General features: G+C 71.5%; 63 protein-coding genes (1 of these 63 running past the window's edge). 37 read left to right on the top strand and 26 right to left on the bottom strand.

All coding sequences use genetic code 11. From position 1 onward, the window contains the following. Positions 1 to 231, top strand: the 3' end of a protein-coding gene (locus D6B71_RS12915; protein ID WP_121255673.1) for a sensor histidine kinase. 1857 nt of this gene lie to the left of the window's left edge; 231 of the gene's 2088 nt are visible here — the last part of the coding sequence; its start codon lies off the left edge, out of view; its stop codon occupies positions 229 to 231. Positions 232 to 240: 9 nt separating this feature from the next. On the opposite strand, the gene D6B71_RS12910 is transcribed toward D6B71_RS12915, so the two are convergent. Continuing rightward, positions 241 to 1212: an ArsR/SmtB family transcription factor gene (locus D6B71_RS12910; RefSeq protein WP_121255671.1), complete on the bottom strand. Its 972-nt coding sequence runs from the start codon at positions 1210 to 1212 to the stop codon at positions 241 to 243. Between the two features lie 57 nt (positions 1213 to 1269). Between D6B71_RS12910 and D6B71_RS12905 the strand changes: the two genes are divergently transcribed. Next, positions 1270 to 2523: an MFS transporter gene (locus tag D6B71_RS12905; RefSeq protein WP_121255669.1), complete on the top strand. Its 1254-nt coding sequence runs from the start codon at positions 1270 to 1272 to the stop codon at positions 2521 to 2523. A gap of 18 nt (positions 2524 to 2541) precedes the next feature. Here D6B71_RS12905 and trhA read toward each other — a convergent pair whose 3' ends face one another. Next, a complete protein-coding gene (gene trhA / locus D6B71_RS12900; protein WP_121255667.1) occupies positions 2542 to 3297 on the bottom strand; it encodes a PAQR family membrane homeostasis protein TrhA in 756 nt (251 codons plus the stop codon). Between the two features lie 81 nt (positions 3298 to 3378). On the opposite strand from trhA, the gene D6B71_RS12895 reads away from it, so the two are divergent. From D6B71_RS12895 to D6B71_RS12885, 3 genes are all read left to right on the top strand, one after another. Then, positions 3379 to 4155, top strand: a complete 777-nt coding sequence (locus D6B71_RS12895) for an isoprenyl transferase (protein WP_121255665.1) — start codon at positions 3379 to 3381, stop codon at positions 4153 to 4155. Between the two features lie 310 nt (positions 4156 to 4465). Beyond that, the gene (locus tag D6B71_RS12890) at positions 4466 to 5794 is read left to right on the top strand and encodes a PhoH family protein (RefSeq protein WP_121255663.1); all 1329 of its coding nucleotides are present in this window, start codon (positions 4466 to 4468) and stop codon (positions 5792 to 5794) included. A 230-nt stretch (positions 5795 to 6024) separates the two neighbouring features. Next, positions 6025 to 6699: an aggregation-promoting factor C-terminal-like domain-containing protein gene (locus tag D6B71_RS12885; protein WP_121255661.1), complete on the top strand. Its 675-nt coding sequence runs from the start codon at positions 6025 to 6027 to the stop codon at positions 6697 to 6699. Between the two features lie 22 nt (positions 6700 to 6721). Here the strand turns inward: D6B71_RS12885 and D6B71_RS12880 are convergent, their stop codons facing one another. Then, complete coding sequence (locus tag D6B71_RS12880) at positions 6722 to 8128, bottom strand: class II fumarate hydratase (RefSeq protein WP_206051734.1); 1407 nt, start codon at positions 8126 to 8128, stop codon at positions 6722 to 6724. Then, on the bottom strand, positions 8125 to 8820 hold the full coding sequence (locus tag D6B71_RS12875) for a spermidine synthase (protein WP_240641395.1): 696 nt from the start codon (positions 8818 to 8820) through the stop codon (positions 8125 to 8127). The genes D6B71_RS12880 and D6B71_RS12875 overlap by 4 nt, the downstream gene beginning before the upstream one ends. A gap of 103 nt (positions 8821 to 8923) precedes the next feature. Here D6B71_RS12875 and D6B71_RS22485 point away from each other — a divergent pair, with 103 nt between their 5' ends. From D6B71_RS22485 to D6B71_RS12855, 4 genes are all read left to right on the top strand, one after another. Continuing rightward, positions 8924 to 9607 (top strand): hypothetical protein, encoded by a 684-nt coding sequence (locus D6B71_RS22485; RefSeq protein WP_126688264.1) that lies wholly within the window; start codon positions 8924 to 8926, stop codon positions 9605 to 9607. Further along, positions 9604 to 10041, top strand: a complete 438-nt coding sequence (locus D6B71_RS12865) for a phage holin family protein (protein ID WP_121255655.1) — start codon at positions 9604 to 9606, stop codon at positions 10039 to 10041. Before D6B71_RS22485 ends, D6B71_RS12865 begins: the two co-directional genes overlap by 4 nt. After that, the gene (locus D6B71_RS12860; RefSeq protein ID WP_121255653.1) at positions 10017 to 10583 is read left to right on the top strand and encodes a DUF3618 domain-containing protein; all 567 of its coding nucleotides are present in this window, start codon (positions 10017 to 10019) and stop codon (positions 10581 to 10583) included. Before D6B71_RS12865 ends, D6B71_RS12860 begins: the two co-directional genes overlap by 25 nt. Positions 10584 to 10691: 108 nt before the next feature. Further along, entirely contained in the window at positions 10692 to 10916 is a 225-nt protein-coding gene (locus D6B71_RS12855) for a hypothetical protein (protein WP_121255651.1), read from the top strand. A gap of 3 nt (positions 10917 to 10919) precedes the next feature. On the opposite strand, the gene D6B71_RS12850 is transcribed toward D6B71_RS12855, so the two are convergent. Both D6B71_RS12850 and D6B71_RS12845 read right to left on the bottom strand, forming a co-directional pair. Continuing rightward, positions 10920 to 11192: a TFIIB-type zinc ribbon-containing protein gene (locus D6B71_RS12850; RefSeq protein ID WP_121255649.1), complete on the bottom strand. Its 273-nt coding sequence runs from the start codon at positions 11190 to 11192 to the stop codon at positions 10920 to 10922. Between the two features lie 72 nt (positions 11193 to 11264). Continuing rightward, positions 11265 to 13001, bottom strand: coding sequence for a fumarate hydratase (locus D6B71_RS12845; RefSeq protein WP_121255648.1), 1737 nt, complete (start codon positions 12999 to 13001; stop codon positions 11265 to 11267). Between the two features lie 212 nt (positions 13002 to 13213). On the opposite strand from D6B71_RS12845, the gene D6B71_RS12840 reads away from it, so the two are divergent. The 5 genes from D6B71_RS12840 to D6B71_RS12820 are packed head-to-tail and all read left to right on the top strand — an operon-like array spanning position 13214 to position 17821. Beyond that, on the top strand, positions 13214 to 14350 hold the full coding sequence (locus D6B71_RS12840) for an ABC transporter substrate-binding protein (RefSeq protein WP_240641394.1): 1137 nt from the start codon (positions 13214 to 13216) through the stop codon (positions 14348 to 14350). Between the two features lies 1 nt (position 14351). After that, entirely contained in the window at positions 14352 to 15296 is a 945-nt protein-coding gene (locus D6B71_RS12835) for an ABC transporter permease (RefSeq protein ID WP_240641393.1), read from the top strand. Next, a complete protein-coding gene (locus D6B71_RS23810) occupies positions 15293 to 16090 on the top strand; it encodes an ABC transporter permease (RefSeq protein WP_121255644.1) in 798 nt (265 codons plus the stop codon). The genes D6B71_RS12835 and D6B71_RS23810 overlap by 4 nt, the downstream gene beginning before the upstream one ends. Positions 16091 to 16094: 4 nt before the next feature. Then, positions 16095 to 17174, top strand: a complete 1080-nt coding sequence (locus D6B71_RS12825; RefSeq protein ID WP_206051733.1) for an ABC transporter ATP-binding protein — start codon at positions 16095 to 16097, stop codon at positions 17172 to 17174. A 20-nt stretch (positions 17175 to 17194) separates the two neighbouring features. Next, complete coding sequence (locus tag D6B71_RS12820; RefSeq protein WP_121255643.1) at positions 17195 to 17821, top strand: DUF1707 SHOCT-like domain-containing protein; 627 nt, start codon at positions 17195 to 17197, stop codon at positions 17819 to 17821. Positions 17822 to 17830: 9 nt separating this feature from the next. On the opposite strand, the gene D6B71_RS12815 is transcribed toward D6B71_RS12820, so the two are convergent. From D6B71_RS12815 to D6B71_RS12800, 4 genes are read right to left on the bottom strand one after another with little or no spacing between them, the layout of a single operon-like run. After that, complete coding sequence (locus D6B71_RS12815; RefSeq protein WP_121255871.1) at positions 17831 to 19060, bottom strand: ABC transporter ATP-binding protein; 1230 nt, start codon at positions 19058 to 19060, stop codon at positions 17831 to 17833. Between the two features lie 5 nt (positions 19061 to 19065). Next, complete coding sequence (locus D6B71_RS12810; protein WP_121255641.1) at positions 19066 to 19896, bottom strand: carbohydrate ABC transporter permease; 831 nt, start codon at positions 19894 to 19896, stop codon at positions 19066 to 19068. A 1-nt stretch (position 19897) separates the two neighbouring features. Beyond that, positions 19898 to 20863: a carbohydrate ABC transporter permease gene (locus D6B71_RS12805; protein ID WP_240641392.1), complete on the bottom strand. Its 966-nt coding sequence runs from the start codon at positions 20861 to 20863 to the stop codon at positions 19898 to 19900. Beyond that, on the bottom strand, positions 20860 to 22185 hold the full coding sequence (locus D6B71_RS12800; protein ID WP_164519650.1) for an extracellular solute-binding protein: 1326 nt from the start codon (positions 22183 to 22185) through the stop codon (positions 20860 to 20862). The genes D6B71_RS12805 and D6B71_RS12800 overlap by 4 nt, the downstream gene beginning before the upstream one ends. Before the next feature lie 165 nt (positions 22186 to 22350). Between D6B71_RS12800 and D6B71_RS12795 the strand changes: the two genes are divergently transcribed. Further along, entirely contained in the window at positions 22351 to 23433 is a 1083-nt protein-coding gene (locus tag D6B71_RS12795) for an ABC transporter ATP-binding protein (RefSeq protein WP_121255637.1), read from the top strand. Positions 23434 to 23488: 55 nt separating this feature from the next. Here D6B71_RS12795 and D6B71_RS12790 read toward each other — a convergent pair whose 3' ends face one another. After that, positions 23489 to 24412 carry an alpha/beta fold hydrolase gene (locus D6B71_RS12790; protein ID WP_121255636.1) on the bottom strand — a complete coding sequence of 308 codons (924 nt, stop codon included), beginning with the start codon at positions 24410 to 24412 and terminating at the stop codon, positions 23489 to 23491. Positions 24413 to 24535: 123 nt separating this feature from the next. Between D6B71_RS12790 and D6B71_RS12785 the strand changes: the two genes are divergently transcribed. Beyond that, a complete protein-coding gene (locus D6B71_RS12785) occupies positions 24536 to 25381 on the top strand; it encodes an alpha/beta fold hydrolase (protein ID WP_121255634.1) in 846 nt (281 codons plus the stop codon). Here the strand turns inward: D6B71_RS12785 and glpX are convergent. The 5 genes from glpX to D6B71_RS12760 are packed head-to-tail and all read right to left on the bottom strand — an operon-like array spanning position 25346 to position 29356. Further along, a complete protein-coding gene (glpX, locus tag D6B71_RS12780; protein WP_121255632.1) occupies positions 25346 to 26392 on the bottom strand; it encodes a class II fructose-bisphosphatase in 1047 nt (348 codons plus the stop codon). The genes D6B71_RS12785 and glpX overlap by 36 nt on opposite strands. Positions 26393 to 26431: 39 nt before the next feature. After that, positions 26432 to 27406 carry an ABC transporter ATP-binding protein gene (locus D6B71_RS12775; protein WP_121255630.1) on the bottom strand — a complete coding sequence of 325 codons (975 nt, stop codon included), beginning with the start codon at positions 27404 to 27406 and terminating at the stop codon, positions 26432 to 26434. After that, entirely contained in the window at positions 27403 to 28215 is an 813-nt protein-coding gene (locus D6B71_RS12770; protein WP_121255628.1) for an ABC transporter permease, read from the bottom strand. The genes D6B71_RS12775 and D6B71_RS12770 overlap by 4 nt, the downstream gene beginning before the upstream one ends. After that, complete coding sequence (gene modA / locus D6B71_RS12765; RefSeq protein ID WP_206051732.1) at positions 28215 to 28964, bottom strand: molybdate ABC transporter substrate-binding protein; 750 nt, start codon at positions 28962 to 28964, stop codon at positions 28215 to 28217. The genes D6B71_RS12770 and modA overlap by 1 nt, the downstream gene beginning before the upstream one ends. Next, positions 28961 to 29356: a TOBE domain-containing protein gene (locus tag D6B71_RS12760; RefSeq protein WP_121255626.1), complete on the bottom strand. Its 396-nt coding sequence runs from the start codon at positions 29354 to 29356 to the stop codon at positions 28961 to 28963. Before D6B71_RS12760 ends, modA begins: the two co-directional genes overlap by 4 nt. A 133-nt stretch (positions 29357 to 29489) precedes the next feature. Between D6B71_RS12760 and D6B71_RS12755 the strand changes: the two genes are divergently transcribed. Next, on the top strand, positions 29490 to 30047 hold the full coding sequence (locus D6B71_RS12755) for a DUF4245 family protein (RefSeq protein ID WP_164519649.1): 558 nt from the start codon (positions 29490 to 29492) through the stop codon (positions 30045 to 30047). Between the two features lie 4 nt (positions 30048 to 30051). Here the strand turns inward: D6B71_RS12755 and D6B71_RS12750 are convergent, their stop codons facing one another. Together D6B71_RS12750 and xseA are read right to left on the bottom strand one after the other, a co-directional pair. Further along, positions 30052 to 30291: an exodeoxyribonuclease VII small subunit gene (locus tag D6B71_RS12750; RefSeq protein WP_121255622.1), complete on the bottom strand. Its 240-nt coding sequence runs from the start codon at positions 30289 to 30291 to the stop codon at positions 30052 to 30054. Next, positions 30284 to 31546: an exodeoxyribonuclease VII large subunit gene (gene xseA / locus D6B71_RS12745; protein ID WP_121255620.1), complete on the bottom strand. Its 1263-nt coding sequence runs from the start codon at positions 31544 to 31546 to the stop codon at positions 30284 to 30286. Before xseA ends, D6B71_RS12750 begins: the two co-directional genes overlap by 8 nt. Before the next feature lie 69 nt (positions 31547 to 31615). On the opposite strand from xseA, the gene D6B71_RS12740 reads away from it, so the two are divergent. Together D6B71_RS12740 and D6B71_RS12735 are read left to right on the top strand one after the other, a co-directional pair. Further along, positions 31616 to 32617, top strand: a complete 1002-nt coding sequence (locus D6B71_RS12740) for a 4-hydroxy-3-methylbut-2-enyl diphosphate reductase (RefSeq protein WP_121255619.1) — start codon at positions 31616 to 31618, stop codon at positions 32615 to 32617. 15 nt (positions 32618 to 32632) lie between these two features. Further along, positions 32633 to 33259, top strand: coding sequence for an L-threonylcarbamoyladenylate synthase (locus tag D6B71_RS12735; RefSeq protein ID WP_121255617.1), 627 nt, complete (start codon positions 32633 to 32635; stop codon positions 33257 to 33259). A 12-nt stretch (positions 33260 to 33271) separates the two neighbouring features. On the opposite strand, the gene D6B71_RS12730 is transcribed toward D6B71_RS12735, so the two are convergent. Genes D6B71_RS12730 through D6B71_RS12720 form a run of 3 tightly spaced genes read right to left on the bottom strand, consistent with a single transcriptional unit; the run spans position 33272 to position 35603 of the window. Continuing rightward, a complete protein-coding gene (locus D6B71_RS12730) occupies positions 33272 to 33685 on the bottom strand; it encodes a DUF6542 domain-containing protein (RefSeq protein ID WP_240641391.1) in 414 nt (137 codons plus the stop codon). Continuing rightward, positions 33682 to 34779, bottom strand: a complete 1098-nt coding sequence (locus D6B71_RS12725; RefSeq protein WP_121255615.1) for a DNA recombination protein RmuC — start codon at positions 34777 to 34779, stop codon at positions 33682 to 33684. The genes D6B71_RS12730 and D6B71_RS12725 overlap by 4 nt, the downstream gene beginning before the upstream one ends. Positions 34780 to 34826: 47 nt before the next feature. Then, the gene (locus D6B71_RS12720; RefSeq protein ID WP_121255613.1) at positions 34827 to 35603 is read right to left on the bottom strand and encodes an exodeoxyribonuclease III; all 777 of its coding nucleotides are present in this window, start codon (positions 35601 to 35603) and stop codon (positions 34827 to 34829) included. Positions 35604 to 35691: 88 nt separating this feature from the next. On the opposite strand from D6B71_RS12720, the gene D6B71_RS12715 reads away from it, so the two are divergent. The 3 genes from D6B71_RS12715 to D6B71_RS12705 are packed head-to-tail and all read left to right on the top strand — an operon-like array spanning position 35692 to position 39886. Further along, positions 35692 to 38346 (top strand): putative bifunctional diguanylate cyclase/phosphodiesterase, encoded by a 2655-nt coding sequence (locus D6B71_RS12715; protein ID WP_121255611.1) that lies wholly within the window; start codon positions 35692 to 35694, stop codon positions 38344 to 38346. Between the two features lie 48 nt (positions 38347 to 38394). After that, entirely contained in the window at positions 38395 to 39183 is a 789-nt protein-coding gene (locus tag D6B71_RS12710; protein WP_121255609.1) for an EAL domain-containing protein, read from the top strand. A 13-nt stretch (positions 39184 to 39196) separates the two neighbouring features. Next, on the top strand, positions 39197 to 39886 hold the full coding sequence (locus D6B71_RS12705; protein ID WP_121255607.1) for a 2'-5' RNA ligase family protein: 690 nt from the start codon (positions 39197 to 39199) through the stop codon (positions 39884 to 39886). Positions 39887 to 39899: 13 nt separating this feature from the next. Here the strand turns inward: D6B71_RS12705 and D6B71_RS12700 are convergent, their stop codons facing one another. Next, the gene (locus D6B71_RS12700) at positions 39900 to 41105 is read right to left on the bottom strand and encodes a cysteine desulfurase-like protein (RefSeq protein ID WP_240641390.1); all 1206 of its coding nucleotides are present in this window, start codon (positions 41103 to 41105) and stop codon (positions 39900 to 39902) included. Positions 41106 to 41178: 73 nt separating this feature from the next. Here D6B71_RS12700 and ychF point away from each other — a divergent pair, with 73 nt between their 5' ends. After that, a complete protein-coding gene (ychF, locus tag D6B71_RS12695; protein WP_121255605.1) occupies positions 41179 to 42255 on the top strand; it encodes a redox-regulated ATPase YchF in 1077 nt (358 codons plus the stop codon). A gap of 20 nt (positions 42256 to 42275) precedes the next feature. Here the strand turns inward: ychF and D6B71_RS12690 are convergent, their stop codons facing one another. Then, complete coding sequence (locus D6B71_RS12690) at positions 42276 to 43394, bottom strand: tyrosine-type recombinase/integrase (RefSeq protein ID WP_121255603.1); 1119 nt, start codon at positions 43392 to 43394, stop codon at positions 42276 to 42278. A gap of 276 nt (positions 43395 to 43670) precedes the next feature. Here D6B71_RS12690 and D6B71_RS22480 point away from each other — a divergent pair, with 276 nt between their 5' ends. The 9 genes from D6B71_RS22480 (at position 43671) to D6B71_RS12645 (ending at position 49960) form a co-directional block, all read left to right on the top strand. Further along, on the top strand, positions 43671 to 44432 hold the full coding sequence (locus D6B71_RS22480; RefSeq protein ID WP_126688263.1) for a hypothetical protein: 762 nt from the start codon (positions 43671 to 43673) through the stop codon (positions 44430 to 44432). A gap of 188 nt (positions 44433 to 44620) precedes the next feature. After that, a complete protein-coding gene (locus tag D6B71_RS12685) occupies positions 44621 to 45028 on the top strand; it encodes a hypothetical protein (protein ID WP_126688262.1) in 408 nt (135 codons plus the stop codon). A gap of 850 nt (positions 45029 to 45878) precedes the next feature. Next, on the top strand, positions 45879 to 46091 hold the full coding sequence (locus D6B71_RS12675; protein ID WP_121255599.1) for a helix-turn-helix transcriptional regulator: 213 nt from the start codon (positions 45879 to 45881) through the stop codon (positions 46089 to 46091). Between the two features lie 325 nt (positions 46092 to 46416). Next, entirely contained in the window at positions 46417 to 46962 is a 546-nt protein-coding gene (locus D6B71_RS23135; RefSeq protein WP_206051731.1) for a hypothetical protein, read from the top strand. Beyond that, positions 46959 to 47384, top strand: a complete 426-nt coding sequence (locus tag D6B71_RS12665; protein WP_121255597.1) for a type II toxin-antitoxin system VapC family toxin — start codon at positions 46959 to 46961, stop codon at positions 47382 to 47384. The genes D6B71_RS23135 and D6B71_RS12665 overlap by 4 nt, the downstream gene beginning before the upstream one ends. A gap of 434 nt (positions 47385 to 47818) precedes the next feature. Then, positions 47819 to 48280 (top strand): helix-turn-helix domain-containing protein, encoded by a 462-nt coding sequence (locus D6B71_RS12660; RefSeq protein ID WP_206051730.1) that lies wholly within the window; start codon positions 47819 to 47821, stop codon positions 48278 to 48280. Positions 48281 to 48299: 19 nt separating this feature from the next. Continuing rightward, entirely contained in the window at positions 48300 to 48995 is a 696-nt protein-coding gene (locus D6B71_RS12655) for a nucleotidyl transferase AbiEii/AbiGii toxin family protein (RefSeq protein ID WP_206051729.1), read from the top strand. A 270-nt stretch (positions 48996 to 49265) separates the two neighbouring features. Then, on the top strand, positions 49266 to 49571 hold the full coding sequence (locus D6B71_RS12650; RefSeq protein ID WP_121255593.1) for an ArsR/SmtB family transcription factor: 306 nt from the start codon (positions 49266 to 49268) through the stop codon (positions 49569 to 49571). Further along, entirely contained in the window at positions 49571 to 49960 is a 390-nt protein-coding gene (locus tag D6B71_RS12645) for a VOC family protein (protein WP_121255591.1), read from the top strand. The genes D6B71_RS12650 and D6B71_RS12645 overlap by 1 nt, the downstream gene beginning before the upstream one ends. A 4-nt stretch (positions 49961 to 49964) precedes the next feature. On the opposite strand, the gene D6B71_RS12640 is transcribed toward D6B71_RS12645, so the two are convergent. Continuing rightward, positions 49965 to 50501 carry a GNAT family N-acetyltransferase gene (locus D6B71_RS12640; RefSeq protein WP_121255589.1) on the bottom strand — a complete coding sequence of 179 codons (537 nt, stop codon included), beginning with the start codon at positions 50499 to 50501 and terminating at the stop codon, positions 49965 to 49967. 82 nt (positions 50502 to 50583) lie between these two features. Between D6B71_RS12640 and D6B71_RS12635 the strand changes: the two genes are divergently transcribed. Then, complete coding sequence (locus D6B71_RS12635) at positions 50584 to 50952, top strand: hypothetical protein (RefSeq protein WP_121255587.1); 369 nt, start codon at positions 50584 to 50586, stop codon at positions 50950 to 50952. 39 nt (positions 50953 to 50991) lie between these two features. Continuing rightward, on the top strand, positions 50992 to 51579 hold the full coding sequence (locus D6B71_RS12630) for a GNAT family N-acetyltransferase (protein WP_240641389.1): 588 nt from the start codon (positions 50992 to 50994) through the stop codon (positions 51577 to 51579). A gap of 20 nt (positions 51580 to 51599) precedes the next feature. On the opposite strand, the gene D6B71_RS12625 is transcribed toward D6B71_RS12630, so the two are convergent. After that, entirely contained in the window at positions 51600 to 52007 is a 408-nt protein-coding gene (locus tag D6B71_RS12625; protein ID WP_240641388.1) for a hypothetical protein, read from the bottom strand. 52 nt (positions 52008 to 52059) lie between these two features. Between D6B71_RS12625 and D6B71_RS12620 the strand changes: the two genes are divergently transcribed. The 3 genes from D6B71_RS12620 (at position 52060) to D6B71_RS12610 (ending at position 54866) form a co-directional block, all read left to right on the top strand. Further along, the gene (locus D6B71_RS12620) at positions 52060 to 52542 is read left to right on the top strand and encodes a MarR family winged helix-turn-helix transcriptional regulator (RefSeq protein WP_121255585.1); all 483 of its coding nucleotides are present in this window, start codon (positions 52060 to 52062) and stop codon (positions 52540 to 52542) included. A gap of 45 nt (positions 52543 to 52587) precedes the next feature. Beyond that, the gene (locus tag D6B71_RS12615; protein ID WP_121255583.1) at positions 52588 to 53592 is read left to right on the top strand and encodes an SGNH/GDSL hydrolase family protein; all 1005 of its coding nucleotides are present in this window, start codon (positions 52588 to 52590) and stop codon (positions 53590 to 53592) included. Between the two features lie 107 nt (positions 53593 to 53699). Then, complete coding sequence (locus D6B71_RS12610) at positions 53700 to 54866, top strand: endonuclease/exonuclease/phosphatase family protein (RefSeq protein ID WP_121255580.1); 1167 nt, start codon at positions 53700 to 53702, stop codon at positions 54864 to 54866. 125 nt (positions 54867 to 54991) lie between these two features. On the opposite strand, the gene D6B71_RS12605 is transcribed toward D6B71_RS12610, so the two are convergent. Further along, positions 54992 to 55247: response regulator (locus tag D6B71_RS12605; RefSeq protein WP_164519648.1), on the bottom strand; the 256-nt coding region annotated here is incomplete at its 5' end.

Here is a 55247-nt window from a genome sequence, read left to right as displayed (position 1 = left end):
CTGGTCGAGCTGCAGATCGCCGACAACGGCATCGGCATCCCCGCCGACCAGCGCATCGCGGTCTTCGACACCTTCCACCGGGTGCACCGTGACGGCTACAAGGGCACCGGGCTGGGGCTCTCGATCGTCAAGCGGGTCGCCGAACGGCACGGCGGCACCGTCGAGGCCGACGAGAACCCCGCCGGTGCCGGCACCCTGATCCGGCTGGCCCTGCCGGCCGCCCCGAGCTGAACCTCAGCCTCATCCCGCCCGGGCGTGCAGCTCGTCGCCGAGCTCGGAGCGCAGGTAGAGCACCGACCGGCCGTGCCGCGCCGAGGTGAGCAGCCCGGCGTCGCGCATCGCGCGCAGGTGCTGGTTGACCGCGGTGGGCGTCACCCCGAGCCGCACCGCGAGCTCGGTGGAGGACGCCGGGGACTCCAACAGGCCGAGCAGCCGGGCTCGCGCCGCGCCGATCAGCGCCGCCAGCGCCCCGGGCACCGGGCCGGCGGTCTCGGCCGCCCACAGCGTCCCGACCCCGCGAGCGGCGTACATGATCACCGGGGCCTCCTCCGGCGAGATCGGTGCCGAGGCGTTGCGGGTGAAGGTCGTGGGCACCAGGGTCAGGCCCTCGCCCGCGGTGCTCCGGCGGAAGTGGTGACCGGAGGACAACGAGACCTGAACCACCTCGTCGACGAGCCGGACGCGCGGGCTCAGGTCGGCGAACATCGCCGCCAGTCCCGATCGCGCGATCACGCGGCCGCGGTGGACGATGTCGGCCTCGAGCACCGCGCGCATCCGCGGCCACCAGGGCTCGAAGCAGGCGGACCAGTAGTCGGCCAGGGCGGTCACGATCCGGCCCAGCAGCCGGCTCGTGCTCGCGTCCAGCGCCTCGGGCCGGGTGTCGGCGTCGGGGTGCACCTCGGTGAGGTCGTCGCGCACCACCGAGAGCGGGGTCCGTGCCACGCCGTCCAGCTCGTCCTCGAAGCGGGTCAGCGGGGAGTGGGGTCGCGGGGTGAGGAAGTCGGGGGTCCACAGCGCGGCGTTGGTGAGCGCGACCAGCAGCTCGAGGTCGAGGTCGCGGCGAGCGGGCTCGGTGGCCGCCAACCAAGGCAGGTGCAGCGGGTAGCGACCGGGCTCCCGCAGCGCCCGCAGTGACAGGACCGCCTCGTGCAGGGGTGAGATCGCGAACCGCACCTCACCGAGATCGGCGCCGGCCAGCTCGTATTCGATCATGAAGCAGAACGCTACATCGTTGGTGGTCGGCGGTCCCGGCGTGGGACAACTGCGTCCGTGATCCGCACCCTGCTCCCCGCCGACCCCGTGGCCCGGGCGCTGTCGTTCGCGACGATGTCGGCCGCGTTCTCCTCGGGGCTCTTCTACAGCGTCAGCGCGCTGTTCTTCACCCGGGTGATCGGGCTGTCGGCCACCACGGTCGGCCTGGGCCTCTCGGTCGCCGGAGCGGTCGGTGTGCTCGCCTCCTTCCTCGGAGGACGGCTCAGCGACCGGTTCGGCGCCGACCGGGTGCAGGTGGTCGCCAACGGGCTCCAGGGCCTCGCCCTGCTCGCCTACGTGCTCGCCGACGACACCACCTCGTTCGTCGCGATCGCCTGCTGCGCCGTCGGCTTCCGCGCCCTGCAGGGATCGGCCAAGGCGACCATGCTGGCGCGCTGGTTCACCGGCCCCGACCGGGTCCAGGTGCGCGCCCGGCTCCGGGTGGTCACCAACGTGTTCATCGGCCTCGGCACCGTGCTCGCGGGGCTCGCGCTGCTCGTCGGCTCCGCCGCGGCGTACCGGACCACGATGGTGATCGCGGGCGTCCTGGCGCTGGCGGCGACGCTCCCGCTCACCGGGCTGCGGCAGCGGATCCCCGACCTGGCCGTGCGGATGCGGCGGCCGGTCGACGCCACGGGCGCGGTGACGGTGGGGCGCTCGCCGCTGCGCGACCGCACCTACGTCGCCTCGGTGGCGCTGAACTCCGTGATGGCGCTGCAGTTCGGCCTGCAGAACGTCGGCATCCCGCTGTGGATCGCCGGCCACACCGAGGCCCCGACCGTGATGATCTCGGCGCTGATGGTGGTGAACACGGTGTTCGTGGCCCTCGCCCAGGTGCGGGCCTCGCGGGGCACCCACGACGTGCTCGTCGCCGGCCGCACCGTGCGCCGCGCCGGCCTGCTCCTCGGCGTCGCCTGTCTGCTCTACGCCGCGGCAGGCTCCGTGGGCGTGGTGCTGGCCGTGGTGGTGCTGCTGGCCGCAGAGCTGGTCGCCTCGGCCGCCGAGGTCTGGTCCGAGGCCGGCGGGTGGGGGCTGGCCTTCGAGCTGGCCGACCCGGTCAACGCGGGGGCCTACCAGGGGCTGTCCCAGATGGGCTACTCGCTCGCGGGGATGCTGGCGCCCGCGGTGGTCACCGTCACGGCCATCGAGCACGGAGCGGCCGGGTGGGCGGTGCTGGGCGCCGGGTTCGCCGTGACCGGCGTACTGGTCGCCCGGCTGGCCGCCCACGCCGCCGCGACCCGACCCGCGGTCCCGGTCGAGCTCGTGGCCTGACGCCGACCCAGACCCGAGTCAGCGCAGTGAGTACGTCGCCAGGGAGACGCCGACGTAGTGGCTGATGAAGGCGAGGATCGTGAAGGTGTGGAACACCTCGTGGAACCCGAACCAGCGCGGCCACGGGTCGGGCCGCCGGAAGCCGTAGACCACGCCGCCCAACGTGTAGAGCGCGCCGCCCACCACGACCAGCACGAACACCGCGGTGCCGGTGCCGGCGCCGAGCGCCCGCGCTCCGTCGAGGAAGCCGGGCAGGAAGAACAGCGCGGCCCAGCCGAGGGCGATGTAGATCGGCACGTAGAGCCAGCGCGGCGCGCTGGTCCAGAACAGCTTGAACAGCACCCCCAGTGCGGCGCCGCTCCAGGCCACGGTGAGCAGCACGGTGCGTTCGGTGCCCTCGAGCAGGATGACGCTGAACGGCGTGTAGGAGCCGGCGATGAGCAAGAAGATGTTCGAGTGGTCGAAGTTGCGCAGGAACGCCCACACCCGCGGCGACCAGCGCCCGGTGTGATAGATCGCCGACACCGTGAACAGCACCAGCGCGGTGCCGACGAACAGGGCCGAGGCCACCCGCGTCTCCGTCGTGGGGGACAGCGCGATCAGCACCACGCCGGCGGCCAGCGTCAGCGGCGCGGTGGCGAGGTGCAGCCAGCCCCGCAGCTTGGGCTTGACCTCGGCGAAGGTCTCGGAGATGTGGTCCGACAGCGAGTCGAAGCCGTGGCGGACCGCGTCGTTCACCGTGCTGGTGACCTGGTGCTTTCTGCCCTGCGTCATGTCGCCAACGGTACCCAGTTCCGAGCGGTCGACTGCCGCGGAGCGGCGAACCTCACCCCGCGCAGCCGCTAGCATCGGGGGGTGGCGGACTGGAAGAGCGGACTGCGTCGAGTGCTCTACCCGGCGTACGAGGCGCGGATGCTGCGCCGGCTCTCCAGCGACCAGATCCCCCAGCACGTCGGGGTGATGCTCGACGGCAACCGCCGCTGGGCCCGCGCCGTCGGCCGGGACACCGCCCACGGGCATCGGGCCGGGGCGGCGAACATCGAGCCGCTGCTCGGCTGGTGCGACGAGGTCGGCATCAAGGTGGTCACGCTGTGGCTGCTGTCCACCGACAACCTCAACCGCCCCGAGCGGGAGCTGGCCCCGCTGCTGGAGATCATCGAGGAGGCGGTCGCCTCGCTCGCCGACCAGGCCCGCTGGCGGCTGCACCCCGTCGGCGCCCTCGACCTGCTGCCGGCCTCGACCGCGGAGAAGCTCAAGGCTGCCGAGGAGGCGACGCTCGAGGTCGACGGCATGCTGGTCAACATCGCCGTCGGCTACGGCGGCCGGCGCGAGATCGCCGACGCGGTCCGCTCGATCCTGCTCGAGGCGGCCGAGCGCGGCACCGGCCTCGAGGAGCTGGCCCAGCACATCGACGTCGACCTGATCTCCGACCACCTCTACACCAAGGGACAGCCCGATCCCGACCTGGTCATCCGCACCTCCGGTGAGCAGCGCCTCGGCGGCTTCCTGCTCTGGCAGAGCGCGAAGTCGGAGTTCTACTTCTGCGAGGCCTACTGGCCCGACTTCCGGCGCGTCGACTTCCTGCGCGCGATCCGCGCCTACGCGCACCGCGAGCGCCGGTTCGGGGCCTGAGCCCACAGCCCGGGCCACGGCGGCGCGCCTGTGCCGTCATCGAGCCGAAACGAGACGTTCACCCCGGCGTCGGGCGTGTCGGAGGTGACCTGGCTCTCAGCCGGCGTACTTTTCCAGCATCGGCGGGTGGGGAAGCCCGCCGTATCGGGAGGCCCCAGACCGTGAGTGATCACGCGAGCGACGCGCGGCAGGCCCCGGCCTGCGCTGCGCCGGGGGGCCGGCACTCCGGCTCCTGGGAGCGGTCCCGGTCCGACTGCGTGAGCTAGGGCCGGGGCGAGGAGTGCGCGCGCCGGCCCGTGAGGGGTGCACCGTGCCGCAGGCCCAGAGTAAGGCGACCGAGACCGATGTCCGCACCTACGTGCTCGACACCAGCGTGCTGCTGGCCGACCCGGGGGCGCTGCACCGCTTCGCCGAGCACGAGGTGGTGCTCCCGGTCGTGGTGATCACCGAGCTCGAGGGCAAGCGGCACCACCCCGAGCTCGGCTACTTCGCCCGCAGCGCGCTGCGGATCCTCGACGACCTGCGGGTCACCCACGGCCGCCTCGACCAGCCGGTGCCGATCAGCGGCCAGGGCGGCACCCTGCGCGTGGAGCTGAACCACACCGACGCCGGCTCGCTGCCGTCGGGCTTCCGGCTCGGCGACAACGACACGCGCATCCTGGCGGTGGCGCGGAACCTCGCCGACGAGGGCCGGCGCGTCACCCTGGTCTCCAAGGACCTGCCGCTGCGCATCAAGGCGTCCGCGGTCGGTCTCGACGCGGAGGAGTACCGCGCCGAGGCGGTCAGCGACTCCGACACCGGCTACACCGGCATGGCCGAGCTCGACGTCACCGCGGCTGACCTCGACGAGCTGTACGACGACGGCGTGCTCGACCTCGACACCGCACGGGAGCTGCCCTGCCACACCGGCCTGGTGCTGCTCTCGGAGCGCGGCACCGCGCTGGGCCGGGTCGGGCCCGACAAGCGGGTGCACCTGGTGCGGGGCGACCGCGAGGCGTTCGGCGTGCACGGCCGCTCCGCGGAGCAGCGGATCGCGCTGGAGATGCTGCTCGACCCCGAGGTCGGCATCGTCTCCCTGGGTGGCCGAGCCGGCACCGGCAAGTCCGCGATGGCGCTGTGCGCCGGCCTCGAGGCGGTGCTCGAGCGCGGTCAGCACCAGAAGGTGGTCGTGTTCCGGCCGCTGTTCGCCGTCGGCGGCCAGGAGCTGGGCTATCTGCCCGGATCGGAGTCGGAGAAGATGTCGCCGTGGGGTCAGGCGGTCTTCGACACACTGGGCGCGATCACCTCGCGCGAGGTGATCGAGGAGATCCTCGCCCGCGGCATGCTCGAGGTGCTGCCGCTGACCCACATCCGGGGCCGCTCGCTGCACGACGCGTTCGTGATCGTCGACGAGGCCCAGAGCCTGGAGCGCAACGTGCTGCTCACGGTGCTCTCGCGCATCGGAGCGAACTCCAAGGTGGTGCTCACCCACGACGTGGCCCAGCGCGACAACCTGCGCGTCGGCCGCCACGACGGGGTGGTGGCGGTGGTCGAGAAGCTGAAGGGCCACCCGCTGTTCGCCCATGTCACGTTGACCCGGTCCGAGCGCTCGCCGATCGCGGCGCTGGTCACCGAGATGCTGGAGAACGTGACGATCTGAGCCGGACGCACCCGACCGGAGGGGCTACTGGGTCTTCTGGGACTCATGGGGCCGGCGTGACTGGGGAGGTCCCGATGTGACGGGACTCAAGGCCCGACTTGGGCGGTTCGGTTTGCAACCACCTGGGGGCTCGGGCATGGTGGCCCGTGACCTTTTCGTGACCTGCGTGCGCGTCACCTCGCAGGGACGGGAGGTCGTCCTGCTGTCTATACCCCCGGTGGACCTCACCTGTGTCGAAGCACGCCAAGTACACCCCCAAGCACCGGCAGCAGCCGGCGCGCCCGGCCCTCGGCGAGGCTCCCAAGAAGGCGCTGCGCACCACGCTGGTGCTGAGCTCGGTCGCTGCCGGTGCCACCGGGATCGCCGTCGGCGGCGGCGTGGTCAGCAGTCCCGTCGAGGTGAGCGCCGCCGCCGGTGCGCTCGACAGCCTCGAGCGCCCCGACCCGGGCGCCCCCGAGGTCGGCAGCGCGGCCACCCTCGAGCTCCCCGAGCGTGAGGAGTCGGTCTCGCGCTCCGACCGCCGCGACGAGGCCGACCCGCTGAAGGAGGCCGCGCTCGCGCAGCCCGAGGGCCAGGCGATCACCCGCACCGAGACGCTCTCCGACGACGACCCGCGCGACATCGGCCGCGCCCTGCTGGCCGAGTTCGGCTTCTCCAGCGACCAGTGGAGCTGCCTGGACTCGCTGTGGACCCGGGAGTCGAACTGGACCGTGACCGCCGACAACCCGACGTCCTCGGCCTACGGCATCCCGCAGGCGCTGCCCGGCTCGAAGATGGCCTCCGCCGGGGCCGACTGGGCCACGAACCCGGTCACCCAGATCCGCTGGGGCCTCGGCTACATCGCCGACCGCTACGGGTCGCCGTGCTCGGCCTGGGGCCACAGCCAGTCCGTCGGTTGGTACTGACCCGGCGGATCGAGACCGAGCCTCACGGTCGCGTCATCGACTCCACGTCGAGCGCGGTGTCGAGCTGCTCCTCGGTGAGCTCGCCCCGCTCCACGAACCCCATCGCGAGCACGGTCTCCCGGATCGTCGCGCCGTCGGCGAGTGCCTGCTTGGCCACCTTCGCCGCGTTCTCGTAGCCGATGTGCTTGTTCAGCGGGGTCACCACCGACGGCGACGACTCGGCGTACTGGCGCATGCGGTCGGCGTCGGCGGTGATGCCGTCGACGCAGCGGACGGCCAGCACCCGCGAGGACGCCGCGAGCAGCCGCACGGACTCCAGCACGTTGCGGGCGATCACCGGCATCGCGACGTTGAGCTCGAAGCTGCCGCTCGCGCCCGCCGCGGTCACCGCCGCGTCGTTGCCCACCACCTGGAAGCAGACCATCAGCGTCGCCTCCGGCAGCACCGGGTTGACCTTGCCGGGCATGATGCTCGACCCCGGCTGCAGGTCGGGCAGGTGGATCTCGGCCAGCCCGGTGGTGGGGCCCGACGACATCCAGCGCAGGTCGTTGCAGATCTTGGTCAGGCCGACGGCGTAGGTGCGCAGCACCCCGCTGAGCTCGACCAGCGAGTCGCGGGTGCCCTGGGCCTCGAAGTGGTTGCGCGCCTCGGTGAACGGCTGGCCGGCGGCCTCCGACAGCACCGCGATCACCCGCTCGGCGAAGCCCGGCGGGGTGTTGATGCCGGTGCCGACCGCGGTGCCGCCCAGCGGCAGCTCGCGGACCCTCGGCAGCACCGACTCGAGCCGCTCGGCGGCGTAGCGCACCGTGGCGGCGTAGCCGGAGAACTCCTGGCCGAGCATCACCGGGGTGGCGTCCATCAGGTGGGTGCGGCCGGACTTCACCAAGCCTGCGAACTCCTCGGCCTTGCCCTCGAGCGAGGTCGCGAGCACGTCGAGCGCGGGCAGCAGCTCGTCGGCCACCGCCAGCGTCGCGGCCACGTGGATCGCGGTCGGGAAGGTGTCGTTGCTCGACTGGCTCGCGTTGACGTGGTCGTTCGGGTGCACCTCGGCACCGGCCGCCCGGGTCAGGCTCGCGATCACCTCGTTGGCGTTCATGTTCGAGCTGGTGCCCGACCCCGTCTGGAAGACGTCGATCGGGAAGTGCGCGTCGTGGCGACCCTCCACCACCTCGGTGGCGGCGGCCACGATCGCGTCCGCCTGCTCTCGGGGCAGCACCCCGAGCTCGGCGTTCACCGTGGCCGCGGCCGCCTTCACGCGACCGATGGCGTGGATCAGCGCCGGCTCGATCGGGGTGCCGCTGATCGGGAAGTTCTCGACCGCTCGCTGGGTCTGGGCCCGCCACAGGGCGTCGGCCGGCACCTGGACCTCGCCCATGCTGTCGTGCTCGGTGCGGAAACCGTGGTCGGCGGAGTTGGCTGCATCGCTCACGTTCGCGACGGTACCCGGGCGAGGTAGAGCCAGTACTGCTCGTCGCGGCCCTGGAGACGGACGGCCAGCGGCTGCTCGGTGACGTGCTGCTCGGCGTACACCTCGACCAGCGCCGCGTGCAGTGCCGGCGCCCGGTCGGCCGACCACACCACGAGCCGCCCACCGGGGCGCAGCGCGCGCCGGGTGGCGGCGAGCAGGGGGGCGCGGTAGAGCGCGGCGTTCTCCTCGTGCACCAGGTAGCCGGGCCCGTTGTCGACGTCGAGCAGCACCAGGTCGTACGCCGAGGGGGCGGCGTCGGCGAGCACGCCGGCGACGTCGGCGATCACCACCGCCACCCGCGGGTCGGCCAGCAGGGCCGGACCGTGCGGCACGGTGCCGTCGCGCAGCCAACCCACCAGTGCGGGCTCGATCTCGACGACCGTGCAGGTGCGGACGCGGGCGTCGGCCAGCACCTCGGCGAGGGTGAACCCGAGCCCGAGGCCGCCGACGAGCACGGCGCGGGGGTCGGTCACCGTGGCCAGCGCGGCCGACGCGAGGGCGCGCTCGGTGCTGGTCTCGGCGGTGTCCATGACGAACACGCCGTTCGCGCGCAGTTCGAGCACCGTGCCGGCGTCGTCGCGGTGGCGTTGCAGCAGCACCAGTTCGCCGCGCTCGGAGAGGGCCCGGGCGACCTCGTGGGGTGGTGTCGACACGCCTCTCATCCTTCCGGGTGGAGATTGGTCCGGGTGACGGCAGGGCACCGGAACCGCCACGAGGACGTCATCTCGCCCTCGATCCGCGAACCCTGGAGGAAGCATGACCACCAGCCCTACCGCGAAGGAGCGTGCCCAGGAGACGGCGGCCACCGCCGCCGACGAGGGACGGCACGTCGCCGGCGTGGCCCGCGAGGAGGCGCAGCACGTCGCCTCCGAGGCGGCCGCCCAGGCTCGCAGCCTGGTCGGCGAGGCCACCCGCCAGCTCAGCGACCAGGTGGGGGACCAGTCGCGCACCCAGAAGACCCGTCTCGCCGAGACGCTCCAGTCGCTGAGCGGCGACCTGGAGTCGATGGCCGGCCAGGCCAACGAGGGCATGGCCGGCGACCTGGTCCGTGAGGCGGCGGACCGCACCCGTGCCCTCGGCCACCACCTGGAGAGCCGCGAGCCGGCCCAGCTGCTCGACGACGTCCGCGACTTCGCCCGCCGCCGTCCCGGCACGTTCCTGCTGGGCGCGCTGGCCGCGGGCGTGGTCGCCGGGCGGCTGGCCCGGGGCGCGCGGGACGGCGCCGTCGGCGCCGCCGCCGCGGCTCCGGCCGAGGGTGCGCTGCCGCGGCCGCCGGCGCCGCGCGCCGGCACCACGAACCCGCCCATGCCGCCGGTGACGCCCGGCCAGCAGACCATGGACCCGCCGCGCGCCGGCTCGGCCCTCGACGCAGACGGCCCGATTGGCACCGATGCCGCGGGCTACGGCGAGCGCGGCTCTTACGGGGAGGGCACCCGATGACCGACCAGGTGAGCCCCACGGTGCCGCCCGGGCCGCGCAGCGAGACCGAGCCCCGCGACCCGCGGAGCCTGGGGGAGATCGTCAGCGACGTCACCACCGACCTGAGCACGCTGATGCGCCAGGAGATGGAGCTGGCCAAGACCGAGCTCAAGCAGGAGATGGGCAAGGCCGGCAAGGGGGCGGGGCTGCTCGGCGGCGCCGGCGCTGCCGGCTACCTGTTCCTGTTCTTCCTCTCGCTGACCGGGGTCTACCTCCTCGACGAGTGGATGCACCAGGCCCTCGCGGCCCTGATCGTGACGGTGCTCTGGGGCGCCGTCGCGGCGGTGATGGCACTGACCGGCAAGAAGGCGCTGCAGGAGAGCAACCCGCAGCTGCCCCGCACGCAGCAGACACTGAAGGAGGACGCGGCATGGGCGCGAGCACAGAAGAGCTGAGCAGGGACATCGAGGGCACCCGGCGCCGGATGGCGACGGATCTGGACGCCCTGCAGGACCGGGTCAGCCCGCAGGCGATCCTCGATCGCCGCAAGGCCGCGGCGCGGGGTCGTCTCAGCGGGATCAAGGACCGGGTGATGGGCAGCGCGCAGAGCGTGCGGTCCGGCGCCGGCGCCACGTCGTCCGGGCTGAGCGATGGCGCCTCCAACGCCGCCGACACCGCCCAGGAGCGGTTCGAGGGCAGCCCGCTGGCGGCCGGGCTGATGGCCTTCGGCGCCGGCATGGTGCTCTCCGCGCTGCTGCCGGCCACCGACCAGGAGGCCCGGGCCGCGGCGGCGGTGATGGACACCGCCCAGGAGAAGGCCCAGCCCTTGGTCGACCAGGCCAAGTCGGTCGGTCAGGAGATCGGCCAGGACCTCGCCTCGACGGCCCAGCAGGCCGCCCAGCAGGTCAAGGGCACCGCGACCGAGTCGGCGTCGCGGGTTCAGGACGAGGGCACCTCCTCGGCCCAGCACGTGCGGTCGGACGCCACCGGCGGCTGACGACCCTGAGGCCGGATCCCGACGGCGCCGTCCGCGCGTGTTGCGGACGCCGCCGCCGGGTACCCGGGACAGCGACAGCCACCCGAGGACCGACCGAGGAGGAGCACCATGACCAGCAACGAGGGCAAGCAGGTCTCGGAGGTCTCCGGGCTCGAGGAGACCGACGACGCCCAGACCCCGATCGCGCCCGAGGACGCCACCGCCGGCTACCCCGACGGTGAGAGCGGCCATGCGCAGGAGGGCACGGCAGGGCCGAACGCCGCCCCGCGCCACCATCCGCCGCACACCGGCGACCAGGCCACCGACCCCGACGACGACGCGCAGGGCGTGTGAGGCTCAGTCGAAGAGCTCGCTGAGCCAGCTCTCCTTGCGCTTGTGCGGCTTGCGGTAGCGGTCGTCGTACTTCGGCTGGTAGGGCTGCTGGTACTGCTGCCCCCGGTCGTACGACGGCGGCGCCGGGGCGGGGGGCGCCTGGGTGAAGGAGCGTTCGATGATCTTGTCGAGTTCGCCTCGGTCGAGCCACACCCCGCGACACTGCGGGCAGTAGTCGATCTCGATGCCGCTGCGCTCGCTCATGGTCAGCGTGCTGCCGTCGACGGGACACTGCATGTGAGACCTCCTGGGTTCACTGCGACAACGTGTGTCGCCGGCCGGTAGTTCCGGGGCCGGGGCGGCAGGCGGCTACTCCTTCGACCGCACCCGGATCCCACTGACCGGCACGGTGACGGTGCCGGAGGGGTCGGTGAAGAAGTCGTTGCCCTTGTCGTCGACGACGATGAACGCGGGGAAGTCCTCGACCTCGATCTTCCAGACCGCCTCCATGCCGAGCTCGGGGTACTCCAGCACCTCCTGGCTCTTGATGCAGTCCTGGGCGAGCCGCGCCGCCGGGCCGCCGATGGAGCCGAGGTAGAAGCCGCCGTGCGAGGCGCAGGCCTCGGTCACCACCTTCGACCGGTTGCCCTTGGCCAGCATGAGCATCGAGCCGCCCGCGGCCTGGAACTGCTCGACGTAGGAGTCCATCCGGCCGGCCGTGGTCGGCCCGAACGAGCCCGACGCCATGCCCTCGGGCGTCTTGGCCGGGCCGGCGTAGTAGACCGGGTGGTCGCGCAGGTACTGCGGCATCGGCTCGCCGGCGTCCAACCGCTCCTTGATCTTGGCGTGCGCGATGTCGCGGGCCACGACGAGCGGCCCGGTCAGCGAGAGCCGGGTCTTGACCGGGTACGCCGACAGCTGGGCGAGGATCTCGGCCATCGGCCGGTTCAGGTCGACCTCGACCACCTCGCCGCCGGCGATGTCCTCGGCCACGCCCGCCTCGGGCATGTAGTGCGCGGGGTCCATCTCGAGCTGCTCGAGGAAGACGCCCTCGGGGGTGATCTTGCCCAGCGCCTGCCGGTCGGCCGAGCAGGACACCGCGATCGCCACCGGGCAGGACGCGCCGTGGCGCGGCAGCCGCACCACCCGCACGTCGTGGCAGAAGTACTTGCCGCCGAACTGGGCGCCGATGCCGAACGACTGGGTGAGCTTGAAGACCTCCTCCTCCAGCTCGAGGTCGCGGAACCCGTGCGCGCTCAGCGAGCCACTCGTCGGCAGGTTGTCGAGGTAGTGCGCGGAGGCGTACTTCGCGGTCTTCATCGCGAACTCCGCCGACGTGCCGCCGATCACGATCGCCAGGTGGTACGGCGGGCAGGCGGCCGTGCCGAGCGAGCGGATCTTCTCGTCGAGGAACTCCAGCATCCGCTTCGGGTTGAGCACGGCCTTGGTCTCCTGGAACAGGAACGACTTGTTCGCCGACCCGCCGCCCTTGGCCATGAACAGGAACTTGTACTCCGGCTTCCCGGAGGTCTGCGGGGTGGAGTAGATCTCGATCTGGGCCGGGAGGTTGGTGCCGGTGTTCTTCTCCTCCCAGGTGGTGATCGGCGCCATCTGGGAGTAGCGCAGGTTCAGCTTCGTGTAGGCGTCGTAGACGCCCTCGGAGATCGCGACGCCGTCGTCGGCTGCGGTGAGCACGCCCTCGGACTTCTTGCCCATCACGATCGCGGTGCCGGTGTCCTGGCACATCGGCAGCACGCCGCCGGCGGAGATGTTGACGTTCTTGAGCAGGTCCAGGGCCACGAAGCGGTCGTTACCGGACGCCTCGGGGTCGTCGATGATCCGGCGCAGCTGGGCCAGGTGCGCGGGCCGAAGGTAGTGCGAGATGTCGTGCATCGCCTCCGCGGTCAACCGCCGGATGGCCTCCGGCTCGACCTGCAGGAAGGTGCGGCTCTGCCCGTCGACCACTGCCTCGAACGTCGAGACCCCCTCGGTGGTGATCAGCCGGTACGGCGTGTCGTCGGGGCCGATCGGCAGCAGGTCGGAGTAGCGGAACTCCGGACCGGTCGCGGGGGAGGGGGACGGGGACGCGGGGGTCGACGTGCTCACACCCCCGAGGGTATCGACGCCGGCGCGGATCCGCGGCCCGGTGCTCGGCCGTGTGACGTGTGCCCCACCGGTCGGGTGTTCACCGTCTCGACACAGCGAGGTCGCACCCGAGTAGCCTCCGAGGCGCGTGGTGCCGCGAAGGTTCGCGCGGTCGGCTCGGGCGACCCGGAGAGCAAGCCCAGGCACGACACCCTGCACAACAGGAGGTAACGGTGAAGGTTCGATCAGCACTGCGTTCGGTCGCGGTCCTGGCCACGGTGGCTGCCCTCGCGGCGTGCGCCCCGCCCGAGGACGACGACGACAACGGCGCCGACGGCGGCAGTGGCGAGGGCACCTCGGCCGCGTCCGCGACGTCCGCGGAGGACTTCGGCGGGATGGACGCCCTGGTCGAGGCCGCCCAGGAGGAGGGCGAGCTCAACGTGATCGCGCTGCCGCCGGACTGGGCCAACTACGGCGAGATCATCTCCACGTTCGAGGAGAAGTACGACATCGAGGTCAACTCCGCCCAGCCCGACGCGGCCAGCCAGGACGAGATCAACGCGGCCGAGCAGCTCGCCGGCACCGGCCGCCAGCCCGACGTGTTCGACCTCGGCCAGTCCGTGGCGCTCGCGAACACCGACATGTACGCCCCCTACCAGGTGGAGACCTGGGACGACATCCCCGCCGAGTTCAAGGACCCGGACGGTCTCTGGGTCAACGACTACGGCGGCTTCATGTCGGTGGGCTACGACTCCAGCAAGGTCCCCGACGTGACCTCGCTCGACGACCTGCTGGGCCCCGACTTCAAGGGCAAGGTCGCGCTCAACGGCGACCCGACCCAGGCCGGCGCCGCGTTCAGCGGCGTGGTGATGGCCTCGGTGGCCAACGGCGGCTCGGCCGACGACATCGCCCCGGGCGTGGAGTACTTCGCCGAGCTCGAGGACGCCGGCAACTTCATCCCGGTCGACCCGACCCCGGCCACCATCGAGTCCGGGCAGACCCCGGTCGTCATCGACTGGGACTACCTCAACGCCGCAGAGTCGGCAAAGCTCGACAGCTGGAAGGTCTTCGTGCCCGAGGAGGCGCCGATCGCCGGCTACTACTTCCAGGCGATCAACGCCGACGCGGCGAACCCGGCGGCGGCGCGGCTGTGGCAGGAGTTCCTCTACAGCGACGAGGGCCAGAACCTCTGGCTCGCCGGCGGTGCTCGCCCGGTGCGGGCCGAGGCGATGGCCGAGGCCGGAACCATCGACGCCGAGCTGTACGACGCTCTGCCCGAGGTCTCCGGCGAGCCGGTGATCCCGACGAACGAGCAGACCGAGCAGATGGCGGCCTACCTCTCCGAGAACTGGGCCAAGGCGATCGGCTGACGTGACCGCCTCCGCGCCACTGGCGGCGCCGGGCCCCACGCCCGGCGCCGCCGACAGCCCACCCGACAGCCCACTAGACCCGCGTCCGGGCTCCGGACGGCTGCGTCGTCTCGGCCCGGCCGTGGGGCTGCTGCCCTTCCTGGTCTACGTCACGATCTTCCTGATCATCCCGACGGTCACCGTCGCGGTGGGGGCGTTCCAGTCCGAGGACGGCGGCTTCAGTACCGAGAAGGTGGCGGCGCTGTTCGACGAGACCCCGATGCGGGCGCTGCGCGAGAGCCTGATCCTCTCCGCGACCTCGGCCGCGATCGGCGCGGTGCTCGGGGCGCTGCTGGCCTACCTGATCGTGACCGCGCCGGCGACCAGTGTGCTGCGCCGGGTGGTCACCTCGGTCTGCGGGGTGCTGGCCCAGTTCGGCGGGGTCACGCTGGCGTTCGCCTGGATGGCCACGCTCGGGTTCGGCGGCCTGCTCACCGGCCTGCTCGCCGACGTCTTCGGTGTCGGTGACACCGGCACGGGCTGGCTCTACGACCTCCCCGGGCTGATCCTGGTCTACACCTACTTCCAGATCCCGCTGATGGTGATCGTGTTCCTGCCCGCGCTCGAGGGGGTGCGGCCGCAGTGGCGGGAGGCCGCGGTCAACCTCGGCGCCACCACGCGGCAGTACTGGACCAAGGTCGCCTTCCCGCTGCTGCGCCCGGCGTTCCTCGGCTCGGCGCTGCTGCTGTTCGCCAACGCGTTCGCGGCCTACGCGACCGCCGCGGCGCTGGTCAGCCAGGGCTCGCCGATCACGCCACTGCTGATCCGTGCCGCGCTGACCAGCGAGATCGTGCTCGGCCAGGCCAACTTCGCCTACGCGCTGGCGCTCGAGATGGTGGTGGTGGTCGCGGTCGTGATGGGCCTCTACGCCTGGCTGCTGCGACGCACGTCGAGGTGGCTGCAGTGAGCGCCCCCGGCGCGGGCGCCGGCGCCGTCGCGTGGCGGATCTCCCGGGTGCTCCTGCTGCTGGCCTTCGCCGGCTTCTTCCTGCTGCCCCTGGTCGCCCTGCTCGACTTCTCCACGAAGGTCCCGAGCACCGGCGACCGCACCGCCCAGCCGTGGCGGGACCTGCTGGCCGACGAGCAGATGAGCTCGGCGATCACAACCTCGTTGCTGCTGGCCGGCCTGACCGTGGTCGGCATGGTCTTGCTGCTGGTCCCGACCATGGTGTGGGTGCGGCTGCGGGTGCCGCGGGCCAACCGGCTGGTGGAGTTCCTGTGCCTGCTGCCGCTGACGATCCCGGCGCTGGTGATCGTGGTCGGCATCAAGAACGTCTACGCCTGGGTCGACTACCTGATCGGTGACTCGGCGCTGACGCTGACGTTCGTGTACGTCGTGCTGGTGCTGCCCTACGCCTACCGCTCGCTCGACGCGGCGCTGTCGGGCCTCGACACCACGACGCTCTCCGAGGCCGCGCGCTCCTTGGGCGCCGGGTGGGGCACGGTGATCGTGCGGGTGATCGTGCCGAACATCTGGTCGGGCGTGCTGTCGGCGGCGTTCATCTCGGTGGCGCTGGTGCTCGGCGAGTACACGATCTCCTCCTTGTTGCACTACGACACGCTGCCGGTGGCGATCGTGATGCTCAGCAAGAGCGACGCGCCGATGTCGATGGCCGCGGCCCTCGGCTCCCTGATCTTCGCGGCCCTGCTGCTCCTCGTCCTCGGGGCGCTGGACCGCCGACGCCGCCCGACCGGAAGGTGATGCCTTGACGATCCGACCTCACGACCTCGATCCGGACGCCGACCGGGGCGCCGGCGGGCTGGCCGTCGAGCTCACCGGCCTGCGCCGCCACTACGGCGACGTGCACGCGCTCGCGGGGCTCGACCTGCACCTGGACCCCGGCGAGCTGGTGGTGCTGCTGGGTTCCTCGGGCTGCGGCAAGACCACGGCGCTGCGGATCGTCGCCGGGCTGGAGCGCCAGGACGCCGGCACGGTGCGGGTCGGCGGACGCGACCTGTCGCACGTGCCGGCCAACAAGCGCGACATGGGCATGGTGTTCCAGGCCTACAGCCTGTTCCCGCACCTGACCGTGCTCGACAACGTGGCGTTCGGCCTGAAGCTGCGCGGGCAGTCCCGGGCCCAGCGCCGACAGCGTGCCGGCGACGTGCTCGACCTGGTCGGGCTGGGGGAGCAGAAGGCGCGCTACGCCAACCAGCTCTCCGGCGGCCAGCAGCAGCGGGTCGCGCTGGCGCGTGCGCTCGCGATCGAGCCCTCGGTGCTGCTGCTCGACGAGCCGCTCTCGGCGCTGGACGCCAAGGTGCGGGTGCAGCTGCGCGAGGAGATCCGCCGGGTGCAGGTCGAGGTCGGCACCACGACGCTGTTCGTCACCCACGACCAGGAGGAGGCCCTGGCCGTCGCCGACCGGGTCGGGGTGATGAACGAGGGCCGGCTGGAGCAGATCGCCACCCCGGCACAGCTGTACGCCGCCCCCGCGACGCCGTTCGTCGGCGAGTTCGTCGGCCTGAGCAACCGGCTGCCGGCCACGGTCGAGGGCGGCCACGCCCACGTGCTCGGCACCCGGGTGCCGGTGCTGCCGGGATCGGCGAGCGGCAGCGGGCTGGCGCTGGTGCGGCCCGAGTCGGTGCAGCTCACCCTCGACGAGCAGGGCTCGGCCCGGGTCGCGACGGTGGCGTTCCTGGGCCCGCTCTCCCGCGTCACCGCGACCCTGCCCGACGGCACCGACGTGGTCGCCCAGGTGCGCAGCGCCGACGCGGTCGAGCTGACCGCGGGGCAGCGGGTGCGCCTCCAGGTCTCGCCGGCGCCGGTGCTGGTGGTCGGCGCCTGAGCGAGGACTAGCCTCGAGCCATGGCTGGTGAGCTGGAGCGAGGGCAGGATCCGGCGCGCTGGCGGATCTCCGACGCCGACCGGCACCGGGTCGCCGAGCTGCTCCGGCAGGCGGCCGGCGAAGGTCGGCTCGACCTCGACGAGCTCGACGAGCGGCTGGCCGCGACGTACGCCGCGAAGACGTACGCCGACCTGGTGCCGCTGACCGAGGACCTCCCGGCCGGGAGTGGGCCGGCGCCGTCGCGGCCCGACCTGCCGGTGGCCGGGGGCCCGGCGGGCACCGTCGAGCATCAGCGCCGGTTCGCGGTGCTGAGCGGCTTCGAGCGGCGCGGCGTGTGGGTGGTGCCGCCGCGGCTGACGGTCCTCGCGTTCATGGGTGGTGCCCAGATCGACCTGCGACAGGCCACGTTCGCCGCCCGCGAAGTGGTGCTGACGATCAACGCCTTCATGGGCGGCGCCTCGGTGATCGTCGGCCCGCACCACAACGTCGTCCTCGACGGGATCGGGATCATGGGCGGCTACACGGGGCCCTCGGGCCTGGTGGAGGCGCGGCTGGGCCACGACTCACCGACGGTGCGGGTCCGGGGCGTCGCGTTCCTGGGCGGCGTCTCGGTCGAGCGCAAGCACGGCTCGCCCCGGCCGGACTGACCCGGGAGCTCAGCCGGCCGCGGCCGGCTGCTCGGCTGCCGCCTCCATGGCCAGCGCCGGGATCTCCCCGGCGTGCTCGCGGTCGACGGTGAGGTTCTCGCCGGTGGCCGGGTCGAACAGGTGCATCCTGCGGGTGTCGACCCAGATCTCGGCCTCGTCGCCCTCGGCGACGGTGCTGGCGCTGTCGAGGGAGACGACCAGCTGGGTGCGCAGCGACTCGCCGTCGAGGTCGCGCTCGAGCTGGGCGAGCTGCTCCTGCACCTGCGGCGGGGCCTCGAACGGGATGTAGGCGTAGGCCTCGTTGCCGAGCCACTCGACGACCTCGACGGTGGTGCGGAAGGTCGAGCCGTGCTCGAGCTTGGAGTCGTCGACCACCGAGGCGTCGTCGAAGTGGTCGGGGCGGATGCCGGCGATCAGCAGGTCGCGACCGGCCGCCTTCTCGGCCTTGTCGGCCGAGATCTCGACGGTGCCGAAGGGCAGCTTGACGGTGGTGCCCTCGAGCGTGGCCGGCAGGAAGTTCATCGGCGGGGAGCCGATGAACCCGGCGACGAACAGGTTGCCGGGGTTCTCGTAGAGCTCCCGCGGCGAGGCGAGCTGCTGGAGGATGCCGCGCTTGAGCACCGCGACCCGGTCGCCGAGCGTCATCGCCTCGACCTGGTCGTGGGTGACGTAGACGGTGGTGATGCCGAGCCGCTTCTGCAGCCGCGAGATCTCGGTGCGCATCTGGCCGCGCAGCTTGGCGTCGAGGTTCGACAGCGGCTCGTCGAAGAGGAACGCGTCGGCGTCGCGCACGATCGCGCGGCCCATCGCGACCCGCTGGCGTTGGCCGCCGGAGAGGTTGCCGGGCTTGCGCTCGAGGTGCTCGTCGAGCTCGAGGGTGCTCGAGGCGGCGCGGACCTTCTCGTCGATCGTCTTCTCGTCGGCGCCGGCCAGACGCAGCGGGAACGCGATGTTCTCGTAGACGGTCAGGTGCGGATAGAGCGCGTAGTTCTGGAAGACCATGGCCAGGTTGCGGTCGCGCGGCGCGAGGTCGTTGACCCGCCGGTCGCCGATGAGCATGTCGCCGTCGGTGATGTCCTCCAGGCCGACGATCATCCGCAGCAGCGTCGACTTGCCGCACCCGGACGGGCCGACCAGGATCAGGAACTCGCCGTCGGCGACGTCGATGCTGACGTCGTTCACGGCCGGGAACCCGTCGCCGTACTTCTTGACGATGTTCTTCATCGTGATGGCAGCCACGCCGGTCACCCCTTCACTGCGCCGGAGGTGAGGCCGGCGACGATCTTGCGCTGGAACAGCAGGACGATGACGATGATCGGGATCGTCGAGACGACCGCGCCCGCCGCGAGCAGCGAGGCCGGCCGGTTGAACGGGTCTTGCCCGACGAAGAACGACAGCGCCGCGGGGATCGGGCGGGCGTTCTCGGTCGAGGTGAGCGAGATGCCGAAGACGAAGTCGTTCCAGGCGAAGAAGAACGTCAGGATCGCCGCGGTGAAGACGCCCGGGGCGGCGAGCGGCACGATCACCTTGCGGAACGCCTGCCACGAGGTGGCGCCGTCGACCTGGGCGGCCTGCTCGAGCTCCCACGGGATCTCGCGGAAGAACGCCGACAGGGTCCAGATCGCCAGCGGCAGCGTGAACGACATGTAGGGGATGATCAGTCCCGGCCAGGTGTCGTAGAGCCCGATGCTGCGCCACATGTCGAACAGCGGGCCGACCAGCGAGACGACGGGGAACATCGCGATCGCCAGCGCCATCGTGAGCACGAACTTCTTGCCCTTGAACTCCAGCCGGGCGATCGCGTAGGCCGCCAGCGTCGCGATGATCACCGACAGCAGGGTGGCGATCAGGCTGATCCCGATCGAGTTCAGGATCGCCCGGCGGAACTGGTCGTTCTCGATCACGTCGACGTAGTTCGCCCAGCCGGCCCCGTCGCCGGAGGCGGGGAAGAACCCCGGGCTTCCGTTGGTGATCGCGGACTGCGACTTGAACGACAGCGAGATGATCCACACCACCGGCAGCAGGCACCAGACGAGGATCAGCGCGACGCCGACGGGCACTCCGATCTTGCGCATCTCAACTCTCCTGCCGGGCCTGGGCCAGGTCGACCTTGAACAGCTTCACGATCAAGAACGCGATCAGGATCACCGAGAGGAACAGCAGCACCGACAGCGCCGAGCCGATGCCGAGCTGGAACTGCTCGATGGTCTGGCGGTAGGTCAGGAACGAGATGGACTCGGTGCCGACGGCGCCGGCGGTCATCACCGCGATGTTGTCGAAGATGCGGTAGGCGTCGAGCGCCCGGAACAGCACCGCGACCATGATCGCGGCCCGCATGTTGGGCAGGATCACCTTCCACAGCCGTTGCCACCAGGTGGCCCCGTCGACCTTGGCGGCCTCGATCATGTCCTCGGAGACCTGGGCGAGCCCGGCGAGCAGCAGCAGCGACATGAACGGGGTGGTCTTCCAGATCTCGGAGACCATGATCGCGATGATCGCGGGCGTGGAGTCGCCGAACCAGTTGAAGTCGGCCTCGAGGAACGGCAGCCAGCCGTTGACGAAGCCGTTCTGGTAGCTGAACGCGAACTGCCAGGCGAAGCCGGAGACGACCGTGATGATGCCGTAGGGGATCAGGATCGAGGTGCGGATCACGCCGCGGGCGAAGACCACCCGATGCATCACCATCGCGAACACGAAGCCGATCACCAGCTCGATCGCGACGGTCACCAGCATGTAGAGCACCGTGACGCCGGTGTCGCGCCAGAACAGCGGGTCGGTGAGCGCGGTGACGTAGTTCTGCAGGCCGACGAACTCGCGGTCCTCGGGAGCGGTCAGCGAGTAGTTGAACACCGAGAGGTAGAGCGCCCGCAGCATCGGGAACGCGGTGACGATCAGCATCACCACGATCGCCGGGGCGACCAGCTTGCGGCCGAGCGCGTTCTCGCCGCGGGAGCGCTCGCTGTCTGCCGATGGGGCGCCCTTCTTGCCGCGCTTCTTGGCCTGGGCGTCTTCGCCCGCGGTGGCGACGTAACTGGTGCTCACAGCAGCGCCTTTCCGTCGAGGACGTCGCGCAGGAAGTCGGCCGACTCCTCCGGCGTGCTGTCGGGGTCGACCGAGGTCGGTGCGTGCCACACGCTCTGCAGCGCGGCCGAGATCGTGGCGTAGTAGGCGCTCTCGGGCCGGGGGCCGCCGGTGTCGACACTGTCGCGGAACAGCTCGAGCAGGTCCTTGGGGTAGGCCTCCGCGAGCTTGGGGGAGTCGTACGCCGAGTTGCGAGCCGGCATCAGCCCCTCGTCGACGGCGAGCGCGACCTGGGCCTCCTCGGAGGTGACGCACTCGGCTGCCTCGAGGGCGAACTCGGGGTGCTGGCTGAAGGCGCCGACCCCGATGTCGATGCCGCCCACCGGCGGCTTGGACTGCTCGCCCTCGACCGTGGCCGGGTAGCGGGCCCAGCCCAGGTCGTCGAACTGCTCCTGGGTGATCTCGCCGCTGTCGACCAGCCCCTGGTAGTTCTTGTAGACGAACGTCCAGTTGACCATGAACTCGCCGGGTCCCTCGGCGGGGTACATCCAGCCCAGGCTGCTGCCCTCGTTGGACGTCGTCAGGTCGGGCTGGGCGGCGTCGGCGCCGGCCAGCTGCTCGATCACCGCGGCGGCCGCCTGGCCGGCCTCGGAGTCGATCTCGATGGTGGCGTCCTTGCCGGCCTCGTTGTCGGAGATGATCTGGCCGCCGGCGCCCTGCACGAGCGCGTTGATCCACACGACGTACGCCTCGTACTTGTTGGCCTGGACGCCGACCTTGCCGCCGGCCTCGTTCGCGGCGTCGATGACCTGCTCCCAGGTGACCGGCTGGCTCATGTCGAGCCCGGCCTGCTCGGCGAGCGACTTGCGGAACCACAGCACCTGGGTGTTGGCCCACTGCGGGAACGCGTAGACCTTGTCGTCCCAGGTGACGGTCTCGGCGGCGCCGCGGAGGACGTCGTCCTCGGTCGCCTTGTCGGCCGCCTCCTGGGGCAGCTCCTCGAGCCAGCCGGCGTTGGCGAACTCGGCGACGAAGACCGGGTCGAGGCTCATCAGGTCGGTGGAGTCGTCCTTGGCGGCCAGCCGGCGGGCCAGCTGGACGCGCTGGTCGGTGGCGCCGGTGGGCAGCAGTTGGAGCTCGATGTCGTAGTCGTCGGTGCTGCACTGCTCGGCGAGCTTGCCGAGGGTGTCGACGCCGTCGGGGTTGACGTACCAGTTCAGGGTCGGCGGCCCGGAGTCGCCGGAGCACGCGGCCAGCAGTGGCGCGGCGAGGGCCAGGGCGGCCAGCCCCACCCCGCGGCGCCGGGCGCGGCGTCCGAGCACGGACCTGGGTCTGCGAGCCACGACCTGCCCCCTGTCGTCATCGACGGTGTGACGCATCTGTGTCCCGAACGTGACGGGTTCAAACCCATTGCTCCCACCGGCCGCGGCGAGGAGGGCTAGGGTGGCGGCAATCACTTCACGACGGATCGTCCGGCACGTACCTGCCGGTGGAGGGAGCACGTCAGCATGGCCACAGTCACCTTCGAGAAGGCACAGCGCTGGTACCCGGGCAACGACGCCCCGACGGTTCCAGGCATGGACCTCGAGATCCGGGACGGCGAGTTCATGGTCCTCGTCGGACCGTCCGGATGCGGAAAGTCCACCACCCTGCGGATGCTCGCCGGGCTGGAGGAGGTCAACGCCGGGAAGATCTTCATCGGCGACCGCGACATCACGAACACCCCGCCCAAGGACCGCGACATCGCGATGGTGTTCCAGAACTACGCGCTCTACCCGCACATGAGCGTCGCCGACAACATGGGCTTCGCGCTGAAGATGGCGAAGGTGCCCGTGGATGAGCGCAAGAAGCGCGTCCAGGAGGCGGCGAAGCTGCTCGGCCTCACCGACTACCTCGAGCGCAAGCCCAAGGCGCTCTCCGGTGGTCAGCGCCAGCGGGTCGCCATGGGTCGCGCGATCGTGCGCCAGCCGCAGGTGTTCTGTATGGACGAGCCGCTGTCGAACCTCGACGCGAAGATGCGCGTGCAGACCCGCACCGACATCGCCAAGCTCCAGTCCGACCTCGGCGTCACCACCGTCTACGTCACCCACGACCAGGTCGAGGCGATGACGATGGGCGACCGGGTCGCGGTCATGCTCGACGGCGTGCTGCAGCAGGTCGACACCCCGCTGAAGCTCTACGACAAGCCGGTCAACCTGTTCGTGGCCGGGTTCATCGGCAGCCCGCAGATGAACCTGCTCGAGGCGGTGGCCGACCAGGGCCAGGCCAAGATCGGCGGCTACCACGTGCCGGTCGACCCGACCGCGTCGAAGCGGATGCAGGGCAACATCACCGTGGGTGTGCGGCCCGAGGCGTGGCGCATCGTCGGTGACGGCGAGGGGGGCCTGCCGGTGCAGGTCACCGTCGTCGAGGACACCGGTGCCGACGCGTTCGTCTACGGCACCAGCGGTGTGGAGGGCACGCCGGCCAACCTGATCATCCGCACCAGCGGCCGCCACCACCCGCAGAAGGGCGAGACGGTCTACGTCACGACCGACCCGAGCAACGTGCACGTGTTCGACACCGCGACGGGCGAGCGGCTTAGCGACTGAACGGTGAGTGAGGCAGGGCGGTGACCACGGTCACCGCCCTGTTCTCACATCCGGGTCACGTCCGGGCGCGGTCCGCGGTGCGCCGGATCGCGTCGGCCAGGTCCTCGAACAGGGCGGGCGGGAGGTCGTGTCCCATCCCCTCGATCAGCACCAGCTCGGCGCCGCGGATCGCGGCGGCCGTGGCCCGACCGCCGGAGGCGTGCACCATCTTGTCGGCGAGGCCGTGCACCACCAGCGACGGCACCCGCAGGCTCCGCAGCCGCGCACCCCGGTCGGGCTGGGTGAGCACCGCGACCATCTGGCGCAGCACGCCGCTGGCGCTGACGCCGCGGTCGTAGGTCTCGGCGGCCCGGCTCTCGAGCGCCGCGTCGTCGAGCGGATAGCCGGGCGAGCCGATCAGCCGCCACACCCGCTTGCTCTGGGCGACGTAGGCATCCCGGGAGGGACCGCGGCCACCGAGGAGCACCGGCAGCAGCGTCGGGTGCTGCCAGCCCACCGTGCGCTTGCCGGTGGTGGACATGATGCTGGTCAGCGAGCGGACCCGGTCGGGGTGCTCGATCGCCATCGTCTGCACGATCATGCCGCCCATCGACACCCCTGCCACGTGGGCGGAGTCGAGGCCCAGGTGGTCGAGCAGGCCGACCGCGTCGTCGGCCAGGTCGGTGATGGAGTACGGCGCCCGCACCCGGCCGCCGGCGGCCGCGCGCACCAGGGTGGCCCGGGTGACCCGCCCGGGGATCCGCGAGGAGCGGCCGGTGTCGCGGTTGTCGTAGCGGACCACGAAGAACCCGCGGCGGGCCAGGATCTCGCACAGCTCGGCGTCCCACCAGGTCATCGGCCCGCCGAGCCCCATCACCAGCAGCAGCGGGTCGCCGTCGGGATCGCCGAAGGTCTGGTAGCACAGCTCCACGCCCCGGCCGACCGGTGCGAACAGCTCCCGGGAGGCGGCAACGGGCAGGGGGTTCGGCTCGGCGCTCATGGTCCCAGTGAACCGCACCGCCGCGCCGACCGTGACACCGCCACTGTCACAATTCGGTTTCCGATTGAACCTTTTACGGGTGTTCGCGTGTGACGGTCCCGGTTCGCGGGTACGGTCCCGGGTGTGACCTCGAGCACACTCGCGCCGTTCCTCCTCCCCGACGGGTTCTCCCCGCCGGCAGCCGCCGCGCTGCTGCGGGAGGGCAGCCTCGTGTTCGAGGCGGGGCGCTACGCCCGGCGATCGTGGGGCGAGCGACGCGAGCGCCGCGCCACGCCGTACGCCCTGCGCACCGGCGACCGCGTGCCCGACCCGGTGCTGCTGGTGCCGGGGTTCATGGCCGGTGACGGCACGCTGGCGCTGATGTCCCGCTCGCTGCGGCGCCGCGGCCTGCGCACCTACCGCTCGCACATCCACGCCAACGTCGGCTGCACCCTCGACGCGGCCGCCCAGCTCGAGGAGCGGCTCGAGTCCCTGGCCCTGCGCCGGGAGAGCCGGGTGCAGATCGTCGGCCACTCCCTGGGCGGCATGCTCGCGCGGGGCATCGCGGTGCGCCGTCCCGACCTGGTCTCCGGCGTGGTCACGCTCGGCAGCCCGATGCTCGCGCCCGGCGCCCACCACGGCCTGCTCTCGCGCAGCGTGGGCGTGCTGGTGCGGCTGAGCCGAGCCGGCGTGCCCGGCCTGATGGCCGAGGAGTGCGTCGGTGGCCACTGTGCGCGGCAGAGCTTCGAGGAGTCGCGGATGCCGGTCCCAGCCGGCATCGACTTCACCACGATCTACTCCCAGCGCGACGGCATCGTCGATTGGCGCGCCTGCATCGACCCGACCGCCGAGGCGGTCGAGGTGAGCGCCTCCCACGTCGGCATGGCGGTCGACCCCCACGTCATCGACCTGGTGGCCGAGCGGCTGCGCGCCTGGAGCGCGGCGCGCGCCGGCTCAGTGCTCGAAGTCGATCGCGGAGTATCCGCGTAGCTTGCCCAGCCGGTGCTCGGAGGTGATCGAGCGCACCGTGCCGCTGCGCGAGCGCATCACCAGCGAGTGGGTGGTCGCCCCGCCGGCGCGGTAGCGCACCCCGCGCAGCAGTTCGCCGTCGGTGATCCCGGTGGCGACGAAGAAGCAGTCGTCGCCGGTGACCAGCTGGTCGGTGGTCAGGATCGCGTCGTCACCGAGGTCGTGGCCGGCGTCGAGGGCCCGCTGCCGCTCGTCGTCGTCCTGGGGCCAGAGCCGGCCCTGGATGGTGCCGCCGACGCACTTCATCGCGCAGGCGGCGATGATGCCCTCCGGGGTGCCGCCGACGCCGAGCAGCAGGTCGATGCCGGTGTCGGGCCGGGCGGCCATGATCGCGCCCGCGACGTCGCCGTCGGTGATGAACTTGATGCGCGCGCCGGTGGCCCGGATCTCCTCGACCAGCTGGGCGTGCCGGGGCCGGTCGAGGAGCACCACGGTGACGTCCTCGGGCTGGGAGCCCTTGGCCTTGGCGACCTGGTGGATGTTCTCGGCGACGGGGTAGCGGATGTCGACCACCCCGGCGGCCTCGGGGCCGGTGACCAGCTTCTCCATGTAGAAGACCGCCGACGGGTCGAACATCGACCCGCGAGGAGACACCGCGAGCACCGACACCGCGTTGCTCATGCCCTTGGCGGTGAGCGTCGTGCCGTCGATCGGGTCGACCGCGACGTCGCACTCCGGTCCGCTGCCGTCACCGACTCGCTCGCCGTTGTAGAGCATCGGCGCGTTGTCCTTCTCGCCCTCGCCGATGACGACGGTGCCCTGCATGCCGATCGTGGAGATCATCACCCGCATCGCGTTGACCGCGACCCCGTCGGCGCCGTTCTTGTCGCCGCGGCCGACCCAGCGGCCGGCGGCCATCGCGGCGGCCTCGGTCACCCGGACCAGCTCCAGGGCGAGGTTGCGGTCGGGCCGCTCGGGCCCGACGTCGACGGCCTCGGGGTGGACGGACTCCGGCTCAGGGGTCTGGCTCATGGGGCGCATGGTAGCCGGGGTCACACCTCGTGACCGAGGTCACTCGTAGCCCTGGACGGCGGTCTCCTTGACCGAGAGCCACACCTCGCGACCCGGCTCGAGTGCGAGGTCGGCGGCCGCGGCGGGGGTCACGTCGGCGAGCAGGCCCGGCCCCCCGGCGCCGGTGGCGACCTCGAGGCGCACGGCATCGCCGTGGCGGGCCATCCCGCGCAGTGTGCCGTGCCACCGGTGCCGTGCCGACCCGGCCGGCTGCTGCAGCGACACCGTCACCGCGCTCGGCCGGAACGCGCGGAACCGGTCGCCGTCGCGCAGCACGTTCAGGCCGACCAGCCGTGCCACGTGCGGGGTGCGCGGTCGCGCCGCGACCTCGTGCGGCTCGCCCAGCTGAGCGACCCGGCCCTCGTCGAGCACCAGCACCTGGTCGGCCAGCGTCAAGGCGTCCAGGGCGTCGTGGGTGACCAGCAGGGTGACCCCGGCGTACGACGAGAGGTGGCGGGCCAGCTCCACCCGTAGGCTGCTGGCGACGCCGACGTCGAGCCCCGCGAACGGCTCGTCGAGCAGCAGCAGGACCGGGTCGGACGCCAGCGCCCGGGCGATGGCGACGCGTTGGGCCTGGCCGCCGGAGAGCTCGGCGGGGCGGCGGCCGGCGAGGTCGCCGACGCCGAGCCGGTCCAGCCAGGGTCTGGCCCGCGCGGCTGCCGCACGGCGCGGGAGCCCTCGGCTGCGCAGCCCGAAGGCCACGTTGTCGAGGGCATCGAGATGCGGGAACAGCGCCTGGTCCTGGAAGACCATGCCGACCCGGCGCCGGCGCACCGGCCGAGGCGGGTCGGTCCAGCTCTCGCCACCCATCTCCACGGTGCCGCGGACCCCCACCAGGCCGGCCAGCGCCGCCAGCAGTGTGCTCTTGCCGGCGCCGTTGGGGCCGATCACCGCGGTGACGCTGCCCGGGGCGGCCTCGAGCTCGGCGACCAGGCGGCCGGGCACCTCGACGCGGGCGCGCAGGCCGGGGCTCATCGGCCCGCTCCGACCAGCCACCGGCCCCGCAGCGCGCCGATGACCACCACCGAGACGGCCAGCAGCACGATGCTCAGCGTCCGGGCCAGCTCCGGGTCGCCCTGGAGGGTGCTGTAGATCAGCGACGGCATCGTCTGCGTCGTGCCCGGGTAGTTGCCGGCGAAGGTGATGGTCGCCCCGAACTCGCCGAGGGAGCGGGCCCAGGCCAGGACCGCGCCCGAGACCACCCCGGGCAGCGCCAGCGGCAGCGTCACCCGGCGGAACGTCGTCCACCGGTCGGCGCCCAGCGTGGCCGCGACGTCGTCGTACCGGCCCCCGGCGGTGCGCATCGCGCCCTCGACCGCCAGCACGTAGAACGGCATCGACACGAACGTGTGGGCGAGCACCACCGCCAGCGTCGTGTAGGGGACGGTGACGCCGAACGCCTCCCGGAGGGGTTCGCCGACCAGCCCGGCGCGCCCGAACGCGGTCAGCAGGGCGACACCGGCCACCACCGGCGGCAGCACCAGCGGCACGGTCACCACCGCCCGCAGCAGGGCCCGTCCGCGGAACTCGACGCGAGCCAGGAGCCAGGCCAGCGGGGTGCCGAGCACCAGGCAGCCGGCCACGGTGGCCAGCGAGGTGAGCGCGGAGAGCCACAGCGCTTGTCGCACCGCCGGCTCCGTGAGCTGGCCGAGGAGGCCGCGCCACGGGGTGTCGAGCAGCAGGGCGACCAGAGGCAGCACGAGCAGCGTGGCCGCGACGAGGGCCGGCACCAGCAGCACCAGCGGCGGCCGGCCGGGGGAGGGGGCGCGGACGGCGGTCGGCATCAGATCGGCCCGAAGCCGGCGGCGCGCAGCACGTCCTGCCCCTCGCGCGAGAGCAGCAGGTCGACGAAGTCCTGGGCCGAGCCGGGTGCCCCGGGCAGGGCCAGGACCGACGGGACGGTGCGCTCGTCCGCCGCACCCGGCAGCGGCAGCGCCCGCACGGAGTCGCCGGCGGTGACCACGTCGCTGGCATAGACCAGGCCGGCGTCCGCCTCGCCGTCCACGACCCGGGCCAGGACCGCCTTCACGTCCACCTCGAGGCTGACCGGCTCACCGGCGATCAGGCCCTGCTCGAGCAGCGTCGCCGCGACCCGGCCGCAGGGGGCGGTCGGCACGCAGGCCACCCAGGAGACGTCCGGGTCGGCGAGGTCGGCGACCCCCTCGACCGGTCCGGGCCCGCGCGGCACGGCGAGGACCAGGTGGTTGGTCGCGAACGCCAGCGGGTCGGCGTCCAGGGCCTCCGCCGCCGTCAGCATCGTGGCGCCGTCGGCCGTGGCCAGCACGTCGGCAGGGGCGCCTTCGACGACCTGCTGGGCCAGCGTCGCCGACGAGTCGAAGGCCAGTCGCACCTCGACGTCGGGATGCTGCTCCTCAAAACGCTCGGCGAGCTCGGTGAACGGCTCGGTCAGCGAGGCCGCTGCCAGCACGGTCAGAGTGCCTCGCTCGGCGTCGCCACCGCAGCCGGCCGCGGTGAGCGGCAGGGTGAGTGCGAGGGCGAGCGAGACGATCGAGCGCCGGCCGGTGTGGGTCACGGCCGCTCCACGACCACGTTCGTCGACTTCACCGAGGCGATCGCCCGCACGCCGGGCTCGAGGCCGAGCTCGTCGGCGGCGTCCGCGCTCATCAGCGACGTCATCCGGTAGGGGCCGCAGACCATCTCGACCTGGGCCATCACCGCGTCCCTCTTCACCCGGGTGACGATGCCGGCCAGCCGGTTGCGGGCGCTCACCGAGGCGGCGCGGGTGCGCTCCCGGTCGGGCTCGAGCGCCAGCGACTCGGCGAACGCGGCCAGGTCGGGGCCGGGCACTCCCGTGCGTCCGTCGACCACGACGGCCGGCAGCCGGCCGGCCTCGACCCAGCGGCGTACCGTGTCGTCGCTGACGCCCAGCAGCTCGGCTGCCTCCGCGATCCGGTAGGTCGTCACCCGCAGAGTGTGCCGCAACTGCGTCGAATTCGCCACAGATGCTCCGCGGATGCGGAGATCGGTGCCTGGTCGCCCACGAGGGCCGGCGGGGGTGCTGGCGGAGGTGCCCGGGCCAACTGTGAAACTGGGCCGCGTGAGTGAGACGGGCAAGCCGGGGCGCTACACGCGCAGCACCAACGGCCTGGTGGCGGCGCTGGTGGTCACGGTGGTGGCGGTGCTCGCCTTCGTCGTGTGGCGGGCGACCTTCCGTGCGGAGCTCGAGGTGCGCCCCGAGCCGTACGACTACCTGGCCGCTGCGGAGGCCGCACAGGCCGCGGGTGTCGACGTGGTCTACCCGCGTGACCTGCCCGAGGGCTGGATGGCCACCCGGGTGCTGCTGCGCCAGGGCGAGCGCCCCGAGTGGGGGATCTCCCTGCTGACCGAGGACGAGAAGTTCGTCGGGGTCCGGCAGCGCGACGACTCCGCCGAAGACCTGGTCGCGGAGCTCGTCGACGAACACGCGGACCGGGAGGACGACGTGGAGGTCGACGGCTCGGTGGCCGGCAGGTGGCAGCACTGGACCGACGAGGGCGGCGACCACGGCTTCGTGGCGGAGCTGCCCGGCTCCGGTCAGACCGTGATCGTCTACGGCTCCGCGCCGGAGGCCGAGCAGCTCGGCCTGCTGGAGCGGCTCACCGTCGGGTCACGCTGACCGGTCACGCCTCGGAGTCGGACTCGGGGTCGATCGCGCGGTCCAGACGCTGCCGGGCGCCGTCGAGCCAGCGCTGGCAGATCGTGGCGAGCAGCTCTCCCCGCTCCCACAGCGCGAGCGACTCCTCGAGGGTGGTGCCGCCGGTCTCGAGCCGGCGCACCACGTCGATCAGCTCCTCGCGGGCGGCCTCGTAGGACGGCGTCTCCGCATCGGGGGCGCTGTCGGTGGCGGGGGTCTCAGGCATCGGGCTCCTCCTCGGTGCTCGGGCTCGGTCGCTGCTCGGCCGACTCGACCCGGGTGGTGGTGGCGAACACGCGCCCGTCGGCGACCCGGACGCTGACCTTGCGGCGGGCGGCGACCTGCGTGATCGAGCCGACCACGTGGCCGTCGGAGTCCTGGAGCACCGCGTAGCCGCGCTGCAGGGTGGCCAGCGGTGACAGCGCCCGCGCCCGCGCGCGCTGGTGGCCGATGTCGTCGGCGGCGCGGTCGAGCGCGTGGCCGAGGGTGCGGCGGGCCCGGTCGCGGAGCAGGCCGACCTCCTGGCCGCGGGCGTCGAGCAGCGAGCGAGGGTCGGCGAGCGCCGGACGGGAGCGCAGCGCGTCGAGGCCGGCCTGCTCACGGGCGAGCAACCCGGCCAGGCAGGAGCGGAGACGCTCGCGGGACGCCGCCACACCGCGCAGCTCGTCGGCGACGTCGGGAACGACGAGCTTGGCGGCGTCGGTGGGGGTGGAGGCGCGCACGTCGGCGACCAGGTCGAGCAGCGGCGAGTCGGGCTCGTGGCCGATCGCGGAGACCACCGGGGTGCGCGCCCGGTGGACCGCCCTGACCAGCGCCTCGTCGGAGAACGGCAGCAGGTCCTCGACCGACCCGCCGCCTCGCGCCACCACGATCACGTCGACCTCGGGGTGGCGGTCGAGCCGCTCGAGCGCCTCGATCACCTCGGCGCACGAGCGAGGGCCCTGCATGGCGGCGTAGACGACCTCGAAGGCGACGGCGGGCCAGCGGCGGCGGGCGTTCTCGAGCACGTCGCGCTCCGCCGCCGACTTCGGGGCGGTGACCAGGCCCACCCGCGTCGGCAGGAACGGCAGCGGGCGTTTGAGCTCGGCGGCGAACAGGCCCTCGGCGGCCAGCAGCTGACGGCGTCGCTCGAGGCGGGCCAGCAGCTCGCCCAGGCCGACCATCCGGATCTCGCGGGCGTAGAGCGAGAGCGTGCCGCGGTTGGCGTAGTAGGAGGGTTTGGCGTGCACGACCACGCTGGCTCCCTCGACCAGCGGGGGGTTCAGCCCGTCGAAGAGGGTGCGCGAGCAGGTGACGGTGATCGACAGGTCGGCCACGGCGTCGCGCAGCGTCATGAAGACCGTGCCGACGCCCGGCCGCCGGTTCACCTGCGCCACCTGGCCTTCGACCCAGACGGCACCCAGCCGGTCGACCCACCCGGCGATCGCGTTGGCGATCTGCCGCACCGGGGCCGGCGACTCGGGGGAGGTCTCCAGGGCCATGCACGTGAGGGTAGGCGGTGCCGCCGACGGCGAATCGCCGCCCCACCGGGCTCCTTCTAGACTGAGCCCATGACCATCGACCTCGGCACGCCCCCGGTCCTCTCCGTCGAGGAGGCCGATCGCGCCGTCCTGCTCGCGGCGCCCCGCGGCTACTGCGCCGGCGTCGACCGGGCCGTGGTCACCGTCGAGAAGGCGCTCGAGCTCTACGGTGCCCCGGTCTACGTGCGCAAGCAGATCGTGCACAACAAGCACGTCGTCTCCGACCTCGAGTCGCGTGGCGCGATCTTCGTCGAGGAGCTCGACGAGGTGCCGGCGGGGCAGACGGTCGTCTTCTCCGCCCACGGCGTCTCGCCCGAGGTGCACCGCCAGGCCGAGGAGCGGTCGCTGAAGACCATCGACGCCACCTGCCCGCTGGTCACCAAGGTGCACCACGAGGCCAAGCGGTTCGCCGCCGAGGACTACGACATCCTGCTGATCGGCCACGAGGGGCACGAGGAGGTCGAGGGCACCGCCGGCGAGGCTCCCGGGCACATCCAGCTGGTGCAGAGCCCCGCCGACGTCGCCGACATCGTGGTCCGTGACCCCGAGCGGGTGGCCTGGCTCTCCCAGACCACGCTGTCGGTCGACGAGACACTCGAGACCGTGGCCGCCATCCGCGAGCGGTTCCCCGCGCTGCTCGACCCGCCGAGCGACGACATCTGCTACGCCACCCAGAACCGTCAGCTGGCCGTGAAGGAGATCGCCCGCGACTCCGACCTGGTGATCGTGGTCGGCTCGGGCAACTCCTCGAACTCCGTGCGCCTGGTCGAGGTCGCCCTCGAGGCGGGGGCGCGCACCTCCTACCGCGTCGACGACGCCTCCGAGATCCAGGAGTCCTGGCTCGAGGGCGTCCGCACGGTCAGCGTCACCTCCGGCGCCAGCGTCCCGGAGGCGCTGGTGGAGGGGGTGCTCTCGTTCCTCGCCGAGCGCGGCTACCCCGACGCGCGTGCGGTGCAGACCGCCGAGGAGTCGCTCATCTTCGCCCTGCCCAAGGAGCTGCGCCGCGACCTCAAGGCCGCCGGCCGCTCCTGACCCTAGAGTGGGGTCGTGGCCCGCTTCCTCGACATCCACCCCGACAACCCCCAGCCCCGGCTGTTGCAGCAGGTCGTCGACGCCCTGCGCGACGACGCGTTGATCGCCTACCCGACCGACTCCGGCTATGCGCTGGGCTGCCGGATCGGCAACCGCGACGGGCGCGACCGGATCCTGCGCATCCGCGGGCTCGACGACCGCCACCACTTCACCCTGATGTGTCGCGACTTCTCCCAGCTCGGCCAGCTGGTCAAGGTCGACAACGCCGCGTTCCGGGCCATCCGGGCCGCGACGCCGGGGCCCTACACGTTCATCCTCCCGGCCACCCCGGAGGTGCCGCGGCGGCTCCTGCACCCCAAGAAGCGCACGGTCGGGGTGCGCATCCCCGACCACGTCTTCGACCAGGCCCTGCTCGAGCTGCACGGCGAGCCACTGCTCACCAGCTCGCTGATCCTGCCCGGCGAGTCGGAGCCGCGCACGATGGGCTGGGAGATCAAGGAGGACCTCGACCACGAGGTCGACGTCGTGGTCGAGGCGGGCGACGTGCCGGCGGAGCCGACCACGGTCGTTGACTGGTCGGAGGCCACCCCCGAGGTGGTCCGCCGCGGTGCCGGCGACCCGGACCGGTTCGGGGCCGAGTAGCCGGGGACGGAGTCAGCGGTTGGCCACCTGGTGGCGCAGGGCCAGCACGCCGAGACAGAGCAGATAGCCGACCACCAGGGCGGCGCTGTGGTGCGACAGTCCGGAGACCACGGCCTGGACGACGCCGTCCTCGGCGCGGGCGATCGTGCCCGGGTCGGTGGCGCCGAGCAGCACGAACAGCCCGAGCATCAGCAGCGGCGGCAGCACGCCGACGGTGAAGAAGTCGCGTGGGCGCACCGCCAGGGCCAGCCCGACGCTGAGCGCGACGAAGGCCAGGTCGAACAGCACGGTGAGCTGGCCGAAGAGCAGCAGGTCGAGAGCCGCGAGACTGAGCGCGACCGCCACGCCGAGGGTGACCACCTCGCGCGCGCTCGCCCGGCCCTCCTCCCAGAGGGTCCGCTGCTGGTGGCTGTGCACCTCGCTCACGACGCCACCGTAGAGCCGCCGTCGGGGACGTCGGGGGCGGCGCGCCGGTCGACGGCGCGCAGCTCCACCGAGCGTGGGGCGTCGAGGCGTCCGTCGACACCGGCGTCGGTGACGCCGAGGTCGTCGAAGCGGCGGGCCGCCACCAGCACCCGCGACTCCAGGGAGCCGACCGTCGCGTTGTAGTGACCGACGGCGGCGTTCAGGCTTCGCCCGACCGCGTCGAGGTGGCCCGACAGGGTGCCGAGCCGCGCGTGGAGGTCGCGACCCAGCCGGTGCACCTCGCGCGCCTGGTCGGCGAGGGCCTCGTGACTCCAGCCGTGGGCGACCGTGCGCAGCAGCGCGATCAGCGTGGTGGGGGTGGCGAGCACGACCTGGCGCTCCGCGGCGTACTCGATGAGGGCGGAGTCGGTCTCGAGGGCGGCGGCCAGGAACGACTCGGCGGGCACGAACAGCACCACGAACTCGGGAGTCTCGGGCAGCGACCGCCAGTAGGCCTTCGCCGCGAGCGTGTCGATGTGGCCGCGCACCTGACGGGCGTGGCGGGCGAGGTGGTGGGCGTGGAGGTCGTCGTCGTCGCTGGCGGTGGCGTCGAGGTAGGCGTCGAGGGGGACCTTGGCGTCGACGACCAGGCACCGGCCGCCCACCAGGTGCACGACCAGGTCGGGGCGGCGGGCGCCGTCGTCGAGGCGGACCTGCTCGGAGAAGTCACAGCGATCGACCAGCCCGGCCAGCTCGACGGCGCGGCGCAGGTGCAGCTCGCCCCAGCGGCCGCGCACCTGCGGCTTGCGGAGCGCCGTCGAGAGCGACCGGGTCTCGCGGCGCAGCGTGTCGGTGGTGTGGCGCATGTCGTCGACCTGCTGGGCGAACTGGCTCTGCCAGGCCACCCGGTTGTGCTCCAGGTCGCGCATCGTGTCGCCGAGCCGGGCCAGCCCCTCCCGCACCACCGCGTGGTCGGCGGCCCGCTGCTCCAGGGCGCGGACGATCCGGTCCTCACCGCCGGGCCGGGAGCGCCCCCAGAGCGCGCCGGCGACGCCGCCGAGGGCAGCCCCGAGCAGCAGGCAGGTCACCAGGGCCCAGAACGTGGTCGTCTCCATGCGGCCAGCATCGCCGCAACCACCGACATCGAGCCCGCCCGGGGAGGTCAGACGACGTCGACGACCACCGGTGCGTGGTCGGAGGCGCCGGTGCCGGCCCGCTCCTCGCGGTCGATGAACGCGTGCGTCACCCGGGCCGCGAACGCGGGGGAGCCGAGCACGAAGTCGATGCGCAGCCCGCGATTGCGCTCGTAGCGCTGCCGGTAGTAGTCCCAGTAGGTGTAGACCTCCGGGCCCGGCGCGTGCGGCCGCACGACGTCGACGTACCCGCTGTCGAGGAAGGCCTGGAAGGCGGCCCGCTCCGGCGGGGTGACATGGGTCGAGCGCGCGAACTGGGCCATGTCGAAGACGTCCTCGTCGCGGGGGGCGATGTTCCAGTCGCCGACCAGCGCCGTGGGCCCCTCCACCCAGTCGGTCGCGACGTCGTGGAGCCGGGCCAGCCAGTCGAGCTTGTAGACGTAGTGCGGGTCGTCGGGCTTGCGCCCGTTGGGCACGTAGAGCGACCACACCCGGACCCCGCCACACGTCGCGCCGATCGCCCGCGACTCGGCGGCGACCGGGTCGCCCCACCCGGGCATGCCCGGGAAGCCCACTTCGACGTCGTCGAGCCCGACCCGGCTCACCAGCGCCACACCGTTCCACTGGTTGGTGCCGCAGGCCGCCACCTCGTAGCCCATCGACTGGAGGCCCATCAATGGCAGCTGGTCCTCGCGGGCCTTGGTCTCCTGCAGCGCGAGCACGTCGACGTCGTGGCGCTCCAGGAAGGCCTCGACCCGGCCGATCCGCGAGCGCAGGGAGTTGACGTTCCAGGTGGCGATCCGCACCAGACCACCCTAGGAGGGAGCGCCGACGGTCCGACGACGGGTCGCCCAACAGGCAAAGGTCGGGCCGCGACCGGCCGATCCCCTCCTCGTGGAACGTCCCGGACTGCGTGGTGCGGCGCCCTTCGCCGCCTGCCTGGCGATCGGTCTGGGCATGATGCTGCTGCCTCAGTACCAGGTGCACGCCGCGTCGGCCGTCCTCGCGCTGGTCCTGCTCGGTGTCGCGGGGGTGCTGTTCCTCCGCACCCTGCGCAGCCGGCGACGCACCTGGCTGGAGCCGACGCTCGTGGTGCTGATCTCCAGCGGCCTCGCGGCGATCTTCCACGCCACCGGTGGCCCCGCCTCGCCGCTGCTGCCGCTGGTGGCCGTGCCGGTGCTGTGGTGCGCGCTGTTCGGCCGCCGCCGCGATCTGCTGCTGGTCGCGGTGCTCACCGTCGTCCTGCTGTTGACCCCCGCCGTCCTGACACCGGCCGACTACGACGCGGCCGGTGTCGCCCGGGCGGTCCTGTGGGGCGCGATCACACTGCTGGTCGGTCCGGCCGTGCAGGACGTGGTGGTGCGGTGGCGGATCGACCGGGACCGGCACTCGGCGCTCTCGCGCGAGCTCGAGCAGGCCAACGCGCGATGGCGGTTCGTCGTCGACACCATCCCCGAGACGGCGCTGGTCACCCTCGACGAGGACCTCCAGATCGGCCTCGTCGCCGGCAGTGGCGCCTGGGCGGTGGGGCTGCGCGATGCCGAGGGGCAGAACTTCTCCGAGTTCGCCAGCTCCCGCAACCTGCCGATCGTGCGCCGGCTGGTGAGCAAGGCGATCGAGGGCGACCTGGTCGGTGCCGAGCTCACCTCGACCGCCAACGGCCACGACCAGGAGGTGCTGGTCAGCCCCATCGTCAGCAGTGACGACGAGGAGTCGGGGCACCGTGAGGTGCTGCTGCTCGCACGTGACGTCTCTCGCGAGCGGCAACGGGCCCGGCAGGTCGCCCGCGAGCGCGACCGCGCGGAGCGCTTCTTCAGCGAGTCGCCGCACGGCATCGCCGTGCTGACCCCCGACGGTGTCGTCCACCGGGCCAACCCCGCCCTGTGCCACCTGGCCGGCGTCAGCGAGGACGTGCTGGTCGGGCAGCCGCTCACCGAGCTGGTCGAGAAGGGTGCCGGCGAGATCGTCCAGGAGCACCTCGACCGGGTGCTGTCGAGCGGCAACCGGGCGCAGAGCCGCTGGTCGCTGCGCAGTGCCGCCGGCGACCCCTGTCCGGTGGCGGTGTCGAGCTCGCTGATGCCCGCCGACGACTCCGAGGGCCAGGCCGGCAGCGGCCTCGACGGCGACGCGGTGCTCATGCACTTCGTGGACATGTCGGAGCAGGAGCGCTACGAGAACCGGTTGACCTTCCTGGCCAACCACGACCCGTTGACCGGCCTGACCAACCGCCGGCGGTTCGAGGAGGAGCTGGAGCGGCACCTGGACCGGTGCCAGCGCTACGGCGCCCGGGGCGCGGTGATGATGCTCGACCTCGACCATTTCAAGGAGGTCAACGACACCCTCGGGCACCCCGCCGGCGACCAGCTCATCGTGATGCTCGGCGACCTCCTGCGTCGTCGGCTGCGCGCCACCGACCTGGTGGCCAGGCTCGGCGGCGACGAGTTCGCCGTGCTGCTGCCCGAGGCCGACGCGGTCGGGGCCGAGCTCACCGCGCGCGACCTGGTCGAGGCGGTCCGCGAGGAGGTCTCCACCTTGGACGGGGCCCAGCATCGGGTCACCGCGAGCATCGGGGTGCTGTTGCTCAAGCACAGCAAGCTGACGGTGAGCGACGTGATGTCGAGCGTCGACATGCTGCTGTACGACGCCAAGGACGGCGGGCGCGACCGGTACGCGACGCTGGACACCACGCGCTTCGACGTCCCCCGCACGGCGGCCCGGCTGCACTGGGCCGACCAGATCGAGCAGGCGCTGCGCGAGGACGCCTTCGAGCTGCACCTGCAGCCGATCCTCGACGTGAACACGATGAAGCGCAGCGGTGCCGAGGCCCTGCTGCGGATGCGGATGGAAGACCACCTGGTCCCGCCGGCCCGGTTCCTCTACGTCGCCGAGCGCTCCAACCTGATCACCCGGATCGACCGCTGGGTGATCCGGCACAGCGTGGCGCTCCTGGAGCACCTGCAGTCCTTCGACCCGGACTTCCACCTCGAGGTGAACCTCTCCGGCCGGTCGGTCGGCGACCCCGCGGTCGAGGCCGAGCTGATCACGGCGTTGCGCCGCAACAACGTCGACCCCCGCGGCCTCGTGCTGGAGATCACCGAGACCGCCGCCGTCGCCCACATCGAGGAGGCCCGCCGGTTCGCGGAGCGGCTGACGCAGCTGGGCTGCAGCTTCGCCCTCGACGACTTCGGGGCGGGCTTCGGCTCGTTCTACTACCTCAAGCACCTGCTGTTCGACTACGTGAAGATCGACGGCGAGTTCGTCGCCGGGTGTGACGTCGACTCCCGCGATCGCACGATCCTGGCCTCGATCGTGCAGATGGCCCACGGCCTGGGCAAGAAGACCATCGCGGAGTTCGTGACGAGCGATCGGATCCTCGAGGTGGTGCGCGAGGAGGGCGTCGATCTGGCCCAGGGGTTCGGGATCGGACGGCCGGTGCCGGTCTCGGAGTTCTTCACCAGTGTCGTCGAGTCCGCGGCGGAACGGCGCGGCGGACTCCGCGCCCAGCCCACGCGTGCTGACCTCGAGCGACTTTCCAGCACCACCGGCTAGGTCCAGCGTGGCCAGCCTTGTTCGACCAACCGACGTACGGAGGAGAAAGTGGAGCAGCTGATTCGGGCAGCGCTCGATCGCGAGCAGGTGCAGCTCGCCTACCAACCGGTCGTGGATCTCGTGGACGGCCGGGTGGTCGCCGCGGAGGCGCTGCTGCGGCTCCGTGACGCCGAGGGCAGTCCGGCCTCGGCCGCGCAGGTCGTCGCCGAGGCCGAGCGCACGGGCCAGATCCTGGCGCTCGGGCGCAGCGTCCTGCGGACGGCCGCGCTGCAGGCGGCAGCCTGGCGACGTGAGCTGGGCAGACTGGTGCCGGTGTTCGTGAACGTGTCCGCCCTCCAGGTGCACGACGACGGCTTCGTCGACGACGTGCTGGGAGCCCTGGCCGCCGCGGACCTGCCCCCTGTCGGGCTGTCGCTGGAGCTCACCGAGTCGGTGCTGCTGACCACCGACCAGGCACCGCTCGCGCGGCTGTGGGAGCTCGACCGCGCGGGCGTCTCGCTGGCACTCGACGACTTCGGCACGGGCTTCGACACGCTGACCTACCTGCTGCGGCTGCCGGCGACCACGCTCAAGATCGACCGGGCCTTCGTGGCGGGCGTGCCCCACGAGGAGCGGTCGACCGCGATCGTGGACGGCGTCGTCGCGCTGGCGAAGCGGTGCGGGTTGCGCACGGTGGCGGAGGGGATCGAGACGCCGGCGCAGGCCGAGCACCTGGCCGCGCTCGGGGTTTACGGCCAGGGCTACCTGCTCGGACGCCCCGCGTCCGCCGCCGCTCTGGGGCGCTGGCTCGCCGAGGGTGCGCCGTCACGGTGGAGCGCGGCCACGAGCGAGGACTGAACGAGGAGGGGCCATGCACCTGCACGCCGCACTGCTGCCGCCGGAGCCGCTCGCCGCGGCGATCGCCGCGGCGGTGGCCGAGGTGCCGCTGCCCGTCCCCGAACCGGAGCCGCAGCCGATGCCGGCGACCGGGGCGCCGTCGCGCCGTGGCCTGTTCGCACGTTCACGGGGGCCGCGGGTCGAGACGGCCGTGGCGCCACCGGCGCCCGCCGAGCCGGCGCCGCAGCTGGACCTGGTGCCGGCCGACCAGCTGCACCTGCCGCTGTCCAGCTTCGGGAACCTCACCACCAGCGAGGTCGACCGGCTCTGCCGGGCGATCACCGAGCTGGCGGAGGGGCTGGCCGGCGTCGAGGTGCGCATCGCCGGGGCCATGGCCCTGGAGTTCCCGGGCGACCGGGCCGTGTGGGTGAGCTTCGACGGCGACGTCGACGGCCTGCGCGCGGTGTTCGGCGGGATCAACCAGGGCGTGGAGCGGCTCGGCTTCTTCCTGGACCGGCGCACCTTCCGGCCGTGGGTGCCGGTGGGAACCATCAACGACGCCACCACCGCGCCGTACCTCGAGGACGTGGTGGCCGCGATCGAGGGCCTGCGCGGCCAGGTGTGGCAGGTCGACGCGGTCTCGGTGATGAAGCGGGTGCTGGAATGCCGCCCACCCCGCTCGACCGAGCTGCTGCGCGCGCCGCTGGGGGCGGCGGCCAGCTAGTCCGCGGGCCGCGTTACAGCTGTCCCGCCCGCTTGTCGGACAGGCGCCGTACGCCGTCGAGCAGGCGGTCGACGTCCTCGGCCGTCGAGTACGGCGCGAGCCCGGCCCGCACGGCGCCGTCGTCGCCGAGTCCGGCGCGGTGGGAGGCCTCGAGGGCGTAGAAGTGGCTCGCCGGGGCGTTCACGCCGAGGCCGGCGAGGTGACCGGCCACCGCACGGGGGGTGTGCCCGGCGACGGAGAAGAGCACCGTGGGCGTGCGGTGGGCCGGCCGTCCGTGCACGGTGACGGACGGGAGCTCGCCGAGGCCGCCGAGCAGGCGTGCCAGCAGCGCGTCCTCGTGGGTCTCGACCGCGGTCATCGACTCGATCACGGCGGCGCGGCGGTCCGGGTGGGTCGAGGCCAGGCCGGCGATGAAGTCGACGGTGGCGGTGACGCCGGCGAGCAGCTCGTAGGGCAGGGTGCCCAGCTCGAAGCGCTCCGGCACCTGCTCGGGCGAGGGCAGCAGCTTGTCGGGGTGCAGCGTCTCGAGCAGCTCGGGCCGGGCGGCGAGGACGCCGAGGTGGGGGCCGAGGAACTTGTACGGCGAGCAGCCGAGCAGGTCGACCCCCAGGTCCGCCAGGTCGACGACCACGTGCGGCACCAGGTGCACGGCGTCCAGGTGCACCAGTGCCCCGGCCGCGTGCGCGGCCGCGGTCATCCGGCGGACGTCGGGCCGGGTGCCGAACAGGTTGGACGCGGCGGTGAACGCCACCAGGCGGGTGCGGTCGGTGAGCAGCGGCTCCAGGTCGTCGAGCTCGGCGGTCGCGGGGTCGAAGTCGAGCCAGCGCACGGTCGCGCCGGCCCGTTCGGCGGCGAGCACCCAGGGGCGGATGTTGGCGTCGTGGTCGAGCCGGGTGACCACGACCTCGTCGCCGGGGCCCCACCCGGCGGCGAGCGTGCGGGCCAGGTCGAAGGTCAGCTGGGTCATGGAGCGCCCGAAGACGATGCCGCGCGGGTCGGCGCCGAGCAGGTCGCCCATCGCCGCCCGGGCGTCGACCACGATCGCGTCGGCGCGCCGCTCGGCCTCGGTGACGCTGCCTCGGTTGGCGAGCCCGGCGGTGAGTGCCGCGGCCACCGCATCGGCGACCGGGCGGGGCGTCTGGGAGCCGCCCGGGCCGTCGAAGTGCGCGACGCCGAGGTCGAGGGCGGGAAAGGCGGATCGGATGCGGTCGAGGTCCACGGCCCGATCGTGCCACCCCCGCGGCCGGCAGCGATTCGGGGCGCCGCCGTACGCCGCCGTAGACTCGCCGCCCGTGGCTCTCACCATCGGCATCGTCGGGCTCCCCAACGCGGGCAAGTCCACCCTCTTCAACGCCCTGACCAAGAACGACGTCCTCGCGGCGAACTACCCGTTCGCCACGATCGAGCCGAACGTCGGTGTCGTCGGGGTGCCCGACCCGCGCCTGGCCAAGCTTGCCGAGATCTTCGGGTCGGCCAAGATCCTGCCGGCCACGGTCGAGTTCGTCGACATCGCCGGCATCGTCCGGGGGGCGTCCGAGGGGGAGGGGCTGGGCAACAAGTTCCTCTCGCACATCCGCGAGTCGGCCGCGATCTGCCAGGTGACCCGGGTCTTCCGCGACGAGGACGTCACCCACGTCGACGGCGAGGTCAACCCGGCCAGCGACATCTCCACGATCTCCACCGAGCTGATCCTCGCCGACCTGCAGACGGTCGAGAAGGCGATCCCGCGGCTGGAGAAGGAGGCTCGCGGTAACAAGGCGCTCACCGCGAACGTCGAGGCGGCCAAGGAGGCGCTGGCCGCGTTGGAGGCCGGGACGCCGATCATCGCCACCAAGATCGACCGGTCGCTGGTGCGCGAGCTGTCGCTGCTCACCGCCAAGCCGTTCATCTTCGTCTTCAACTGTGACGCCGACGAGCTCGGCGACGAGCAGCTGAAGCAGAAGATGCGCGACCTGGTCGCGCCGGCCGAGGCTATCTTCCTCGACGCCAAGTTCGAGGCCGAGCTGGTCGAGCTCGACGACGACGCCGAGGCCCGCGAGATGCTCGCTGAGATGGGCGTCGACGAGCCCGGTCTGGAGGTCCTGGCCCGGGTCGGCTTCGACACCCTCGGCCTGCAGACCTACCTCACCGCCGGCCCCAAGGAGACCCGCGCCTGGACGATCCCCAAGGGCGCGACCGCCCCGGAGGCCGCCGGCGTCATCCACACCGACTTCCAGCGCGGCTTCATCAAGGCCGAGATCGTCTCCTTCGACGACCTGGTCGAGGCCGGCTCGATGCTCAAGGCCAAGGAGAAGGGCCTGGTGCGCATGGAGGGCAAGGACTACGTCATGGCCGACGGCGACGTCGTGGAGTTCCGCTTCAACGTGTAAACACGGAGGTCAGAGGCGATTTAGCCGCCATCTGCCCTCACAGTGCCCTCACCAGCGCCGAGGACCTCGGCCGCGAGGCGAGCGGACGCGTCCCTGACCCGGCTCTCGGCGCTCGGCCACAGGTGTGCGTACGTCGTCAGGGTTGTCGTGGACTTGGCGTGTCCCAGCGCGCGCTGGACGGCCACCACGTCGCAACCCGAGGCAATCACCCCGGACGCGTAGAAATGACGAAGGTCGTGCAGGCGAACGCCGCTGACTCCGGCACGCGAGAGGGTCGTGCGCCATCGGTGACCGATGGTGTTCTGATGCGGCGGAAGCTTGGCGTTGCCTTCGAACAACCACTCGTTGGTGAGGCCGAGCGCGACGTGCTCGGCGAGCATGTCGATCAGCGCCTGGGCGGCGTGAATGGTGCGCTCGGAGTTGTACTTCGGCAACCGGATCTCGACCTCCCCGCCGTTGACCCGCTGCACCTGCCGGCGGACGTGGATCTCGCGACGCAGGAAGTCGACGTCGGCGACCTGCAAGGCAGCCGCCTCGCCGAGCCGCAGACCAGCAAAGGCACACAACCCGACGAAGGCACGGAAGCGCGGATCGGCGCCCTCGAGGATCTGACGAACTGACTCAGGTGTCGGGATCGTCATCGCTGCCTCACGCTTCCGCTGCCGGGGGAGACGCACCCGTGCCGTCGGATCGGTCGCGATCATTTCGTCCCGGACGGCGGCCCGAAACACCGAGCGGACGTTCACGAACCGGGTCTTGATGGTCCCCGGTGCCAACGGCGCCGACCGCTCCGGTGAGGAGACCGTCATCGACTTGACCCAGGCCTCGACATGGCTGGGTCGGATCTTCCGCAGATCCATCTGGGCGAACGTCGCCGACCGCGCCGCGAGCGACATTGCCTTGCGGGTTCCATCGGTCCAGACCTGGTCCCGCTCCCAGGACTCGAAGTACCGCAGGAACGACACTTTGCCGGCCTGCGGATCGACCCACCGCCCCCGGTCGAGCGCGTCAAGCTGCTGGCGGCGCCACTTGACGGCGTCGACCTGCTTGGCGAAGGACCGCTCGTGCTGCTGACCGGTCTCCAGGTTGCGGTACCTCGCCCGCCATGAGTTGCCGCGTCTCGTGATTCCCTCGGGCATCGGGACTCCTCTCCATGGCCTTCGAGAGTAGGACGGGGCTCCGACGCCGGTTGAGACAATCCGCGCCTTGCTGTTGGTGCGCGGTGGTCGTTGCCGAGTGTTTCCCTTGACCAGCTGACGGTTGCGTCATGATTCGTCGTTTGCCGCGCCGCATTGCGCACGAGCTCGTCAACTCCATCCTCAGCGGAAAGACGAAGGAGTTATCCCGACGAGAATCCTCGATTCCTTGACACCCGTGGGTGCGACCCCGACCCTCACGAGGTGAGGCGAAATCGAATGGCCGCGTCGGCTGCCGCAGCGCTGGTGGTGGCTGCCCTGACGGTGATGCCAACTGCACACGCGGCTGGAAGTTGCGACGAGCTTACATCTAATCTCCTAGGCAAGTTCTCGGCGTCCTCGACCTCGGTGTACGGCACTCGGGCGCGGATCGAGTACCGGAACCCGAACCTGTGTGGCAATGACTCCACCAGTTTCGGCGTTAGCGCTGCTTGGCAGGCGGTGACCGCGGATTCGGTGCCTAGTGGCGATGGATACGCTCGCAACTACGCACAGGTGGGGTACATTCAACTCGGTTCGGGAGCGCCGGGAAGCACGAGCGGAGTGCACATCTTCTCCCAATGGACGCGGAAGTGCTTCGCGCATTCTAACTGTGGCACCAATCCGTCGACGAACGATCTAGCGGCGACAGAATATTGGCCGGCTCCGACGGGAACTCACTTCTATGGTCAGTACCTTCGCGCTTCGGATGACCGGATCCACCTTTACGCGCATGGTGACCAGATTGACGTCGTGGGTTACGACGTGACTGGTGACTGGGCTGCATCCTGGAGAAGCGAGTACTTCGGGGAAACGCATCACGACGCGGACGACCTGCCCGGAACCGCTGACAACAAGACGAACTTCGACTATCTGCAGTACTACAACGGCTCCGGGGCCCAGTCGCTCAATAACGGAAACAGTGGTGTGCCGGCTCGCTACAACAGGGAAGCCTACTCACCTTCCGTAGGTGGACTCGGGATGAGGATCTGGACGCAGTGAACACCAAAATTCGAAATTTCGGGGTCGTCGCCGTCAGTGCTGGCGCGGTCGCGTCAGTGGTCATAGCAGCGACATCCGTCGGCGCCCACAACCGAGACGCTGACCCGACGGCATCTTCCCACTCCACGCCTGGGGTGACACACGGTGCCGCCGCCGCTAGTGCGCAATCTACAAGTGATACTCCCGGTTTGAGTCCCGCCACGGTAGCGGCGCTGGAATCCAGCGGGGTGGTCGTCGAAACGTCTGAGCTGGACAAGTCGTCGGTGACCGGTCTGGACGCGGCAGTACAGACAGCCAAGAAAGAGTTTCCGGGCATGCTGACCGACGAGAGCGGACCCGTCCAAGCGTCGCCCGTGGCGGTCTCGATCGGTGAGTACGGCAAGCAATTGCAGCCCGACCCCCGCAAGCCCAGCCAGATCTTGCCCAACATCAATCACCGGCCGGCGTGGGTTCTGGTCTTCGACAACGTACACGTGCCTCTCATGGGCTCGTTCAACGAGGATGAGTCCAAGTCGGTACCGACACCTGCGCCGTCCCGATTCGTTGTCCTCATCGACGGAGTGACCGGGGCTTTCCTAAACGCCCGGACGTTCTGAGAAGGACCCCACTAGAGCGGTCAAGCTGGACGGGGGTTCAAGTGGCCAAGCGGGCCCGGTGATGACGCGCTCTGAAGCGTGCTTCGGTTATTGAACCGTTGGCGTGCTGGCGACGCCTTCGAAGCGGTCGCGCTTGGATGAAAGCGTCGAGGTGCGGCTCGCGCATCAGATCTCGTCCCTTTAGCGATCGACCACCCACCGCCGACCAGTCCTGGCGTCTCCAGCGGGCCACATGGTCGTCCTTGCGGCTCCATCGCCCATGAATGGTCTGCTGGACTTGGCGCCGCCGGCAATCGTTAAGCGCGTCGCCGGCGAGCTCGGCCACGTGGACAGGGCCATCACCGCGACCGCAACGGGCAGCTCCTCGGAGATCAGGAGCTTCCATCCGGGAAACGTCGACGGCTACGAGTGCCACGACGCAGCAACCGGCTCTACATCCTCACACTGTACGGACCGGCAGTCCGCCCGCGCGAAAGGCCGCTGCAGGTCTTCTGGGTCTGCCCGCAATTTTGACGACCATCGAAGCCCACACACCTGTTGCATTCTCGGCAGGGATTCGTCCCGACGAATCTCGCGCTGCTCGTCGACCGCGAGGGTCCCCCAGGTGGAGACCCCGTCCGCCAGTGCGAGATACACGGCCGGAGTGATCGCTGGCGCCCGCTCCGCGCACATAGGTGACTGAAGAACGACCATCAGCTACCGAAGGAAGGGCGTCATGAGCAACCAAGCGCGACGTGAGGATCAGCCTGGGCTCTGGGGAGATTCGAGCCCGTCGTCGATGAGGGAGAGCGGTCCGCAGATCCGCCCTCCAGTAGCGGCACCGCCAACCAGTCGCACGAGGTCGGCACCCATGCTGCCGCCGCAGCGTCCGTCGAAGCCGATGAACTACAGCGAGCTCTGGACGATCGACGACGTCTCCAACTACCTCGGCGTCCCCAAGCAGACCATCTACTCGTGGCGGCACACGGGGTACGGCCCCAAGGGATTCCGGGTCGGCAAGCACCTGCGTTGGCGATCTGCGGTTGTCATCGCATGGACCCTCGGCCTGGAGAAGGACGAGTGATCACGCAGCGGCCCCGCGATCGGTGCGGCCGTCCGATCTACGAGGGTGTACCTCGGCACCCCGGGCGTCCGAAGCGGTGGTGCAGCGCCGCCTGCCGTCGAGCGGACTACGCGGAACGGCAGGCTGTCCAACGTGCCCTGGAGCCGATCGCCCCCATCGAGGAGCACGTCGACGCGGTGCTACGGTCGCCGGCGGCCTGTCGACGGGTGCTGCGCCAGATCGGGGAGCGGGCTGATGACGGGACGCTCGATGATGCGAAGTGGGGCAGCCTCGCAGACGAGATCACTCGGCTGGCTCGTCGGGTGGCGCCGCGGAGCGGCCGTCGATGAGCAGCCAGCTGGGTCGGCGCCGCGCGTGGGCGCGACGCGAGGAGCGCAGCCGCCAACTGATGCGCCGCGCGCGGCGGATCGAGGTCCTTGTCATCCGTGTCCTCACCGCCCTCGCGCAGCGGGGCCGAAGTCCTCATGCCGAGCTTGATGCCGGGCGTGCCCTGTCGGAACTCGTCAACGTCGAAGGCGTCAGTCTCGCGGAGGTCGTCCGGTTGTTCCGCGGTGAGCTGACCAGGGCAGAGGTCGAGCGGCTGAAGACCCTTGCGCGCCCGCAGTGTGACGTCCGCCGATCGTCGGCTGAGTCGCCTAGACTTCTTGGCATGACCGCGAACCGCGATGAGCTGATCCACCTGATCGAGGGCTTGCCCGACGATCAGGTCGAGGTCGTGCTCGCGGACGTGCGGCGCCTGGCCTCGGAGAGGCCGCGGGGGGAGTGGCCGCCGGCTTTCTTCGGCGCTGGCGTTGCGAAGGACGGTCGCACCGACATCGCGCGAAATGTGGATGAGTACCTCGCCGAAGGCTTCGGTAGTCGACGCTCGTGATCCTCTGCGACTCGGGTCCCCTGATCGCGGCCGCGGCCAGCAACGACGCTGATCACCACGCCTGCACGGAGTTGTTCAGTGGACTGCGGTTGGCAGGCCGTCGCTTGCTCGTCCCGCAGACCGTCGTCGCGGAGGTCGGCTACATGCTGGCCGAGTGGGTGAGTACCGAGGTCGAGGCGAAATTCCTCGACGCGCTCGCCGATGGAGACTTCGAGGTCGTCAGCCTGACGTCGGCGGACTTCGCCCGCATGGCTGAGCTGGTGCGCCGCTACGACGACCTGCCGCTGGGCACGACCGACGCCTCGGTGATCGCACTGGCCGAGCGTCTCGGGATCGACGAGATCGCGACGCTCGACCAACGGCACTTCCGAGTGGTGCGTCCCAGCCACCTCGAGGCGTTCACGCTGCTCCCGGACGTGTAAGGACCGCGTCCGAGGACCGCGCCTGCCCTCAATCTGCCCTCACCAGAACGCAAAGCGACCATCAGCGGTGATGGGGCACGGAGGAACGTTTGCGCAGGTCAACGCCGTATTCGACAAATGTCGGCCAATGCTGAAAGTGACCGGATTCGTTCCGCTTCAACGTGTGAATCCGCGCGTTGCGCAGGTCAGAAGGGGAATGGCCTCTCCCAGTCCGCACAGAGCCCGCGGGGGCATCGCAAGTTCGCTGTCCGAAGGCGGCTGCAGATTCGGCGCAGAGTCGTGAGGCGGACGTTGGAGGCGGGCCCCTCGATCGGTATGTCCTGGGACGAACTGGACCCACGGCTGGCTTCGCTGGGCCTGGCCCGTTTGGCCGAGAGGACATCTCAATGTTTCTCATTATTGATATGACGGGACGAATGGCTACAATGAGAAACGTGCCAGCTTCTAGCCCGTACACGAGTCCTGAGCAGCAGGCTGACCTCCAACGCCTAGGGGCCAGGCTGCGCGAACGCCGAAAGGCCCTCGGTGTCACGGCAGTCGCCTGTGCCGAAGCTGCTGGCGTTTCGCGTGTCACCCTGCACAGGATCGAGGCAGGCAACCCCTCGGTCACGATCGGCGCCTACGTCAACGTTGCAGCCGCACTCGGACTTCACCTCGTCGTCCCGATCCTCGACGCTCCAGTAGCGGAACCGGCGACGATCACGGTCGGCGACTACCCCGGCCTGCGCACGCTGGCCTGGCAGACCGACGCCGGCACCACCATCACCGAGACGGAGGCACTCAACCTCTACGAACGCGGCTGGCGACACCTCAACCAGGAGGCCCTCACCGATCGCGAGAAGGCGTTCATCCAGCACCTCGCGGACACCTACAGCAACGGGAGGCTCCTTGTTTAGGCGGCTGCACCACCAACAGGTGGCCGAGGCGCTGTCGATGCTCGACGCACCGCTCCTGGCCGAGCACAACTGCTGGTTCGGAGGCGGGACCGCGATCGTTCTTGCCAACGGTGAGTTCCGCGAATCGGTCGACATCGACTTCCTGGTCTCCGACCCGCAGTCCTACCGCGCGCTGCGCCAGATGGTCAGGGACCACGGGTTCGACGCTCTGGCTACACGCGAACTGGACCTGGGTCGAGCACCCTCTGTTGACGGTTACGGCATCAGGGCCTCTGTGCTCGTTGCGGGGGTTGCGATCAAGTTCGAGATCATCCATGAAGGCCGCATCGACCTCGACACTCCCGCCCCGGGCGAGGAGATCTGCGGCGTGCGGATCCTGACGCGAACCGACCAGGTCGCAACCAAGCTGCTCGCCAATGACGACCGCTGGGCAGACACATCGACGTTCAGCCGCGACCTCATCGACCTGGCCATGATGAGACCCGACACCGCCGCCCTGAAGGCCGGCGCGCGCAAGGCGGTCGATGCCTACGGCAAGACGGTTGGCGAGAGCCTCGACAAAGCGGTCGCCTACCTCCAAGATCGCCCGCAACGTCTCGACGACTACATCCGCGCACTCAAGATCGACGCGCCCCGAGCGGCTGTCTGGCAGAGCATCCGCGACCTGTCCGCAAGATCCGCGAAGATCGAAGGTCTGGGTCGGGGCTCGGACTAGCCTCCGACCGCCCAGCGGTCCGCAAACAGTCCGCAAGAAGTCACGCGGAGCCCGTTTCTGACCAACGGCTGCCAACGACTCGTCGACGGCGTTTGCCCGGCGAGCACCGTCGAGCACATGACGGTGGCCAGCATGACGCCGGTCCAGGCGCGCAGGGAATGGGTGCGATTCTCCGGCGCTCGCTCGGCTGATGCTCGACGGGTGGGGGTTGCGTGTTCCGTCAGGCATGCCGCAGTATGCAAGTCATGACTTGCCTGTCGGGGGCGTGGCGTGACTGAGGCGGTGCTGTTCAAGGCGCTCGCCGACGAGACCCGCCGGCTGATCCTCGACGAGCTCCAGGAGCGCGACGAGCAGCCCCTTTTCGAGCTCTGCGCCCGCCTGGCCGCCCGGCACGGCGTCACGGCGAGTCGCCAGGCGATCTCCCAGCACCTGCAGGTGCTGGAGGACGCCGGGTTGGTGCGGGCCCGGCGGGTCGGCCGCACCAAGGTCCACACCTTCACCCCGGAGCCGCTGCGCGCCATCGTCGCGCGGTGGCCGCTGTCCCCACCCCATGCACCGCACCCCAAGGAGTCCTGATGCCCACGATCACCGTCACCTCGGTCCTCGTCGACGACCAGGCCAAGGCGCTCGCGTTCTACACCGACGTCCTCGGCTTCACCCTCAAGCACGACGTGCCGCTGGGCGAGCACCGCTGGCTCACGGTGGTCGGCACCGACCAGGACGGCACCGAGCTCGTTCTCGAACCCGACCAGCACCCGGCCGCGAAGGCCTGGAAGCAGGCGCTGGTCGAGGACGGCATCCCGGCCACCTCGTTCGGGGTGGCCGACGTCGACGCCGAGCACGAGCGCCTGGCGGCACTCGGCGTCCCGGTGGTGATGCCGCCCACCGACCTGGGGCCGACGCGGGTCATGACGATCGACGACGGCTGCGGCAACCTGATCCAGCTGGCCGAGCTCACGGGCTGAGCCCTCACCAGGCGTCGCCGGGGCGGTCGTGGCAGGCGATCATCTGCGTGCGGCTCAGCGTGGCGGTGGGGCCGAACCGCAGCACCATCAACCCGTCGTCGTCGTCACGGCTGCGCCGGGCTCGACCGCCGCTGATGACGTACGACGGGCCCAGCCAGCGCTCCCAGCCGAGCCGCTCGTAGAAGTGGTGCGCCCCGGTCGAGAGCACCCCCAGGTGGTGACGCCGGACCAGCTCGTCGCCCAGCAGCCGCATCACCGCGCTCCCCAGGCCGCGCAGCTGGCGACTCGGCAGCGCGCACACCGCCTCGACGTACCCGGCAGCGATCGGGGCGCCGCCGCCCACCAGGATCGTGCGGGGCACCACGCTGGCGTGGGCGACCGGCTCGCCCTCGGGGGTCCATGCGACGGCATGCACCCCGCCGAGCGCGTGCTGTTCGTCGTCCGCAGTGAACCGGTGCGGGAACGACGCCTGCCACAGCGACCGCAGCGCGGCCAGTCGCTCCGGGGCCAGCTCGTGGCTCGCGACGACCTCCAGCAGCACCGCACCAGGCTAGCCGCGCGCAGGCCTGGTGCCGAGCGGATAATCCGTCGAGTCCACGGTCCGCTGCGGCTACCGTCGGTGGATGACCGAATCGCCCCTGCGCAGCCGGCTGCGGGCCGCCGCCACCACCGCCCGGCGCGAGCGTGACCGTTCGCTCGCGGGCGCGCTGGGGTCCGCGCTGGCGGCGCTCGACAACGCCGAAGCGGTGCCGCACGTGGCGGGACCGGCCGTCTCCCATGGCGAGCATGTGGCCGGCGGCACGGTGGGCCTGGGTGGCGACGTCGCCCGGCGGGTCCTGAGCGATGTCGACGAGGCCGAGCTGGTCGAGCGCGAGGTCCAGGAGCTGCTGTCTGGCGCGGCGACGTACGACGAGGCCGGCGCCGTGGAGCGGGCAGCAGACCTGCGGCGGGTGGCCGGGCAGCTGAGAGCGGTGTTGACCGATCGCGGTTGATCGCGCCGGGTGTCGGCGGGTGCGCCTAGATTGCGGGGCGTGAGCACGACCCTGTTCGAGGTCCGCCCGGCGACGGCGGACCGCTTCGACGACGTCGCCACCATGGTCGGTCCGAAGAGCCCGCAGGCCTCGGTCTGCTGGTGCCTGAGCCACCGCGTCGACTCGCGCACCAACCGCGAGCTGGTCGGTCCGGCGCGGGGCGAGTTCGTGCGCGAGTTGTGCGCTCGCGACGTCGCGCCCGGCGTGTTGGCCTACGACGGCGACGAGGTCGTCGGGTGGGCGGCGGTCGCGCCCCGCGCGGAGCTGCCGTTCGCCCGGTCGCGCAAGATCCCGCACGTCGACGACCTGCCGGTCTGGTCGGTGTGGTGCCTGCGGGTGCGGCCCGGGTGGCGGGGCCGCGGAGTCTCGCTGCCACTGCTGCAGGGCGCCGTCGGCTATGCCCGGGCTCAGGGTGCCCCGGCGGTCGAGGGCTACCCGGTCGACAACGACGGCCGCAAGGTCGACCTCACGATGGCCTACGTCGGCACCCGGGGGGTCTTCGAGCGGGCCGGGTTCGCCAAGGCGGCCGACACCGACGCGGTCTCGGGCGGGTTCCCGCGGGTGCTGATGCGCCTGGACCTTCGCTGAGGAGCGCGCTCGCGTCAGCGTCAGCCCAGCGTCAGCCAGATCCCGATGATCCCGGGGATCACGCCGAGCAGCAGCCAGGGGCTGACGATCCGCTTGCCGTGGATGCCCAGGCCTGCGGCGACGGCGAGCACGCCGAAGGCGCCAGCGATCACGTTGAGGCCGATCTGGGACGACAGTGGGGCGTCTTCGTAGAGCAGCGTGAGCACGATCAGCGCGAGCGACATGTGCAGGATCGTGCTGACCGCCAGCGTCGACATCACCCACCGCTGCACGCGCGAGAGCGAGCGCTGCTCGCGAGCCACGTCGCGCACCGGTCGCGGCGCGTTGGGGTCGATCAGGTGCTTGCGGCGCTTCGCCGGGGGAGCGACCGACGAGCTGGCGCTGCCGGGCGGGGTGTCGGTGGGGGTCCCGTGGTCGGTCATCGTCATGCCTCGCGCTCCCAGATTCGTTGTCGTGCCAACTATTGCTAGGCTAACAGTCATGCCGGCCCGCAGCATTCCCCTCTCGGAGGTCGAGAACCCGCTCGCCCTCGAGCAGCAGGTCTGCTTCGCGCTCGCGGTGGCCTCCCGGGCGGTGATCGCGGTCTACCGCCCGCTGCTCGAGCCCCTGGGCCTCACCCATCCGCAGTACCTCGTGATGCTCGCGCTGTGGCAGTCCGAACCCCGCTCGGTCACCGAGCTCAGCCGGCTGCTCGATCTCGACGCCGGCACGCTCTCCCGGCTGCTCAAGCGGTTGGAGGCGGCGGGACTGGTCCGCCGGGAGCGGGACCGCCACGACGAGCGGTCGCTGGCCGTCGTCCTCACCGACGAGGGTCGGGCGCTGAGAGCTCAGGCCGAGGAGATCCCGGTCGCGGTCGTCGACCGACTTGGTGTCGACGTCGACGAGCTGCTCGAGCTGCACGCGAGGCTGACCCGGGTGATCGCGGCCGCCAAGTCGGCCGTCCAGCCCGATCGCGCGAGCTGACGCCCGGCTCACGTGACCGACGCGGCGCCCGGCCGTTGAGCAGGCGTGATCGCCACTCGCACCGCCCGCTCCTCTCGTCCGCTGCTCCGATCCCTGGCCACCGGCCTCGTCGGCCTGCTGGCCGCGGTGCTCGGCGCCGCCGCGGTGCCCGCCACCGCGACCGCACCCGCGTCCAGTGCGGCCGCGAAGGAGGCACCGGACCGGCCGCGCTACCGCGAGTACGTCGCCCTGGGCGACTCCTGGACCGCGGGGGTGGTGCTCGTCAACGCCGACGGGCTGCCCGACACGCGCCATGCCCCGATCGACTGTGGACAGTCGCTGCGCAGCTATCCCAAGCTGGTCGCCGCCGAGCTGGGTGTGAAGCGGTTCCGGGACGCCTCGTGCGGCTCGGCGACCACCGACGACTTCGCCGCGCCCCAGACCGAGCTCCCGATCGGCGGCACGAACCCGCCGCAGTTCGACCGGCTCACCCGGCGTACCGACCTGGTCACCGTGGGCATCGGCGGCAACGACGCCGGCATCTCCTCCGCGGGCATGGACTGCCTCAACCTGCTCCCGGTCGAGAACCCGATCTCGGACACCGGCCCCGGGCTGCCGCTCGGCGGCTGCAAGGCCAAGTACACCGCCGGCGGCGTCGACCAGCTCTCGGTCCAGATCGCCGAGTCCGAGCCGAAGGTGGTCCGCGCGCTCAAGGCGATCCACCGGATCTCGCCGCGCGCCCGGGTGCTCCTGGTCAACTACCTCGCGGCGGTGCCGGACCACGCCTGCTACCCGCGGGTGCCGGCCACCGACGAGGACATGGCCTACATCGCCGCGAAGTTCCGCGAGCTGAACGCGATGCTGCGGCGGGCGGCCCGCAAGGGCGGCGCCGAGCTGGTCGACACCTACCGGCCCACGATCGGGCACGACCTGTGCCAGGGCCCGACCGTGCGGTACGCCGAGGTGCTGGGCCTGTCGGTCAACGACCCGGCCGTGGGCATCCCGGCCCACCCCAACGCGGCCGGCGCTCGGGCCCAGGCGGCGATCGTGCTGGAGGCGATCCGCGGCTGAGCCACGTGCGGGGATCGAAAGCCGCACGTGACGGCCGTCACGGGGCCTAGGCTGAGCGTTCCCACCGTGGGGCCCTCCGCCCCGCTCGCACGAACGGACCAGACACCTTGCTCAGCTCACGTAAGCGACTCCTCGCCGCGGCCCCGGTCGCTGCGCTCTCCGCACTGCTCGCGTTCTCCGGCAACCCGGCCGTCCAGGCCGCCGACCCCGGCTCCTCCGATGCCCCCGCCAAGCCGCGCAAGCCCGCGGCGCTGAAGGTGATGACCCAGAACCTCTACCTGGGTGCGTCGCTGGACCCGGCGATCGAGGCGCAAGGGGACACCGTTGCTCTGCTGCAGGCGGTCGCCGGCATCTACGAGACCGCGATCGCCTCCGACTTCCCGGCCCGAGCCGCCGTGCTTGCCGACACGATCGCGGCGGAGAAGCCGCACGTGATCGGCCTGCAGGAGGTCTCGAAGTGGAGCGCACTTCGTCTCAAGGGTGAGGGGGGCGCGCTGCCGAACGTCGACTTCCTCACGGTGCTGCTCGATGAGCTCGAGGAGCGCGGACTGAGCTACGTGGTCGCCTCGGATGGGGAGGACGAGGCGGTCTCCGAGAACGCCGATATCTCTGCACCGCTGGCCTCCGAGACCTACGGCTGCCCGATGCCGACGAGCCAGACCGATGTCTCGTGCCTCGCCACGTTGATGGATCGCGACGTGATCCTGGTCGCCTCCCGTGCGCCACTGGAGATCTCCGCCGTGCGGAGCGGCAGCTTCGCCCACCAGGAGACCTTCAGCGGCGGTCCGCTGGGCGAGATCAGCTTCGCCCGGGGCTGGACCCTCGCTGACGCGACCTTCAAGGGGCGCAAGGTGCGGCTGCTCGACACCCACCTCGAGATCGGTCGCTTCGCGAACGTCCAGACCTGGCAGGGCTGGGAGTTCGTGCACGGCCCGGCCAAGACCGGCCCGAAGCGTCAGCTGATCGCGCTGGGCGACTTCAACTCAGCCGCTGACGGAAGCTCGACGGTCACCTACGAGCTCCTGACCAGCTATCTGGACGACACCTGGACCCAGGCCAACGGTGACGCTCCGGGCTACACCTGCTGCCAGAACGACCTGCTGTCCAATCCCGAGTCGCAGCTGCGCGAGCGCATCGACCTGATCCTCACGAAGGGCACTCGCGGCACGGCCTGGGCGAGGGTCGTCGGCGACCAGCCGGTTGCCGGTGCCTCGGATGGCCCGCGCTACGCCGCCGACCACGCCGGCGTGGTCGCCAAGGTCCGCCTGCGCTGACCGAGGCTCCACCCAGCGACACACTCCGAGCGCCCCGCCGACCAGTCGGCGGGGCGCTCGCCGTCTCGGGTCGCTCAGCGATCGAGGCGTCGATGGTTCCGCGACACGCCGCGGAATGGCGGGAATCAGTGACGGTTCGGCGTGCTGGTGGGGGTGGTGAGCCAGCGGTCGAGGGTGGTCTGGAGGTCGTCGGGGTCGACGGGCTTGGAGATGTAGTCGTCCATGCCGGCGTCGAGGCAGCGTTCGCGGTCGCCGTCGACGGCGGCGGCGGTCATGGCGATGACCGGGAGGCGGCGCAGCCGGTGGTCGGCGCGGATCCGGGCGGTGGCCTCGTAGCCGTCCATGACGGGCATCTGGCAGTCCATGAGGACGGCGTCGTAG

The organism is Nocardioides ferulae, from assembly GCF_003660455.1.
In the GTDB taxonomy this organism is placed as follows: Bacteria; Actinomycetota; Actinomycetes; order Propionibacteriales; family Nocardioidaceae; genus Nocardioides; species Nocardioides ferulae.
The sequence above is the reverse complement of the archived record's forward strand: the minus strand, read 5'-3'. Positions and strand labels throughout refer to the sequence as shown.

What these genes read in the sequence shown, in the direction of transcription:
- D6B71_RS12910 (WP_121255671.1), bottom strand. Translation starts at nt 1,212, where the DNA reads ATGATCGAATACGAGCTGGCCGGCGCCGATCTCGGTGAGGTGCGGTTC.
- trhA (WP_121255667.1), bottom strand. Translation starts at nt 3,297, where the DNA reads ATGACGCAGGGCAGAAAGCACCAGGTCACCAGCACGGTGAACGACGCG.
- D6B71_RS22485 (WP_126688264.1), top strand. Translation starts at nt 8,924, where the DNA reads ATGACCACCAGCCCTACCGCGAAGGAGCGTGCCCAGGAGACGGCGGCC.
- D6B71_RS12865 (WP_121255655.1), top strand. Translation starts at nt 9,604, where the DNA reads ATGACCGACCAGGTGAGCCCCACGGTGCCGCCCGGGCCGCGCAGCGAG.
- D6B71_RS12860 (WP_121255653.1), top strand. Translation starts at nt 10,017, where the DNA reads ATGGGCGCGAGCACAGAAGAGCTGAGCAGGGACATCGAGGGCACCCGG.
- D6B71_RS12855 (WP_121255651.1), top strand. Translation starts at nt 10,692, where the DNA reads ATGACCAGCAACGAGGGCAAGCAGGTCTCGGAGGTCTCCGGGCTCGAG.
- D6B71_RS12850 (WP_121255649.1), bottom strand. Translation starts at nt 11,192, where the DNA reads ATGCAGTGTCCCGTCGACGGCAGCACGCTGACCATGAGCGAGCGCAGC.
- D6B71_RS12820 (WP_121255643.1), top strand. Translation starts at nt 17,195, where the DNA reads ATGGCTGGTGAGCTGGAGCGAGGGCAGGATCCGGCGCGCTGGCGGATC.
- D6B71_RS12810 (WP_121255641.1), bottom strand. Translation starts at nt 19,896, where the DNA reads ATGCGCAAGATCGGAGTGCCCGTCGGCGTCGCGCTGATCCTCGTCTGG.
- D6B71_RS12795 (WP_121255637.1), top strand. Translation starts at nt 22,351, where the DNA reads ATGGCCACAGTCACCTTCGAGAAGGCACAGCGCTGGTACCCGGGCAAC.
- D6B71_RS12790 (WP_121255636.1), bottom strand. Translation starts at nt 24,412, where the DNA reads ATGAGCGCCGAGCCGAACCCCCTGCCCGTTGCCGCCTCCCGGGAGCTG.
- glpX (WP_121255632.1), bottom strand. Translation starts at nt 26,392, where the DNA reads ATGAGCCAGACCCCTGAGCCGGAGTCCGTCCACCCCGAGGCCGTCGAC.
- D6B71_RS12775 (WP_121255630.1), bottom strand. Translation starts at nt 27,406, where the DNA reads ATGAGCCCCGGCCTGCGCGCCCGCGTCGAGGTGCCCGGCCGCCTGGTC.
- D6B71_RS12770 (WP_121255628.1), bottom strand. Translation starts at nt 28,215, where the DNA reads ATGCCGACCGCCGTCCGCGCCCCCTCCCCCGGCCGGCCGCCGCTGGTG.
- D6B71_RS12750 (WP_121255622.1), bottom strand. Translation starts at nt 30,291, where the DNA reads ATGCCTGAGACCCCCGCCACCGACAGCGCCCCCGATGCGGAGACGCCG.
- xseA (WP_121255620.1), bottom strand. Translation starts at nt 31,546, where the DNA reads ATGGCCCTGGAGACCTCCCCCGAGTCGCCGGCCCCGGTGCGGCAGATC.
- D6B71_RS12740 (WP_121255619.1), top strand. Translation starts at nt 31,616, where the DNA reads ATGACCATCGACCTCGGCACGCCCCCGGTCCTCTCCGTCGAGGAGGCC.
- D6B71_RS12725 (WP_121255615.1), bottom strand. Translation starts at nt 34,779, where the DNA reads ATGGAGACGACCACGTTCTGGGCCCTGGTGACCTGCCTGCTGCTCGGG.
- D6B71_RS12705 (WP_121255607.1), top strand. Translation starts at nt 39,197, where the DNA reads ATGCACCTGCACGCCGCACTGCTGCCGCCGGAGCCGCTCGCCGCGGCG.
- D6B71_RS12690 (WP_121255603.1), bottom strand. Translation starts at nt 43,394, where the DNA reads ATGCCCGAGGGAATCACGAGACGCGGCAACTCATGGCGGGCGAGGTAC.
- D6B71_RS22480 (WP_126688263.1), top strand. Translation starts at nt 43,671, where the DNA reads ATGGCCGCGTCGGCTGCCGCAGCGCTGGTGGTGGCTGCCCTGACGGTG.
- D6B71_RS12675 (WP_121255599.1), top strand. Translation starts at nt 45,879, where the DNA reads ATGCTGCCGCCGCAGCGTCCGTCGAAGCCGATGAACTACAGCGAGCTC.
- D6B71_RS23135 (WP_206051731.1), top strand. Translation starts at nt 46,417, where the DNA reads ATGAGCAGCCAGCTGGGTCGGCGCCGCGCGTGGGCGCGACGCGAGGAG.
- D6B71_RS12645 (WP_121255591.1), top strand. Translation starts at nt 49,571, where the DNA reads ATGCCCACGATCACCGTCACCTCGGTCCTCGTCGACGACCAGGCCAAG.
- D6B71_RS12635 (WP_121255587.1), top strand. Translation starts at nt 50,584, where the DNA reads ATGACCGAATCGCCCCTGCGCAGCCGGCTGCGGGCCGCCGCCACCACC.
- D6B71_RS12625 (WP_240641388.1), bottom strand. Translation starts at nt 52,007, where the DNA reads ATGACGATGACCGACCACGGGACCCCCACCGACACCCCGCCCGGCAGC.
- D6B71_RS12620 (WP_121255585.1), top strand. Translation starts at nt 52,060, where the DNA reads ATGCCGGCCCGCAGCATTCCCCTCTCGGAGGTCGAGAACCCGCTCGCC.